47 protein-coding genes are annotated in these 52,739 nt (G+C 71.5%); 27 read left to right on the top strand and 20 right to left on the bottom strand.

Annotation, left to right across the window (positions count from 1 at the left end; translation table 11 throughout):
* Positions 1 to 92 precede the first annotated feature (92 nt).
* Complete coding sequence (locus PV682_RS39105) at positions 93 to 1,130, bottom strand: NAD(P)-dependent oxidoreductase (protein ID WP_319736982.1); 1,038 nt, start codon at positions 1,128 to 1,130, stop codon at positions 93 to 95.
* 119 nt (positions 1,131 to 1,249) lie between these two features.
* A complete protein-coding gene (locus PV682_RS39100; RefSeq protein ID WP_319736980.1) occupies positions 1,250 to 2,749 on the bottom strand; it encodes a competence protein CoiA family protein in 1,500 nt (499 codons plus the stop codon).
* Between the two features lie 107 nt (positions 2,750 to 2,856).
* Here PV682_RS39100 and PV682_RS39095 point away from each other — a divergent pair, with 107 nt between their 5' ends.
* From PV682_RS39095 to PV682_RS39065, 7 genes are all read left to right on the top strand, one after another.
* Positions 2,857 to 3,234, top strand: coding sequence for a nuclear transport factor 2 family protein (locus tag PV682_RS39095; RefSeq protein ID WP_319736977.1), 378 nt, complete (start codon positions 2,857 to 2,859; stop codon positions 3,232 to 3,234).
* A 494-nt stretch (positions 3,235 to 3,728) separates the two neighbouring features.
* A complete protein-coding gene (locus PV682_RS39090) occupies positions 3,729 to 4,226 on the top strand; it encodes a hypothetical protein (protein ID WP_319736976.1) in 498 nt (165 codons plus the stop codon).
* A 687-nt stretch (positions 4,227 to 4,913) separates the two neighbouring features.
* A complete protein-coding gene (locus tag PV682_RS39085; RefSeq protein ID WP_319736972.1) occupies positions 4,914 to 5,708 on the top strand; it encodes a hypothetical protein in 795 nt (264 codons plus the stop codon).
* A 183-nt stretch (positions 5,709 to 5,891) separates the two neighbouring features.
* Positions 5,892 to 7,598, top strand: coding sequence for a fatty acyl-AMP ligase (locus PV682_RS39080; RefSeq protein WP_319736970.1), 1,707 nt, complete (start codon positions 5,892 to 5,894; stop codon positions 7,596 to 7,598).
* A 33-nt stretch (positions 7,599 to 7,631) separates the two neighbouring features.
* On the top strand, positions 7,632 to 7,925 hold the full coding sequence (locus PV682_RS39075; protein ID WP_319736968.1) for an acyl carrier protein: 294 nt from the start codon (positions 7,632 to 7,634) through the stop codon (positions 7,923 to 7,925).
* The gene (locus PV682_RS39070; RefSeq protein ID WP_319736966.1) at positions 7,922 to 8,308 is read left to right on the top strand and encodes a hypothetical protein; all 387 of its coding nucleotides are present in this window, start codon (positions 7,922 to 7,924) and stop codon (positions 8,306 to 8,308) included. The genes PV682_RS39075 and PV682_RS39070 overlap by 4 nt, the downstream gene beginning before the upstream one ends.
* Entirely contained in the window at positions 8,305 to 8,637 is a 333-nt protein-coding gene (locus PV682_RS39065) for a hypothetical protein (protein WP_319736964.1), read from the top strand. Before PV682_RS39070 ends, PV682_RS39065 begins: the two co-directional genes overlap by 4 nt.
* 53 nt (positions 8,638 to 8,690) lie before the next feature.
* On the opposite strand, the gene PV682_RS39060 is transcribed toward PV682_RS39065, so the two are convergent.
* Both PV682_RS39060 and PV682_RS39055 read right to left on the bottom strand, forming a co-directional pair.
* The gene (locus PV682_RS39060; RefSeq protein ID WP_319736962.1) at positions 8,691 to 9,260 is read right to left on the bottom strand and encodes a TetR/AcrR family transcriptional regulator; all 570 of its coding nucleotides are present in this window, start codon (positions 9,258 to 9,260) and stop codon (positions 8,691 to 8,693) included.
* Between the two features lie 114 nt (positions 9,261 to 9,374).
* Positions 9,375 to 10,874, bottom strand: a complete 1,500-nt coding sequence (locus PV682_RS39055; protein ID WP_319736960.1) for an MFS transporter — start codon at positions 10,872 to 10,874, stop codon at positions 9,375 to 9,377.
* A 255-nt stretch (positions 10,875 to 11,129) separates the two neighbouring features.
* Between PV682_RS39055 and PV682_RS39050 the strand changes: the two genes are divergently transcribed.
* The 9 genes from PV682_RS39050 to PV682_RS39015 all read left to right on the top strand — a co-directional run bounded on the left by PV682_RS39050 (position 11,130) and on the right by PV682_RS39015 (position 19,288).
* The gene (locus tag PV682_RS39050; RefSeq protein WP_319736958.1) at positions 11,130 to 12,005 is read left to right on the top strand and encodes an alpha/beta fold hydrolase; all 876 of its coding nucleotides are present in this window, start codon (positions 11,130 to 11,132) and stop codon (positions 12,003 to 12,005) included.
* A 106-nt stretch (positions 12,006 to 12,111) separates the two neighbouring features.
* Complete coding sequence (locus tag PV682_RS39045; RefSeq protein WP_319736957.1) at positions 12,112 to 12,813, top strand: SDR family oxidoreductase; 702 nt, start codon at positions 12,112 to 12,114, stop codon at positions 12,811 to 12,813.
* Positions 12,814 to 13,250: 437 nt separating this feature from the next.
* Positions 13,251 to 14,600, top strand: a complete 1,350-nt coding sequence (locus PV682_RS39040) for an SCP2 sterol-binding domain-containing protein (protein WP_319736956.1) — start codon at positions 13,251 to 13,253, stop codon at positions 14,598 to 14,600.
* Positions 14,601 to 14,654: 54 nt separating this feature from the next.
* Positions 14,655 to 15,617: a PDR/VanB family oxidoreductase gene (locus tag PV682_RS39035; RefSeq protein ID WP_319736955.1), complete on the top strand. Its 963-nt coding sequence runs from the start codon at positions 14,655 to 14,657 to the stop codon at positions 15,615 to 15,617.
* Positions 15,618 to 15,666: 49 nt separating this feature from the next.
* The gene (locus tag PV682_RS39030) at positions 15,667 to 16,038 is read left to right on the top strand and encodes a DUF1330 domain-containing protein (RefSeq protein WP_319736954.1); all 372 of its coding nucleotides are present in this window, start codon (positions 15,667 to 15,669) and stop codon (positions 16,036 to 16,038) included.
* 418 nt (positions 16,039 to 16,456) lie between these two features.
* A complete protein-coding gene (locus tag PV682_RS39025; RefSeq protein ID WP_319736952.1) occupies positions 16,457 to 16,744 on the top strand; it encodes a hypothetical protein in 288 nt (95 codons plus the stop codon).
* Positions 16,745 to 16,877: 133 nt separating this feature from the next.
* Positions 16,878 to 17,456: a hypothetical protein gene (locus PV682_RS39020; RefSeq protein WP_319736950.1), complete on the top strand. Its 579-nt coding sequence runs from the start codon at positions 16,878 to 16,880 to the stop codon at positions 17,454 to 17,456.
* Between the two features lie 163 nt (positions 17,457 to 17,619).
* Positions 17,620 to 18,078, top strand: a complete 459-nt coding sequence (locus PV682_RS44470) for an AAA family ATPase (RefSeq protein ID WP_407705818.1) — start codon at positions 17,620 to 17,622, stop codon at positions 18,076 to 18,078.
* Positions 18,079 to 18,244: 166 nt separating this feature from the next.
* Positions 18,245 to 19,288: an SGNH/GDSL hydrolase family protein gene (locus PV682_RS39015; protein WP_319736948.1), complete on the top strand. Its 1,044-nt coding sequence runs from the start codon at positions 18,245 to 18,247 to the stop codon at positions 19,286 to 19,288.
* 65 nt (positions 19,289 to 19,353) lie between these two features.
* On the opposite strand, the gene PV682_RS39010 is transcribed toward PV682_RS39015, so the two are convergent.
* The 3 genes from PV682_RS39010 to PV682_RS39000 are packed head-to-tail and all read right to left on the bottom strand — an operon-like array spanning position 19,354 to position 22,793.
* On the bottom strand, positions 19,354 to 19,842 hold the full coding sequence (locus PV682_RS39010; RefSeq protein ID WP_055719087.1) for a glutathione peroxidase: 489 nt from the start codon (positions 19,840 to 19,842) through the stop codon (positions 19,354 to 19,356).
* 48 nt (positions 19,843 to 19,890) lie between these two features.
* Entirely contained in the window at positions 19,891 to 21,090 is a 1,200-nt protein-coding gene (locus tag PV682_RS39005; RefSeq protein WP_319736947.1) for a DegT/DnrJ/EryC1/StrS family aminotransferase, read from the bottom strand.
* Positions 21,087 to 22,793 (bottom strand): carbamoyltransferase family protein, encoded by a 1,707-nt coding sequence (locus PV682_RS39000; RefSeq protein WP_319736945.1) that lies wholly within the window; start codon positions 22,791 to 22,793, stop codon positions 21,087 to 21,089. Before PV682_RS39000 ends, PV682_RS39005 begins: the two co-directional genes overlap by 4 nt.
* Before the next feature lie 221 nt (positions 22,794 to 23,014).
* On the opposite strand from PV682_RS39000, the gene PV682_RS38995 reads away from it, so the two are divergent.
* On the top strand, positions 23,015 to 24,196 hold the full coding sequence (locus tag PV682_RS38995) for a radical SAM protein (protein WP_319736943.1): 1,182 nt from the start codon (positions 23,015 to 23,017) through the stop codon (positions 24,194 to 24,196).
* A gap of 17 nt (positions 24,197 to 24,213) precedes the next feature.
* Complete coding sequence (locus PV682_RS38990) at positions 24,214 to 25,293, top strand: methyltransferase (RefSeq protein ID WP_319736941.1); 1,080 nt, start codon at positions 24,214 to 24,216, stop codon at positions 25,291 to 25,293.
* Positions 25,294 to 25,336: 43 nt separating this feature from the next.
* Here PV682_RS38990 and PV682_RS38985 read toward each other — a convergent pair whose 3' ends face one another.
* From PV682_RS38985 to PV682_RS38975, 3 genes are read right to left on the bottom strand one after another with little or no spacing between them, the layout of a single operon-like run.
* Positions 25,337 to 25,855: a DEAD/DEAH box helicase family protein gene (locus PV682_RS38985; protein WP_319736940.1), complete on the bottom strand. Its 519-nt coding sequence runs from the start codon at positions 25,853 to 25,855 to the stop codon at positions 25,337 to 25,339.
* Complete coding sequence (locus tag PV682_RS38980; protein WP_319736939.1) at positions 25,855 to 26,487, bottom strand: hypothetical protein; 633 nt, start codon at positions 26,485 to 26,487, stop codon at positions 25,855 to 25,857. The genes PV682_RS38985 and PV682_RS38980 overlap by 1 nt, the downstream gene beginning before the upstream one ends.
* Positions 26,488 to 26,539: 52 nt before the next feature.
* A complete protein-coding gene (locus PV682_RS38975) occupies positions 26,540 to 27,538 on the bottom strand; it encodes a PIG-L deacetylase family protein (RefSeq protein ID WP_319736937.1) in 999 nt (332 codons plus the stop codon).
* Between the two features lie 528 nt (positions 27,539 to 28,066).
* Between PV682_RS38975 and PV682_RS38970 the strand changes: the two genes are divergently transcribed.
* Genes PV682_RS38970 through PV682_RS38940 form a run of 7 tightly spaced genes read left to right on the top strand, consistent with a single transcriptional unit; the run spans position 28,067 to position 37,396 of the window.
* Complete coding sequence (locus tag PV682_RS38970; protein ID WP_319736934.1) at positions 28,067 to 29,968, top strand: KedN5 family methylcobalamin-dependent radical SAM C-methyltransferase; 1,902 nt, start codon at positions 28,067 to 28,069, stop codon at positions 29,966 to 29,968.
* A 32-nt stretch (positions 29,969 to 30,000) separates the two neighbouring features.
* On the top strand, positions 30,001 to 30,276 hold the full coding sequence (locus PV682_RS38965) for an acyl carrier protein (RefSeq protein WP_055724057.1): 276 nt from the start codon (positions 30,001 to 30,003) through the stop codon (positions 30,274 to 30,276).
* Between the two features lie 47 nt (positions 30,277 to 30,323).
* Entirely contained in the window at positions 30,324 to 31,229 is a 906-nt protein-coding gene (locus tag PV682_RS38960; RefSeq protein ID WP_319736932.1) for a glycosyltransferase family 2 protein, read from the top strand.
* Complete coding sequence (locus tag PV682_RS38955) at positions 31,226 to 32,920, top strand: beta-ketoacyl synthase N-terminal-like domain-containing protein (protein ID WP_319736930.1); 1,695 nt, start codon at positions 31,226 to 31,228, stop codon at positions 32,918 to 32,920. Before PV682_RS38960 ends, PV682_RS38955 begins: the two co-directional genes overlap by 4 nt.
* Positions 32,913 to 34,640 (top strand): B12-binding domain-containing radical SAM protein, encoded by a 1,728-nt coding sequence (locus PV682_RS38950; RefSeq protein ID WP_319736928.1) that lies wholly within the window; start codon positions 32,913 to 32,915, stop codon positions 34,638 to 34,640. The genes PV682_RS38955 and PV682_RS38950 overlap by 8 nt, the downstream gene beginning before the upstream one ends.
* A 49-nt stretch (positions 34,641 to 34,689) precedes the next feature.
* Entirely contained in the window at positions 34,690 to 36,426 is a 1,737-nt protein-coding gene (locus tag PV682_RS38945) for a B12-binding domain-containing radical SAM protein (protein WP_112475826.1), read from the top strand.
* 4 nt (positions 36,427 to 36,430) lie between these two features.
* Entirely contained in the window at positions 36,431 to 37,396 is a 966-nt protein-coding gene (locus PV682_RS38940) for a Gfo/Idh/MocA family protein (RefSeq protein WP_319736926.1), read from the top strand.
* A gap of 7 nt (positions 37,397 to 37,403) precedes the next feature.
* On the opposite strand, the gene PV682_RS38935 is transcribed toward PV682_RS38940, so the two are convergent.
* The 5 genes from PV682_RS38935 to PV682_RS38915 are packed head-to-tail and all read right to left on the bottom strand — an operon-like array spanning position 37,404 to position 47,188.
* On the bottom strand, positions 37,404 to 38,135 hold the full coding sequence (locus PV682_RS38935) for an alpha/beta fold hydrolase (RefSeq protein ID WP_319736924.1): 732 nt from the start codon (positions 38,133 to 38,135) through the stop codon (positions 37,404 to 37,406).
* Positions 38,136 to 38,148: 13 nt separating this feature from the next.
* A complete protein-coding gene (locus PV682_RS38930) occupies positions 38,149 to 43,380 on the bottom strand; it encodes a type I polyketide synthase (protein ID WP_319736922.1) in 5,232 nt (1,743 codons plus the stop codon).
* Complete coding sequence (locus tag PV682_RS38925) at positions 43,377 to 44,429, bottom strand: ketoacyl-ACP synthase III family protein (protein ID WP_319736920.1); 1,053 nt, start codon at positions 44,427 to 44,429, stop codon at positions 43,377 to 43,379. Before PV682_RS38925 ends, PV682_RS38930 begins: the two co-directional genes overlap by 4 nt.
* A gap of 12 nt (positions 44,430 to 44,441) precedes the next feature.
* Positions 44,442 to 45,875: a class I adenylate-forming enzyme family protein gene (locus PV682_RS38920; protein WP_319736917.1), complete on the bottom strand. Its 1,434-nt coding sequence runs from the start codon at positions 45,873 to 45,875 to the stop codon at positions 44,442 to 44,444.
* Positions 45,872 to 47,188, bottom strand: coding sequence for an aspartate aminotransferase family protein (locus PV682_RS38915; RefSeq protein WP_319736915.1), 1,317 nt, complete (start codon positions 47,186 to 47,188; stop codon positions 45,872 to 45,874). The genes PV682_RS38920 and PV682_RS38915 overlap by 4 nt, the downstream gene beginning before the upstream one ends.
* Before the next feature lie 176 nt (positions 47,189 to 47,364).
* Here PV682_RS38915 and PV682_RS38910 point away from each other — a divergent pair, with 176 nt between their 5' ends.
* Positions 47,365 to 48,117, top strand: a complete 753-nt coding sequence (locus PV682_RS38910; RefSeq protein ID WP_319736913.1) for an SDR family NAD(P)-dependent oxidoreductase — start codon at positions 47,365 to 47,367, stop codon at positions 48,115 to 48,117.
* A gap of 33 nt (positions 48,118 to 48,150) precedes the next feature.
* Positions 48,151 to 48,804, top strand: coding sequence for a histidine phosphatase family protein (locus PV682_RS38905; protein WP_319736911.1), 654 nt, complete (start codon positions 48,151 to 48,153; stop codon positions 48,802 to 48,804).
* A 26-nt stretch (positions 48,805 to 48,830) separates the two neighbouring features.
* On the opposite strand, the gene rsgA is transcribed toward PV682_RS38905, so the two are convergent.
* From rsgA to PV682_RS38880, 5 genes are all read right to left on the bottom strand, one after another.
* The gene (gene rsgA / locus PV682_RS38900) at positions 48,831 to 49,925 is read right to left on the bottom strand and encodes a ribosome small subunit-dependent GTPase A (RefSeq protein WP_319736908.1); all 1,095 of its coding nucleotides are present in this window, start codon (positions 49,923 to 49,925) and stop codon (positions 48,831 to 48,833) included.
* Positions 49,926 to 50,056: 131 nt separating this feature from the next.
* Entirely contained in the window at positions 50,057 to 50,662 is a 606-nt protein-coding gene (locus PV682_RS38895; RefSeq protein ID WP_319736907.1) for a dihydrofolate reductase family protein, read from the bottom strand.
* Between the two features lie 97 nt (positions 50,663 to 50,759).
* Positions 50,760 to 51,413, bottom strand: a complete 654-nt coding sequence (locus tag PV682_RS38890; protein WP_319736906.1) for a response regulator transcription factor — start codon at positions 51,411 to 51,413, stop codon at positions 50,760 to 50,762.
* The gene (locus PV682_RS38885; protein WP_319736905.1) at positions 51,410 to 51,739 is read right to left on the bottom strand and encodes a sensor histidine kinase; all 330 of its coding nucleotides are present in this window, start codon (positions 51,737 to 51,739) and stop codon (positions 51,410 to 51,412) included. Before PV682_RS38885 ends, PV682_RS38890 begins: the two co-directional genes overlap by 4 nt.
* Positions 51,736 to 52,305: a histidine kinase dimerization/phosphoacceptor domain-containing protein gene (locus PV682_RS38880; protein WP_319736904.1), complete on the bottom strand. Its 570-nt coding sequence runs from the start codon at positions 52,303 to 52,305 to the stop codon at positions 51,736 to 51,738. Before PV682_RS38880 ends, PV682_RS38885 begins: the two co-directional genes overlap by 4 nt.
* Positions 52,306 to 52,739 lie beyond the last annotated feature (434 nt).

The raw sequence follows: 52,739 nt of genomic DNA, 5'->3' as shown, positions 1-52,739 counted from the left end.
GGCATCGCCCGACTGCACAACCTCACACTGGCCGGATGACGAAGAAACGAGCAGGTCACCGACCATGTCAGAGATCATTTACGGGACAAGTCTTAGCCATGCTGGTTCCCGCTTTCGAAGGTGAGACAGTTGGTGATGGAATTCGCGATCGTGTCGCTGAGCGCGTGTTCCGTGTAATAGGCGGTGTGCGGACTGATCAGCGCGTTCGGCAGCTTCAGCAGCCGCAGCAGCGTTTCGTTCTCGATGGGTTTTTCTCTGCGGTCGGCGTAGAAGACGCCTTCCTCCCCTTCGACGACATCCAGTGCCGCACCGCCCACGTGGCCGCTCTCCAGCGCCGTAACGAGCGCGTCGGTGTCGATGAGGGAACCGCGTCCGGTGTTGATGACGAACGCGCCCGCTTTCAGCTGCCCGATGCGCCGGTGATCGAGAAGGTGGTGCGTCTGTGGGGTGAGCGGCGTATGGAGCGTCACGATGTCGCTCAGCCGCAGCAGTTCGCCGAGAGGAACGTGACCGGCCGCTGTGTCGGGGTGTTTTCCGCAGGCGAGGACGCGGCAGCCGAAACCTCGTAGCCGGTCCATGACCGCCGTGCCGATACGCCCGGTCCCGACGACCCCGACCGTCAGATCGCGCAGCTCCTTTCCCCGGACGGCGTTCAGCCGGAAGTCATGGCCGGCCGCGCGGAGAACGGTGGACTTCGCGTTCCGGACCGTCATCAACATCAGCATCAGGGTGTAATCGGCAACACTGTCCGGCGAATACGTGACATTCCCGACGGAAATCCCGACGCTCGCCGCGTATTCCACGTCGATATGGTCGCGGCCGATACTCCGCGTGGAGATGTACGTCACGCCGACCTGCCTGAGCGCCAGGAGCGTGGAACGCGAGATCCGCGTCTTGTGGCCGACGCTGATGCACCGGTTTCCCGACGCCAGCTCCGCATTGCTCTCGGACACCGCCGCCGCCGTGACGACCGGCGCGACACCGAAACGCGGCGCCAACTCCCGGAACAACGCCGCTTCGTCCCGCTCGCATCCGTAGGCGGTGATTCCGGTCACCGGGGCGGGGGAGAGGGGCGGCGCCGGCGACCGATTGCGGCGGGCCGCCGTTCGTGCTGGTTCGCGGTAGGACATGCCTCCAGCTAAGGCGGCGTCAAGTTGCCGGTGCGTATGCGGTTTTGGATACGGCGACCATATGCGGCCCGCGTGAGCCCGCAGGGTGCGCCTCGGTTGCCGGGGTCCGAGCGACCTGCTCAGGGTCCTCGGCGTGCGTCGCCGCCCGAGATGGCGCCGCTGTCCAGCCGGTCGACGGGCGTGTCGCCGGTCCGGCGCCAGGGTTTCTCGTACCTGCCGCCGCACGTCCGGCACTCGGCTCGGAAGAGCGCGGCGGCGGGGCCCATCCGGGCGCTCGGCTCGGCGGGGTACTCGGCGTTCTGGATCCTCGCGACGAGCCGCGGGGTGGCGCAGGCGCACGCGGGGATGCGGGGCGCGGGCGGCCGGGAGGAGAGGACGGGTCCTGCGGGCGGGGCCTCGACGAAGGCGGTCCGGTAGCCGTCGACCGGCTGGTACCTGGTCCGCTTCATGGCCTTCTCGAAACGCTGCCGCTCCCTGCGGCCCGGGAAGATCAGGAGGAGGCCCGCCAGGAGCCGGAAGGACCGGCCGAGAACCCGCCCGGGGTCCGGGTCGAAGACCGCGGCCGTGACACCGTGCTCGTCGACGAGGGGGACACCGCCCGCGTAGCGGGGATCGCCGGTGCTGAAGCCCACGGTCGCGGTGACGCCGTGCTCGTCGGCGAGGAGCGCCAGGGCCAGGCCGATACCGGGACGCAGGCGCAGGGCGGCCTCCCGTGACTCGCCGTCCCCGGTCGCACGGGCGGCCCGTTCGGTCTCCGCCGCCGCGCGCAGGGCCTTCGCACGGGAGGCGGCGTTCTTCGCGCGTATCTCCTCCCGCCTCCTGTCGTGCGCCGCCCGCAGCGCGGCCAGCCGGGGCTCGCGCTCGCGCCGACGGCGCTCTTCCTCGGCGAGGTGGACGTCCTCGGCGGTGACGTATTGCGGCGCCGTCCACACCGTGCCGAGCGGCCGGTGCGGGTACGCCAGCGGGACGCGCGGCGTGTGCGGGACGATCCGGTGGGCGAACGCCCAGCCGAGGAACTCCGTGAGGGAGGCCGGAACGGCACTCCACCTGCGGCCGTCGAACTTCACCAGCCCCTCGACGACCGCCAACCGCGTGCCCCCCACGGCCCGTTCCACGCGCACGGACGGGACAGCGCCGAGCCAGGGCGGCCGGGGCCGGTCGCTGAACCAGATCGAGGCGACCCCGTCGGCGCGCATCCTGGCCGTGCGGGCCGCGATCCCGGTGCCGGTGATCGGGGCGAGCTGCGCTTCCAGGGCCGTTCTCCAGGTCCCGGCGGGGCCGGTGGCCAGGACGTCGGCGCGCCAGGTGCCGCCGGGGCCGGGGACTTCGAGCTCGGCGTGGGCGCCGGCCTCGCGGGCGGCGGTGGCGAGTTCGAGCTTGAGGAGGTGGTGGGCGACGGATTCCAGGCCCAGCGCGCAGGTGGGGGCACCGGGGGCGTGGGCGAAGAACCGCAGGCCGGTGCGGGAGATCTTCGCGTGCATGGGGTGGTGGCACTCGTCGCAGGTGATCGGCGCGGCCGGCCGGGCCCTCCACACGGCATCCCAATCGCGCCCGCACCCGAGATCGGGCAAGTGCGCGAAGACGGTCCCCCACTGCGCGTGCACAGCCCTGAACGCCACGCTGGCCCCCCTGTCGGTCGCTGAGGGGCCAGTATGGCTCGGGGCACTGACATCGCCCCCGGGGCCTGTGCGACGAGCGCACGTGCGACGGCTGGTATTACTGGGGCATGCAGGAAGAGACCGCACGCTCCGCGATCGACACGTTCATCTCCGCGTTCAACGCCTCGGACGACATCTATGTGACCGACCTGCTCTCCCAGGCCCTGACCTCGGACGTCGTCTTCTGGGGGCCGCTGGGCCGCAGTGAGGGAATCGTGGCGGTCGAGCGGTTCGTGCTGGACCTCCGACGCCACCCGGCGGGGGCCGGCACGATGGTGCGCTGCTCGGCGGTCGACATGCCGGGTGAATGGGCCCGGTACCAGTGGGTCTTCACCACACCGGACGGAGGCCCCCGGCTGGCGGGGACGGACGTCGTCCATCTGCGGCGCAGCCTCATCGACCAGGTCATCGTCTTCGCGGGGGAGATCGAGCCGTCCCCGTCCTAACTCGCCTGCCGCTGCCCACCCCTCCGCGCGGGCCCTCCTCGCCCGCCGCGAGGCCGGTGACATCCCGAACCCGCCGAAAGCGATCGACGCCGCCCGGCTGCGCGAGCTGTGCCTCGCGTCCGGCGCGGACGACACGGCGGTGAGCCTGGCCCCCGGACCTCAACGGCGAGCGGGAACACGTGCTCGCCGCGCCGCCCTCGCCGCAGCGCTCCGCACCAGGGGGATGCCGGCGGGCACGCCCGGCCGTATCGCCATCCCGGTCGCGGCCGACTCCGATGCTCTACCGGGCCACCGTGACCGATCTCTTCCCGCGCCGCCTGCCCGGCTGTGCGGCGAGTGCCCGCCACGGTGCCGGACTCGTCGTGGCTTCCCCCGCACATGGCCGCCACCACCGAGAACATCACCGCGAGGCAGTACGAACCGTGACGTCACGAACTGTCCCGCCCAACACCTCTGTCCCGGGGACGACACCGCCATGGCGGGAACCGCCACTCGTGGACAAGGCACGGGCCACCGCGTACGGCCCCTGCCAGACCCGGAAACCGATCCAGGCGTTCCATGGCGATCGTCCGATGATCTACCGCTTGCGCTCCCCGCAGCAAACGCCTTGCACCCTGGGGGAGAGCCATCGGGTGAACGGTGTCTGGCAGTCCGCAACGCTCATTCACGGGCCGTGGGACACGAGTCAGGAGCACGCACGCGTCACCACGTGGCGCGAGCTTCCCGGTCAGGCGTTCCACCCCGACGTCCAGCCGGACGTCCAGTCCGTTCCCTCACAGGACCTCGAAGTCCGGGTCGACGATCTGCCCGCCCTGGGCACGCTGCATCGCGGCCCGGAGACACGGCGGGTGGAGGTGGCCGTCGGGGAGCACAAGATCCTGGTGGCCGGACGCGGGGCGATCGGGAACCTGGCCCTTGAGACGGTCGACGACATCGTTCCCCTCATCGACGCGCGGCGTGCCCACGTGGAGAGCTGCCGGCGGCGGCGCTGACGTAAGCGTGTGTCCCTCGCACAGCTCGCCACCGGGACGCCCGCACCGACGCGTGGGCGACCACACAGGCGGGACGGCCTTGGAGTACGGGGTGACACCGTGTTCCGGCCACCGGGCGGGCCCCTCCGTGCCGCCGCTCGGCCGCTCTTGGCGGATTCCGTGCAGCGGCAGCCGACGCTCGCCCGGGTGGGCGGGGCGGGCGGGAGCGTTCCGCTGTCTATGCCTGGGACATATGTGGCCGGCGACAGAAGGCCGGCGCCGGTCCCCGCCGGAGGTCGGAGGGCCGGTTGCCATCCGACGCAACGGCGCAAGGGCGTCATTTCCGTCTTGGCGGCATCGTCCGGAAGAGGTGTGCAGGGCCACGGGAGTACGGCGGTTAGGCTCTCGCTTGCTCTGGGGCATCCCACCCTCATCGACGTGGGCCCCCGGCGCCCGATGTGCCGTGTCCTCGGACGGGAGACGCAGTGATGGCAGGCGTATCGAGCAACGGACCCGCGCCACTGACCTGCCTGCGCGCACCGAAGCATTCAGCTGCCAGTGCCGCGAGATGACGCGGAGAGCGGCAGTCCGCGGACGCGGTCGCAGTAACGGAAAACCCCGCCTCCGCTCCCGGAGCGGCTGAACCTCCTTCTTCGTACGTCGTCTCGTACCGCTGTGCAGCACCTCATCCGTAGACAAGGAGCCGGCATGACCGAGATCAGTCAGTCCCCGTCGATCCTGGAGGCCGCGGGAATCGCGCTGTGGGAGATGCCTCCCCCCGAGCCGGACACCGCCGCGCGGGCCGAGCTGTCGCGGCTCGCCTCCGGGAGCAACGACCAGGCGGTGGGCAACAACGCGGTCGGAGACGGCAGTTCGCTGCCCGACCTGGGGCCTCTGGCGGACTTCGGCACGTGGGAGTCCGTCGCCAGCACGATCGTGCACAAGGCGGAGACCATCAGCGGTTTCAACCCGGGGAGTGCGACCTTCGACCCGGTCGCCTGGAACAACTTCCTCGCCAAGTTCTCCACGATCCCCTTCTTCCTGCACTGGAACGTCGACTACCGCAACCCGTCGATCTCCTCGCTCTCCCTGGAGAAGGGCGTCAACGCGGTGTCGGACCTGATCGAGAGCCTCATGACGCCGCAGAACTACCAGGGCGTCCTGACGAGCATCAAGAAGATGGCCACGCTGGCGCTCGAGAACTCGGGGCAGACGGAGAAGAACAACAACCAGCAGGTCGGGGTCCTGTCGCGCAGCAACGGCAGCCTCATCGTCGGGGCCGTCCGGACCGAGGTGGCGATGCAGTACAAGAAGGGCAAGGGGTACGAGCAGTTGCAGCAGACCCTGAAGGTCTACCGCGGCTACGGCGTGCTCGACTTCGACATGTGCAAGCGCCATGCCGACAAACTGCGCGACTGGGACGGCAAGGAGGTGGACGACTGGGTGAACGACACGGCCAGCGCCTCGAAGGAACCCAACGACAGCCCCGCGTGGAACCAGTGAGACGCCGGCTCGGCCGGCGAGGGTACGGGCGACGGCGGTGAGGGCGAGGAAGTGCTCGGCCTGACGCCCGTAGCGGCGGCAGCCGGCCAGCAGCTCACGGTAGCCGTACCGGCGCCGCCCACCACCCCCGCGGACGCAGCCCACCGGACTCACACCGCAACCCCTTCGCCCCAGGCAGGTCTCATGTCCTCCGAAGAAGCGCCGCCTCCCGAACAAGCGGCGGCCTCGACCTTCACCCAGGTCCTCGCCGAGAACCTCGCCCACGCGGACAGCGGCTTCACCTTCGTCCAGGAGGATGGGCGCGAGCAGTTCGCAAGCTGGTCGGAGCTGTCGCGGGAGGCCCTGCGCCGGGGGCGCCTGCTGCTCCGGAGCGGCCTGCGCAAGGGCGAGCGTGTCGCGCTCGTCGTCCCCGACGAGCAGGAGTTCGTCCTCACCTTCCTGGGCGCGGTCTCGGTGGGCGTCGTCCCGGTCCCCATGTATCCGCCTCTGAGCTTCGGCAGGTCCGAGACGTACCGCGAGGACGCGGCCGGCATCCTCCGCGCGTCGGGAGCCCGCGTGCTCCTGACGTCCCGGAGCCTGGCGGACCTGCTGGCCCCGCTCCTCCAGGCGGTCGAGGGCGTACGGGCCGTCGTCGCGCAGGAGTTCTTCACCGAGCCGCTGGAGGGGAGCGCGCCCGAGCCCGAGGCGGTCCTCCCGGAGGACGTGATGTTCCTCCAGTTCACCTCGGGCAGCACCGCGGCCCCCAAGGGAGTGCGGGTCACGCACGCCGGCGTGCTCGCCAACTGCGCGGCCATCATCGGCGCTCTGCGCCTGGAGGGCGGGCGGGACCGGGGCGTGAGCTGGTTGCCCCTGTACCACGACATGGGGCTGGTCGGTTTCGTGCTGGCGCCGCTGATCGCGCGCTGCCCGGTGAGCTTCCTTCCGACGCTGCGCTTCGCGCTCTCGCCGAGGACCTGGCTGGAGACGGTGAGCCGCCACCGCGCGACGGTGACCTTCGCGCCCAACTTCGGCCTGGCGCTCGCCGTCAAGCACACCTCCGCGCAGGAGCTCCGGCGGCTGGACCTGTCCCGCGTGAGGGTCGTGGGCTGCGGCGCCGAGCCCAACCACCCGCAGACGCTGCGCTCGTTCGCGGCGCACTTCGCGGCGGCGGGGCTGCGGCCGGGGACCGTGGTGCCGTGTTACGGCATGGCGGAGGCGACGCTCGCGATCACGTTCGGCGAGACCGGCGCTCCGTTCGCCCCGGACGTCGTCCAGAAGGAGCCGTACCACGCGAACGGCCTCGCGCGGCCCGCGTCGCGGACGGACGCCCCCGGGGAGCGGGTGGCGTTCGTACCCTGCGGGCGTCCCGTCGCCGGTCACCGCGTCCTCGTCGTGGACGACGACGGGAATCCGCTGCCGGAGCGGCACATCGGCGAGGTGGTCTTCCAGGGGCCGAGCGTGGCCGCGGGCTACCACGGTGACGCGGAGGCGACCCGGCGCAGCTTCACGGTTCACGGCCTGCGCACGGGGGACTGCGGATACCTGGCGGACGGCGTCCTCTACGTGACGAGCCGCAAGAAGGACCTGCTGATCGTCAACGGCCGCAATCACGACCCGCAGACGGTGGAGTGGGCCGCGGCCGAGGTGCCCGGTCTGCGCAAGGGCAACGTCGTGGCCTTCACCCGGCCGGGCCGGGCCACCGAGGAGGTGGTGGTGGTCGCCGAGCTGCGCGAGGGGGAGGCCGCCACGGTGGCGCGGCAGGTCCGCGGCCACGTCCAGACGCAGCTGTCCCTGCCGGTGGCGGACGTCCTGCTGCTGGCGCCGGGGGAGCTGCCCAAGACCTCCAGCGGCAAGGTGAGGCGGAGCAGGACACGGCAGCAGTATCTCGACGGAGCTTTCCGGACGAGCTGACCACCATCCGTACGCCCTCCACGAGGAGCAGCCATGAACACCCGTCTGACCCCCCAGGAGCGGGAGCAGCTGTACTCCCTGATCCGCGCGAAGCTGGACCTCGGCAGCGCCGAGGGCATCGAGGACACCACCTTGGTGGGAGACCTGCCGGGCGTCGACTCCATGAAGCTCCTGCGGCTGCTGGGCGCTGTCGAGCTGGGCTTCCGGGTCAACCTGGGTTTCGAGGCCATCCGCCTGGTGCGGACGGTGCGGGACATCGAGCGGTTGATCTGCGCGTCGCGCGAACGGTACGCCGGCCGCGTCCTGAGTACCGGAGGGCAGCCATGAGCGCTCTGGGCCCGGAGGAGTTACGGCGGGAGGCCGCGGCGATCGCCACCTGGGCGGAGACCAGGCAGGCACCCGGGCTGCCGGGCCCCGACGGCCGCGAGCCCGACCACGGCAGCCAGGAGACCGGGGTCGGCAACACCTACGGCGGGGACGGCAGGGAGCTGCCCGGACTGGGGCCCCTGTCGGATTTCGGCTCGTGGCAGTCCGTGGCCGCCACCATCCTGCGCAGGACCGAGGAGTCCGCCGGCTTCGACCCGTCGTCCACGGTCTTCGACCCCTTCGCGTGGGCCCAGTTCGTGTCCCGGTTCCAGGAGATGCCGTTCCTCACCGACGTCATCGGACCCGACAGCAAGAGTGCGTCCATCTCGTCCCTCTCTCCGTGAAGAAGATCGGCCAGCTGGCGGTCGAGAACGAGGGGCGGTGGGAGAAGGGCAGCAATGTGCAGCAGGGGGTCCTGACCGTGGTGAACGGGGATCTGCGCCTCGGGCTGCTGCGGACCACGGTGCGGATGGAGTACGAGGCGGGCAAGGGATACCGGCATCTGAATCAGCAGATCACCGTCACCAGGCTTTTCGGGAGCCTCGACTACGGCATGCGCGTCCGGCAGGCCGAGACGCTGCTGGAATGGGACGGGCAGGAGGTGGACGACTGGGTGAACAGCGCCTCCAGCTCTGGCTACCCGCCCAACACCAGCCCTGCATGGGAGAACTGAGCCGCCCTGGAGGCGGCAGCCGGGAAACCCGCTCGACCGTGCGCCTGCTCGCGTCAGTGGATGTCCGCCGCGTCGAGGAGCGTGACGACGGTGGGGGTGACGAGTCCGGTGAGGCTGTCGGCGCCGATGCCCGCGCGGGCGCTGGCGCCGTCGAAGACGAGGATGAGCTGCCGGGCCAGGAGACCGGGATCGGCGGCGTCGCCCCGTTCGGCCTCGGAGCGGAAGAACGCCGTGAGGTTCCCCTTGATGCGGTGGGCGACCTTGCTGGCGGGGTGGTCCTTGTCCTTGAGCTCGATCTGTACGGCGAGATACCGGCAGCCGCGGAACTCGGGGGCGTCCGCCTGGAGTTCGGCCTGTTCGAAGACGTGGAGGATCCGCTCGCGGGGGGAGCGGCCGTCGTCCGCCGGGGGCAGGAGGGTCGCGACGAAGGCGGTGGCGCGTTCCTCCAGGCTCGCCGCGAGGAGTTCGTCCTTGGTGTCGAACAGCTGGTACAGGGAGCGCTTGGACACCCCCGCCGCCTTGCAGAGCGCGTCGACGCCGATGCCGACGCCGTCCCGGTAGGTCAGGGTGGCAACCGCCTCCAGCAGCCGCTCCCGGGGGCTTGGTTTCACTTCGGTGGTCATACTGCGAGGTTAACGCGATTCCACCCAGAAGGAAACCGATCGGTTTATGAGCTTCGTCGCAGGCGCCGCGCGGCGCCGCCCGCACGCGGGCGCGCGCCACCCGGGGACCCGTACTCAGTGGGCGATGATCGGCTCGCCCTCCGACGGCACCAGAGCCCGGTTCGGAATCAGGAAGGCCGAGAGCACGGCGCCGATCACGAAGATCCCGGCGCCCCACGCGAGGGTGGCCGTGTAGCCCTCGACCCCGGCCTGCGCCATGGTCAGCGCGCCGGGCTTGTGCGAGGTCAGGTAGTCGGTCGTGGCCGACGAGGCGACGGTGGTCAGCAGCGCCGTGCTGATCGAGCCGCCCACCTGCTGGCTGGTGTTGATCAGCGCGGAGGCGACGCCAGTGTCCTCGTGGTGCACGCCCGAGGTCGCCCCCTGGAACGCGGTGGTCATCACGGCGCCGATGCCCAGACCCAGCAGGATCATCCCGGGCATGATGTGGGCCACGTACGTGCTGTCCAGGCCGAGCCGGGTCAGCAGGGCCATGCCGGAGGCGGAGACCAGGAACCCGGCGGTGATCACGACCTTCGGTCCGACTCTGGGCAGCACCAGCGACGGCGTCGTGGTCGACGAGGCGACGATGCCCGCGACCATCGGCAGGAACGCCAGACCGGCCTCGATCGGCGAGTAGCCGATGCTGGCCTCCAGGTAGTAGGTCAGGAACAGGAAGATCGAGAACATCCCCATGCCCAGGACGAACACCGCCATGAACGCGCCGCCGCGGGTCCGGTCCAGCACGAGTCGCAGCGGCAGCAGCGGGTGCGCGACCTTGGACTCCAGCCAGACGAACACCGCGAGCAGCACGACACCGGCCACCAGGGACCCGAGGCTGACCGGGTCGGTCCAACTGGTGGACTCGACGTGCGCGAAGCCGTAGACGATCGCGAACAGCGCGGCGCTGACCGTGAGGGTGCCCGGGATGTCGATGCGGGGCCGTTCGGTGACCGCGGGCTTGGCCAGCAGCAACAGCGCTCCGACGAGCGCGACGCCCGCGAAGACGACGTTCACGTACATCACCCAGCGCCACGACGTCCATTCGGTGAGCATGCCGCCGAGCAGCAGCCCGACCGCGGCCCCCGCACCGGACAGTGCGCTGAAGATGCCGAACGCCTTCGGCCGCTCGGACGGCTCGGTGAAGGTCACGCTGAGCAGCGAGAGGGCCGCGGGTGCCAGCAGGGCGGCGAAGAGCCCCTGGGCCACCCGCGCCCCGACCAGGACGTCGAAGCTGCCGGCCGCGCCGCCGATGACGGACGCGCCCGCGAAACCGATCAGGCCGGTCACGAAGGTGGTGCGACGGCCGAAGAGGTCACCGAGCCGGCCGCCGAGCAGCAGCAGGCTGCCGAACGCCAGGGCGTATCCCGTGATGACCCACTGCCGGCTGCCGTCGCTGAAGCCGAGGTCGTGCTGGGCCGCGGGCAGCGCGATGTTCACGACGGTCGCGTCGAGCGTGACCATGAGCTGCGCCGTGCCCAGCACGACGAGCACCCACCAGCGCATGGCGTGGGAGCCGCGGCGGCCCGGGTCTGTTTTTCGCGAGGCGGGTGCCTCGCGGTCGAAGGTGGTACTCACGTTTCCCCTTGGTCGCTGGTCACAGGCCCACGAGTGGCCGGAAACCGATCTGTTTCCATCTAGGTAAACAGATCGGTTTCCATGATGCAACCGGGGTGGCTGCCTGGGATTGCGTGTGGAAACCGGTCGGTTTACCATTGGCGAGAACCGATCGGTTTCGCCTCGTGCGGGCATGACCGTCCCCGGCTGGCCGTCCGCTCCGCCGGACCGCACCCGAGTCACCCGTCCGCAGCACATGCGCAAGGAGTCGGCGAGATGCCCCACCACGAGACCCGTCCCACGATCCACATCCTCGGAACCACCAGCCACACGCTCGCCCCGCGCGCGGGGTACGGCCGTGAGGGAGCGCTGCGCTACCTCAAGGCAGGCAGCGGCGCGCCCCTGGTCCTGCTGCACACCGTGCGCACGCAGGCCGAGCACTTCCGCCACCTCATCCCGCTGGTCTCGGACCGCTACACCGTCTACGCCCTCGACCTGCCGGGGATGGGCTACTCCGAGATCGTGCCCGGCGCCTCGTACGAGGAGCCGGCCATGCGTGCGGGCGTCAAGCGGCTCCTGACCGAACTCGACCTCCACGACGTCACGCTGGTCGGGGAGTCCATGGGGGCTGTGCTCTCCCTCACCACCGCGGCCGATCTCCCGGAGCGGGTGCGGCGCGTCGTCGCGGTGAACGCCTACGACTTCCGCGGCGGGGTCGCCCGCTCCAGCCTGCTCGCCCGATTCGTCGTCAGCGGCGCCCTCGCCCCCGGGGTGGGCACGATGATCGCGGGGCTCCAGCCCAAGCCCGCCCTCCGCGCGATCATGCAGGGCGGCCTCGGCGACAAGAGCGCGCTGCGGGAGGACTACCTGGACGAACTCCTCCAGGTGGGCCGCGGTCCCGGCTACCCGGTCGTCGCCCGGGGTGTGTTCCAGGCCATGCCCAGCCTCATCGCCGCCCGCTCGCGCTACACCGAGGTCAAGGCCCCGATCCACCTCGTCTACGGGGAGAAGGACTGGTCCCGGCCCTCGGACCGCGAGGCCAACAGGCGGTTGCTGCCCGCCGCCGACTTCACGCAGGTGCCGAAGGCCGGCCACTTCATCGCCCTGGAGAGGCCCGACGTACTGGCCGGCCTGCTCAACGAGGCGGCGTGACCGCCCGTCCGGCGGTACGGGGCTGGTGACGCACTGACTTGCCACCGGAAACCGATCGGTTTACAGTCGATGAAACCGATCGGTTTCCCATTCTCTGGAGGCAGTTGTGACAACACTCAAGGGCGCCACCGTCCTCGTCACCGGAGGCGGCCGGGGCATCGGCAGGGCGCTGGTCGAGGAACTCTTCGACCGCGGCGCAGCCAAGGTCTACGCGACGGCCCGCGACCCGCGCACCGTGACCCACTCCCGCGCCGTCGCGCTCCCCCTGGAGGTGACCGACCCGGCGTCCGTGACGGCCGCCGCCGAACGCGCCCAGGACGTCACCGTCCTGATCAACAACGCCGGCGCCTCGGTCCGCGCCTCCTACCTCGACTCCCCGATGCAGGACGTACGCCAGGACCTGGAGACCAACTTCTACGGCCCGCTGCTGCTCACCCGCGCCTTCGCGCCGATCATCGAGCGCAACGGCGGCGGACACATCCTCAACGTCCACTCCGCCCTGTCGTGGCTGGCCGACGGCACGCCCTACAGCGCCTCGAAGGCCGCCCTGTGGTCGCAGACCAACTCCCTGCGCCTGGAACTGAAGCCGCGCGGCATCGCGGTGACCGGCCTCCACGTCGCCTACGTGGACACCGACCTGACGTCGGGGCTCGACGCGCCCAAGGCCGACCCCCGCGACGTCGCGCGGGCGGCGCTCGACGGCATCGAGGCGGGAGCCCACGAGGTCCTCGCCGACGACACCACCCGCTGGGTCAAGTCCCAGCTGTCCGCGGATCTGGAAGCGCTGTACGCCCAACTGAACCAGTAGCACGCCGAGACCGGGCCCTGCCGATCCGGCGAAGGCCCCCCTGATGTCAAAGACCCGACCCGTCCGCGGTACGACGTGGCGGAGGGCTGCGCGAAGATCCTCGCCGATTCGGCACCGCACACCGCGCTGACCGGTGGCGGCGGAAACCGTGGCGCCGCCGACCGGTCGGAGACCCTGCTCGTACGCCCGCCGAAGACCGTGCGACGAGTGCTGGAGAGCCGCCCCCGCATCCGGTACGCGGGGCGGCGGCGAGGAGACGGGCCCCGTGCGCCTCCGCTCTCACCACCGGCCCTCACCCCGCGCGTCCGCCGTGCGCCCTGCCCGGCGTCCGGCCGAACTCGCCGCCGAACACGGCCTGCCGGCCCCACCCCCCACCGAAGTGCGTGACGCGGTCACGCGTACCTCACCCCACGTCAGACAACAGGAAAGGAAGCCCGATGGCCGGTAAGAACAGGCTCGGCGACCATCCCACCGTCGTGAAGGTCCGCCAGCGGGACGATCGCGGCGTCACCCGGCCCACCGGGCCGCTGGACGCCGACCGGCTGCGGCAGTTGTGCCTCGACGCGGGTGCGGACGACGTCGGGTTCGTCGAGATCGGCCGGGCGGACATCGCCGACCAGCGGGCGGACCTGGAAGCCGCGCTGCCGGGTGTCCGTACGCTGATCAGCTTCGTGACCCGGATGAACCGGGAGAACATCCGCACCCCGGCGCGCTCGGTGGCCAACCTGGAGTTCCACCACACAGGCGACCACACCAACGAGATCGGGCGGCACGTGGTGGGGGAACTGGAGGCGATGGGCGTACGCGCCATCAACCCCGCGATGGGCTTTCCGATGGAGATGGACAAATTCCCCAGGAAGGCGTGGGTCGTCTCCCACAAGCCGGTCGCCGTGGCGGCCGGACTCGGCCGGATGGGAATCCACCGCAACGTCATCCACCCCCAGTTCGGCAATTTCATCCTCCTGGGCACCATCCTCGTCGACGCCGAGGTCAGCGAATACACCCGGCCCATCGACTACAACCCCTGCCTGGAATGCAAACTGTGTGTGACGGCCTGCCCGACCGGGGCGATCGCGTCCGACGGGCATTTCAACTTCTCCGCCTGCTACACGCACAACTACCGCGAATTCATGGGGGGATTCGGCGACTGGGCGGAACAGGTCGCCGAGAGCCGCACCGCCGACGACTACCGCTCGCGCGTGAGCGACGCCGAGAGCGCGTCCATGTGGCAGAGCCTGTCCTTCGGCGCCAACTACAAAGCGGCCTACTGCATGTCGGTGTGCCCGGCCGGCGAGGACGTCATCGGGCCCTGGCTGGAGAACCGCAAGTCCCACCTGACCCAGGTCGTACGCCCCCTGATGGACAAGGAAGAGACCGTCTACGTCGTCTCCGGCTCCGACGCCGAGCAGCACGTGGCCAAACAGTTCCCCAACAAGCGGACGAAACACGTCGCGATGAGCCTGCGCGCGCACAGCATCGACGGCCTCGTGGAAGGCATGCCGCTGATCTTCCAGCGCGAACAGGCCAAGGACATGTCCGCCACCTACCACTTCACCTTCACCGGCGACGAGTCCCGGCAGATCACCGTGACCATCCGCGACCGCGAACTCGGCATCACCGACGGACACCACGGCGACGCGGACCTCAAGGTCACCGCCGACACGGCCACCTGGCTGCGGTTCCTCACCAAACCGACCGTGCTGGCCTGGGCCCTCGTCCGCCGGCAGATCAAACTCCAGGGCTCTCCCCGGCTGTTGCGCGAATTCGGCCGCTGCTTCCCGTCCTGACCGGCCACGGAATCGCGTACCACCGAATCACCCCCACGAGAAGAAAGTCAGGCCATGAGCAATCCCGGCACCGAGGTCGAACTCGACCTCGTACTCGACCGCAAAGAAGCGATAGCCGACGGCGTCGTCCTGCTGACACTGCGCGCCCCGGCAGGCCGGCCCCTCCCGGAATGGGAACCGGGAGCACACATCGACCTGGTCCTGCGAGCCGGCCTCGTCCGGCAGTACTCGCTGTGCGGCGACCCGGCGGACCGGTCCCGCCTCCAGGTCGCGGTGCTGCGCGAACCGGAGAGCCGGGGCGGGTCGAGCCACGTGCACGACGCGCTCACCGCGGGCGAACCCGTGCGCATCCGCGGCCCGCGCAACCACTTCCCCCTCGTGAAGGCCAAGAACTACCTGTTCATCGCCGGCGGCATCGGCGTCACCCCGATCCTCCCCATGATCGCGGCCGTCGACGCGACCCGCGCCGACTGGCGCCTCGTCTACGGCGGCCGTACCCGAGCGTCCATGGCCTTCGCCGAGACCCTGCGACAGACGTACGGAGACCGGGTGACCCTGCACCCCCAGGACGAGTACGGCCTCCTGGACCTGCCCTCCCTGCTCGGCAAGCCGCAACGGAAGACGGCCGTCTACACCTGCGGTCCCGAACCCCTCCTCGCGGCCGTCGAGACCGGCTGCGAGAAGTGGCCCGCCGGCTCCCTCCACCTGGAGCGCTTCGCCCCGAAACAGGACGCCGACACCGGCCCGCGCACCACCTTCGAGGTCGAACTCGCCCAGAGCGGCCGGACGCTGAAGGTCTCCCAGGACATGACCATCCTGGAAGCCGTCGCGGACGCCGGCGTCTCCGTGATGACCTCCTGCGAGGAAGGCATCTGCGGCACCTGCGAGACGACCGTCCTCTCCGGCGAGATCGACCACCGCGACTCCGTCCTGGACGACGAGGAACGCGCCGCCGGCGACACCATGATGATCTGCGTCTCCCGCGCCAAGGGCGACCGCCTGGTCCTCGACCTCTGATCTCCGTCCGACCAATGAAAACGCGATTGCCCGGAGAGGAATACCAGAAATGACCGAGGACTCACGGCAGAAGAAGTTCTACGCCCTCAACCTGTTCGATGTGGTCGACCTGGAGAAATACCTCACGTATTTCAGCCGGCTGCCCGAAGTCGCTCCGCGATACGGCGGGCGCATGGTGGCATTCGGCCGCTTCCAGGACAACGTGGCCGGTGACCTCACGCCACGGCAGGTCCTGTTCCTCGTCGAATGGGAGTCGGAAGAGGCGTTCAACAGCTTCCGGGACGATCCCGAGCTGGCCGACCTGCATCCCCTGCGGGAGAACGGGACCGCCTCCTACGTCTGGCAGACGTTCGGCGGCCTCGACATGAGCGACCCCACCGCCGTCTCCCTCGACGATGTACTGGCCGTGCTCAAGCCCTGACACCCGCGGCCCAGGGCCGCCGCTCGCGTTCGCGCGGGCTGAGGCCGCGCGGCGGTTCGAGCCCGGTGCCGGGCGGTGAGCGTGGCGGCCCAGCCGGGCACGGCCTCCACGGTGAAGTCGCCGCCCAGCGGCGCCGGACGCTCGCGCATCCGGTACTCGCCCTGATGCCGGGGGAACGAGGCGCAGCCGCCGCCGTCCCGGACCTCCACCACCAACTGCCCGTCGGTCACCTTCCAAGCCACGCGGATCGGGCGGGGGAGGGTGTGCTCCAGCATGCCGAGCACGCGGCCACGGGCCACGGCGGACGCGGCTACGACGCCTCCATACGCTGGGAGAGAGCCGTGCCGTGCCGATGCCGTCGGGGCCGCGGGGGAATGCCGGGGGAGTGTGCCCGTGCGGTCCGGAGTGTGCGGATTCCATGGTGCGGCAGGGCGGCGTATTCAAGACAGGGCAGGCAGGAAAGAAGCATCGGGCGGAACAGGAAAAGGGTGATCACGTGAAAGAGATCAAAGTCAGCCGGGTTCTCTCTTTCCGTACGCGCGGCCCCGAGGAAAAGACCTGGCCGGAGCGTGAGGAAACCGTCCGGGACGGTATCGAGGGCGACGAGGGCGGAGGGGAGAGCGGGATACGTGAACCGCGTACCGACCCGCCGGTGAATCCCGGACACGGCCAGGAACGCGCCACCCCCGAGAGCGACGGGCAATGAAAGGTTCGTGAAGGGAGCGCCGGCCGATCGTTTCCGCGCCTAGTGTTGCCGCTGACAGCGATCCCCGAAAAGGGAAAGATCACTTGCTCAGGGGGAACATGTGAAACGACGCGTCATTTTCATGCTGGCCGCATTGGCCGGAATATTCACGCTGCTGACGGCCGGCCCGGCGCAGGCCCAGCCCCGGACGGCGGACGCCGGTTCCGGCACCCGCTCGCTCCCTGCCAAGGTGGAGCAGCGTATCGCCGCGCTGGAGGCGTCCGGCGCGAAGATCCTGGACGTCGCCTCCGCACCGTACGTGAAAGCGGACGCGAAGACCGACGCGAAGAAACTCGCCTACGGCACCGGGGAGAGCGGAAAAGCGGAGGCCACTCCGGCCGCCTATCCCACCGGCTGCGGTCTCTGGGTCCTGGTGTACCGCCAGGGAAACCTGATCTACAACGACTCCCTCACCTCCTGCCTCTACCAGGTGCTCGACATCCAGATGCACAGCGGACTCGCCTGGTCACGCTGGTTCGGCTGGGAGGAGCTCTACTCCCAGACCTTCGACACCGACGACAGTTCCTCCCTGGACACCTATATCTGGGTGGACTGCACCGGCAGTGGAACCCATGACTATCAGGGTGTCACCAATGGATTCATCGAGACGTACAGCGGCGACGAATATTCCGCCGCCGCGTACGACCAGATCGACCGCATCGAATGCGGCTGACCACCCTCGGTGAATAAACCCGGAGGGGCCCGCGCTTTTCGCGGCGCAGGCCGTTCCGGCCGGGAGAGAGAGCCTGCTCGCCCGGACGCGCGCCGGGGAAGGCCACCGTCGATCCGCCCGGGGCGAGCCGTACGCTCGGACCGACCGGTCGCCCCACCGGAGGATGGCTCACGACGTCGTCCAGGAGCGGCTGGTGTCGATGATCCTGTGTGGCCCGCCCGGCTGTGGCAAGACCTCCCTCGCCCGCCTCCTGGCCGAGCGGACGCGACTCGCCTTCGAACCGCTGTCGGCGACCTCCGGAAGGTCTTCCAGACCGCCACCCGGCGCCGTCAACTCGGCCGGGGCACCCTCCTGTTCGTCGACGAGATCCACCGCTTCAACCGCCCCCAGCAGAACAGCTTCCTGCCGTACGCCGAGGACGGCACCGTCGTCCTGGTCGGCGCGACGACCGAGGACCCGAGTTTCGAACCTCGGCTACGGCGAGGACCGACCAGTCCGCCCCCGACACCGCCGACGGCTGGAGCGGTGGTCGCACCTGCGTGCCCGCCGGTGGGAATCACGGGACGTGAACCGCGCCGACGCGGCGGACGAGCCCATCGCGCGCGGGATCTTAGCAAGATGATCGCAAGCAGATGCTAAAGATTCGATCAAATAGGTCGATCGGATGAGGACGGGCCGTTTCGCCGGACAGGGCGGGGCGGTGGCCCGGACAATCTTGATCGAGGTGCGTTCCGCCCCGGGCGCCGTGTTCCGTCGCCCGGACGTCTTCCACTAATCCTGGAGTATCCATGCGACACGCTGTCTCCCGCCCCCGCACACGAGCCCTGGCCGTAGGGCTCACGCTCGCCGCGGCCAGCCTCTTACCTCTCGGCTCCGCCGGCGCGGCCGACGAGTACGAGTGGGCCGCGCTCGGCGACTCCTTCACCGCCGGCGTCTTCGTCGGCGACCCGCAGCCCCCGCTGGGCGATCCGTCGCAGGACGGCTGCGCCCGGACCAGCGGCTCCTACCCCAGCCTGGTCGCACGGGAACTCGCCGCCTCCCCGCCGGGCAAGCACGTCCGCCTGACCAACGTCGCGTGCAGCAGCGCCGTCATCGCGAACGTCGCGAAGGTCAAGCAGACGCCGATCAGCCCGGTCGAGATCCCGCCCGGCGGCTGGCCCGCGGTGGACACGCAGATCAAGCGGGCCGGGCTCGACGCCGGGACCGACGTCGTCACCATCGCGATCGGCGGCAACAGCCTGCCCTTCGGCGACATCTTCCCCAAGTGCCTCGAACTGGGCGCGACCGACAAGTCCTGCCGCGAGTACTTCACCAACCCGCCCGCCGGGGTGGAGAGCGTCCGCGAGCGGCTCACCCGGGTCCAGAACGAGTACACCGAGATGCTGGCCGAGGTGCACCGGGCCGCCCCCAACGCCAAGGTGATCAACATCGGGTACCCGACCATCATGCCGACCCGGGGCAGCGCCTGTGACCGAGGCTCCCTCACCGAACTCGACACGACCACCCACGCCGACGTCGACTGGCTCCGCGACGACGTCCTCAAGCCGCTGAACAAGGCGCTCCAGCGGGCCTCGACGTCCTTCGGGGACCGCTACCTCAACGTCTTCTCGTCCAGCGAGGGCCACGATGTCTGTCAGCCCGAGGGCACCAAGTGGATGGAGGGGATCTGCGGCGACGCCGCGGACTACTGGCCCACCACGTTCCCCGGCACGGGCGTGGACTGCGCCCCCATCGGCAAGCACGCCACGATGATCCACCCCAATGCCGCGGGACACGCTAACACCGCGGTCCACGTGGAGAAGGCGATCCGCCTGGCCCTGCGCCAGCACTGACCCAGCACCGCGAACCCCGACGCCGGAGCCCGACCGACGGCTCCGGCGTCAGGGGCGTACGGGGGTCAGGCCGGCAGCAGCGCCTCGATCCGGGCGACGACCTCGGGATCGTCCGGCTTCACGCGCGACCCGATGCGGTGCGCCACCGCGCCGTCGGGCGAGACGAGGAACTTCTCGAAGTTCCACTCGATGTCCCCGGCCACCCCCTGGTCGTCGGGGGCTGCGGTGAGGATCTCGTACACCGGATGCCGTCGCGCCCCGTTCACCTCCACCTTCTCGAAGAGGGGGAAGGTGACGCCGTACATGGTCGAGCAGAACTCCTGGATCTCCTCGGACGTGCCCGGCTCCTGCTGCCCGAACTGGTTGCAGGGGAAGCCCAGGACGGCGAACCCGCGGGGTCCGTAGCGCCGGTGCAGTTCTTCGAGCGCCGCGTACTGCGGTGTACGCCCGCACTGCGAGGCCACGTTGACCACGAGAAGGGCCTTGCCCCGGTAGGGGCTCAGATCACCGGGCTTCCCGGCGAGTGTGCGGACGGGGATGTCGTACAGGGACATGTCGGTGCGTCGCTCCCCTTGTGTCGGTGACGGGCGGGCCGGGATCGTTCAGCCGGCCGCGGTGACGTCCTGGTAGCTCTTGCGGAAGGCGGTGACGACGGCGTCGACGTCCGCGTCGGTCATGGCGGCGCCCAGGCCGACCGTGACGGAGCGGCCGAGGAGCCCTTCGCTGATCCGGTAGCGCGGGGGACGCTCCCACTCCACGCCCCAGGGTGTGCGCCCCTCCCGTACGGCGCGGTTGGCCGTGACCGGCTGACCCTGGTACATGGTGTGCGCCGGGATGCCGGCGGCGTTCAGGTCGGCGACGAAGGCGCGCGCCTGGAGGCGGGAGTCGAGGAACAGCGTGAGGTCGCCGCCCGAGCCCTCCTCGTCCGGCAGCCTCCGCCAGCGGACCGCCAGGTCGGCGGTCTCGCCGCGCACATGGCGTGCCACGTCCCGCAGTCGCCGGCACATCGGGGCCAGCCGGGGAAGCTGCGCGGACAGGACGGCCGCCGTCAGCTCGGTCATGCGCTGGTTGACGCCGACGAACGGCGGGCTGTCGCCGCTCCCGCGCGTCGCGCCCTTGGAGGTGGTGAACTGGCCGCCCTGGTCCTGGTACCGGGCCACCCGGTCGTACACGTCGGCGTCGGCCGTGGTGACCGCGCCGCCCTCGCCGGCGGTGATGTTCTTGTCGAGCTGGAAGCTGAACGCGCCCGCGTCGCCGAGACCGCCGACGGGCCGCCCCCGGTACCGGACGCCGGCGGCCTGCGCCGCGTCCTCGACCACCCGCAGTCCGTGCCGCCGCGCGACCTCCAGGAGCGGGTCCATGTCGGCGGCGGCGTTGCCCAGGTGCACCGGCATGACACCCCAGGTCCGCTCGGTGATGCGCTCCTGAAGCAGCGCGGGGTCCAGGGTCAGCGTGTCGTCGACCTCGGCGAAGACGGGGACGGCGCGGGCGGCGACGACGGCGCCGACGCTGCCGACGAAGGTCACCGCGGGCACGATCACCTCGGCGCCGGCCGGTATCCCGAGGCCGATCAGCGCGGCGGTGAGCGCGGCGGTGCCCGAGGACACGGCGACGGTGTGCGCGACCCCGGCGGCCTCGGCGAACGCCGCCTCGAACAGGTCGGTCCGGTGGCCCAGGTCCGGCCCGTAGTAACGGAACAGCGACCGGGACCGGATCACCTCCAGGGCGGCGGCCTCCTCTTCCTCGCCCCACAGCGCGAGGGCCCGCCAGGTCTCGTACCGCATCGCCGGGCCGTCCGTCACGCGTCCGCCTCCGTCACCGTGTCGAGGTCCGTCGCGCTGTGCGCCACCACGAAGTCCTCCAGGAAGAGGTAGTCGAGCTGGCTCGGTCCGAAGAAGGCCAGCGCCTGCTCGGGGGTCTCCACGATCGGCTCGCCGCGGTCGTTGAAGGAGGTGTTGAGCACCACGGGTACGGAGGTGAGCTCGCCGAACCGTTCCACCAGGTCGTAGAAGGCGCCGTTCGCCTCCGGCGTCAGCGTCTGGACCCGCGCCGTCCCGTCCACGTGGGTGATGGCCGGCACCTCCTGGCGCTTGTCCTCCCGCACCGGCGCGACGAGCAGCATGTACGGCGACTCGATGTCGAGCTCGAAGTACTCGGCGGCCCGGTGGGCCAGGACGGCGGGGGCGAAGGGACGGAACGCCTCGCGGTGCTTGACCTTGCTGTTGAGGATGTCCTTCATCTCCGCGCGGCGCGGGTCGGCGAGGATGCTGCGGTGGCCGAGGGCGCGCGGCCCGAACTCCGAGCCTCCGGTGAACCAGCCGATGAGCGCGCCCTGCGGCAGCAGTCCTGCGGCCAGCCGGGCCGGCTGCCGCACCCGCCGGTGGGGCAGGCCCGAGGCGTCGAGCGCGCGCTGGATCTCCTCGGTGGTGTAGCGGCGGCCGAGGTAGGTGTGGCGCTGCGGCCGGGGGGCGGTGCGCGGGGCCTTCGGGCCCCGTGGCCGGGGCTGTCCGCCGAGGACGTGGTAGCCGTAGTAGGCGCAGCCGACCGCGCAGCCGTTGTCGCCGGCGGCGGGCTGGGCGAAGACGTCGGTGAACGGGGTGTCGCGCAGGATCTTGCCGTTGGCGACCGAGTTGAGGACGACACCGCCGGCCAGGCACAGGCGGGTGAGGCCGGTCTCCCGGTGCAGCCAGCCCGCAGCATGCAGGACGGCGGTTTCCAGCAGGTCCTGAGCGGCCCAGGCGAGGTCGGCGCCGCGCGCGAACCGCTCGTCGCCCTCGAAGCCGTCCAGGGCGTGCTCGACGAAGTCCAGCAGCCCGCCGTCCTTCAGGTGCAGTTCGAACCGGCCTTCCGGCAGCAGGCCGAGGTGGCGCCGGAACTCCGCCCGGTAGCGGTCGGTGCCGTAGGGCGCCAGACCCATCGTCTTGCCGTCCTCGGTCAGGTACCAGGGGCCCTCCTCGTAGAGGGTGAAGCCGATGGCCCTGCTGACCGCCTTGTACATGAAGCCCAGCGAGTGGTCGCTGTCGCCGGCCTGGTAGACCCGGGCCTCGCGCAGGCCGTCGGTGCTCCAGTTGGTCCCGAACACCTTGGACAGCTCGGTGAGCTCCGTGCCGTTGCCGACCGACATGGTCAGGGTCTCGACGCCCTGGCGCTCGAACAGGCTGCCCGCCCCGTCGACCACGAGGACCGCGGCCTCCTCGAAGGGCGAGGGCAGGAAGGCGCTGGCGGCGTGCGCCAGGTGATGCCGGATGAGGGTGGTCCGGCTGCGGAACGGGAAATAACAGCTGGGCAGCAGGGTGTCGTCCGCGACGATCGTGTCCACATCGGCGAGACGGGCCCCGTGGGTCGAGAGGCAGTACCGCCAGCACTGGTTCACCAGAGAATTCACATTGACGGCGTATTTGCGGCGCCTCAGCCGCTCCTCTTCAATACCGACGGCGATCTCGCCGTTCTCGACGAGACAGGCAGAGAAGTCGTGGTTGGAACCGCCGAGCCCCAGAGCTAGCATACTGCCGTCCTTACTCCCGTTGCAGGTCTGCGGATTTGGCGAGTACTTGGCGCATACGTGGTGCGTAACGGTACCCGGTCGCAACGAGTCAGTCAGCAGGCACATATGAGCCATCCTGAGGCCGGATCAAGTCGAGTTCCGGCCGAACGACAACGCCCCCAGCAGCCTTCATTGCCCCTGTCTTGAAGGTGAAGTTAGGATCGTCGCTCAACGGAAGAGTCGTGCGCGAATACGACCTGGGTGCGGTGATAGGCATGGCCCTGAAGAGTCATTACCGTGATGCGATGTTCGCGAATCGCGATGGGCAGGACCGGCTCAAACTCCTGATGAACGACATGGTCATCGAGGAGCAGCTGTGCCAGATGCGGTGCTCCTACTGCCTCACCGAGGACTTCAACCTCCTCATGGCGGTCCCGGACGCCCGGCTGCGCCTGACCACCGACCGGCGCGCCGACTGGCACGAGATCCTCGACGCCTACCACCGCCAGGTGGACAGCCCCATCATGCGCCTGAGCGGCGGCGAGTTCTTCTGGCTGAAAGGCTCCACCGAGTTCGTCGCGGAGTGCAGCGAGAAGTACGAGGTCGTCCAGGTCATCACCAACGGCGCCTTCCTGACGCCGCACCGCCTTGAGGCCCTCGCCGAGCTGGGCAACGTCCAGTTGTGCCTCTCCCTCGACGGCCACACGCTGGAGATGAACGGCCACCGGCTGCCGCCGAAGCAGCACAAGCTCTTCGACGTCATCATGCGCCACCTGGACCACGCGGTGGAGCTGGGCATCCCCATCGAGATCCAGTCGGTGATCAGCGACCTCAACGCCACCGGCCAGGCGGACTTCGCCGAGTTCCTGCTCGAACGGTACGGGCGCGGCGTGATGCTCTACTTCTTCCCGGTGCGCGGCGAGACCAGGACCACCCACGCACCGCCCCTCGGCGACCATTTCGCGCCACTTCTCGAACGGTACGACGAACTGTCCGCCGTCCTTCCCCCGCGGGCCTTCGTGGAACATATCGGGAATCAGCTGAGCACCGGCGTCCGCACCCTGCGCTGTTATGCGACGGCTACCATGGTGCAACTCTTCGGACAGGGAGACGTCTCCTGCTGCCCGTACGCCTGGCTCAAACCCATGGGCAACATCAAGGAGAATCCCCAACTCATCCACGAACAGTTCGGAAAACATCAGCACTACGATATGTTCATGCAGCCCAGGCCGCGCTTCCCGTATTGCAAGAGCTGCACCGGACCGATCGACGTGGTCAATCTCTATCTGTTCGGCAACATCACCGAGCAGGAAATCGCGCGCTGCGCCCCGTACGCCGGACCCCGCGCCCTGGAACGGCTACGAGAATTGAAATCGGCGTTCACGCCGGTCTTCGAGCCGGCCGAGGAGCCGTCACCCCGCTGAGGTCACGAGGAGACGTAATGATTTCCGTGGATGGGATTTCCGACGACGATTTCGCCGGAGCCGGGCTCGAGCGGCTTCTCGCGCTCCCGCAGCACGATCTGCTCACGCTCGCCGGCGACTGGCTCGGTGAGCTGGCGCCGTGGCGGAATCCCGAGACCCTGGCGGCGATCTCCACCACCCTGGCCGCCGAGTCCGTCCTGTCCTCGCTGTTCGTCTTCGGGGAGCAGGTGGCGGAGTCCGACGTCCGCTCGGAGGTCCCCGGACCCCTCCTCGACCTGCTGCTGCGCGCCCGGGTCCTGTCCGAGGAGTCCGGGAAGATATCGGCCGACTACTGCCTGGTCCGCGGCGAGGGCATGGCGCTGCTCGCGGCCTGGCGGGCGGCGGGACGGGACACGGGCTCGTACGCGCCCTGGGTCGGCACCGACTCGATGACGCTCTCCCGGCTGGTGGCGGCGCGCCGGGGCGCCCGGTCGGCCCTGGACCTGGGCTGCGGCACCGGCATCCTCGGACTGTCGGCGGCCCGCAACGGCGCCGAGGTGGTCTCGGTCGACGTCAACCCGGAGTGCACCGCCGCCGTGACGGTCAACGCCCGCATCAACGGGCTGGGGGAGAGGCTGACCGCCGTCGAGGGGGACATCATGTCCCTGTCCCTGGACTCCCGGTTCGACCTGGTCGTCTCCAACCCGCCCTGTCTCCCGCTGCGCCGCGGCTCGCTCGGCTGGCTGGCCGGCGAGGCGGGTCTTGACGGCCTGGAGTTCTTCTGGGAACTCCTGCGCCAGGTCCCCGGGCTGATCACCCGGGACGGCGAGGCGCTGCTCCAGGCCGCGGCCTACGGGGACGAGCGCGGGCCGTTCTTCGTCCAGGAACTGGAGGCCGAACTGCGCCGCCTGGGCGTCGTCGGGCGCCTGCTGCTGCGGCCCTCCACCCCCCCGCGCTGGCCGGCCTTCGCGCCCCGCGACGAGGAACAGCAGCTCACCGGCCCGCTCGGCGACGAGGTCCGGGAGTACGTCACGGGGATCGGCGCCACCCACTACTACGGATTCGTCCTCTCGGTGCGCCAGGGCGGCGAGGGCCTGGCGGTGGGCCGCTTCCGGTGACCCGCCACCCGGGGGCGGCGCCGGCCCACGGCCGCGCCCCGGGTCATCCGGTGACCGTCGGCCCGAGGTCGGCGCGCTCCCGGGCCGCGACCGCGTCGGCGACCTCCATCAGCGTCAGGTGCGTGGTGTCGACCAGCCGGACGCCGGGCACGTCGGGCACCTCCGCGTCGAGGTGACGCTCCGCCAGCCGGCCCTCCACGAACAGCCGGCCGCCCGCGTCGTTCTCGATCCGGGCGGCCAGCGCCTCCGCGTCCGCCCGCAGGCCGTAGTAGACCGCGTCCACGCCGAGCTCCTCGAACACCTTCTGGAACCGCTCGTAGGCGCGGCCCGCGAGGACCACCCCGGTGACGATCACGACGCGGGCACCCCACTCCCGGTAGACGGGCAGGGCCGCGCGCACGGTCGAGGCCATCAGGTCGTACACCTCCTCGCCGCCGTTCCACGGGTGGACGATGGGGTCGCAGTCCATCGCGGCGGCCGGGACGCCGTACCGCGTCACCAGCTGGTGCCCCAGCCGGGTCTTGCCGACGCCCGGGGCCCCGGTGATCACCACGGCGCGCATCAGCTGGCCCCCTCGCGGACCGTGCCGACCAGGCGGAAGCCCAGGTGGGGGATCTTCAGGAGCTTCGCGCCGGAGTCGATGTCCAGGAACTTCTGCTTGAGGACCGAGGTCACCTTGTTCACGTCCTCCCCGCCCGTGGCCCGGGTGAGTTCCTCGCGGGAGACGATCTGGCCGGGCCGGTCGGACAGCAGGCGCAGCAGCCCCGCCTCGGCGTCGGTCACGGGCAGCGACTTCGCGGCGGAGTTCAGCGAGCCGTTCGCGAGTGTGAGCACCTGGGTGTTCTCGGACGGTGTGACCGTCTTGAGGTAGCTGAGGGTCTCCACGAGTCGGGACCGGCGCAGGGGGCTGGCCAGCGTGAAGCCGTAGCCGGCGGTGACCGCCGCGAGGACCTCGGTGGCGGAGACGCCGTCCAGCACGGCGACGGCGTAACCGCCCCGGCTTTTGAGGTCCGTCACGGACAGGTCGTCGGGGCGGGCGGCGGCGACCCGGGTGAAGGAGACCAACTGCGCGCCGGGCGGCGGGGCGTGACCTGTCGCGGGGTCGGTGACATGCAGGGCGAGGCCCACCTCGGCGCACGCCTCCGCGAGCACCTCCAGGTCCGCCGGTGTCAGGGACTGAGCCAGTGCGTACATGGGAAACCCTTCACAGAGCGGCGGGGCCGCGGTCGCTTGTCGGGGGAGGGGGTCAGGGGCGCATCAGCCAGATCCGCTCGGCGGCGGGGAACCCGGAGCCCTCCGCCAGGCGCACACCGTGCCGGCGGACGCGCTGGATGATGCCCTTGCGTACCTGGATACGGTAGGCGCCCAGCGCCTCGCACTTGGTGAGCAACGCTTCGCCGTCCACGGGCAACAGCTCGGGGCGCAGTCCGCCGAGTCCCTGCCCGGCCAGGCGTTCGCCGAGGTGCTTCGCGGTCTCCTCCGCGCTGGAGAACAGGGAGTAGGGCTGGTCCTCGTAGAAGGCGAGCCGCGCCGCGGCGAGCCGGCCGGTGCGGGCCAGTTCGAGGACCGCCTCCCGGCAGGCGACGTGGTCGACGTGACCGCCGACGGCCAGGGGCGCGTAGACCGGGCCGGTGCCCTCCAGCAGGGGGGCGAGCCGCTCGGTGAGGGCGTCGAAGAGCCGCGGTTCCTCCCGGGCGGACGCGCCGGACCAGGCCGGGTCGGTGAAGAACCCCTCCCGCCTCAGGTCGCGGTCGGCGGCGTCGACGAAGCCCAGCAGCTCCACCCGGGCGCCCAGCACCCGCGCGGCGACGTCCTCCTCGGCCAGCAGCAGACGCCGGGTCAGCTCCGGGCGCTCGCCGTAGTACGGGTCCTTGGTCCAGGTCTCGACGCTGAAGACGTCGAGGAACCGGGCGCCGTGCCGGGCCACCGTGCCGCCGAGGGCCAGCGCGGCGTCGTCCGGATGCGGGGACACGACCAGCGCGGGTCCGGCGGGCGGGGGGCCGGGCGGGAGCGGGGGTGCCATGAGCAGCAGTCCCTGCCGGCGCCACCCGGCGATGGTCTCGCGGTCGGCCGCAGGGAACCCGCCGAGGGGGCGGCTGCCGTCGCAGCGCGCCAGCAGGGCGGTGTCCCGGTCCGACAGAGGACCGTGTCCGTCGACCTGACGTCCCAGGAAACGGAGCATCCCGCCTGCTGTCTCCACGTGCGGCAGGGCCGCCGGGGACCACGTGTCAGGAATCTCCGTCATGTAACTCCGATAACGCCGACGACTCTGACGACTCTGATGACTCCGAGCCCGCGGTGACGAATGACAGACGCCATATGGCCGGAGCATACAGATCGCCTCCACAGGCGCCCAGAGCCCGATCCGAAGCGGCAGAAAATGAGGGGACGGGTGGCCGAAAATACCGTGCCCGGATGATCATTGTCCGCGCCGGGAACCATCGGGACGATAGCTTTCCGGTCATTCATCTCGGCTCACGCACCCCCTTCCGAAGCCCCTCTCCCGACCCCGGCTGCGGCCGGTCCCGCACCGGCTCGGACACGATGGAATACCCATGTCAGCGCCCCTTTATCCGGAGCGCCCACGAGCGGCCGTCCCGGGCTCGCCCCGTGAACGTGATCAAGCCGTCGGCATGGCCGAACACAGGTAAAACGCAGGGAATAGGCCACGGCAGCGGCCCGTTTCCGGACGCGCCATTGCGCCGGAGATCTTCTGCTGTAGCCTCAAAGTGCGATTTGACCTGTCGGGCGACTCAGAGGACGAGGCAGGGGAATGGAGACTCGCGTACTGCTTGTTCAACAAGGAGTCTGGGGAAATTCCGCGGCCTCCATGCCCCTGGCGATCGGCTACCTCAAGGCCTACGCCGAAGCGGACGACCGCATTCGACGCCGTATGGACATCTCCATCAGGAACTACCCGGGCGACGCCGGCCTCAACGCCATGGCCCGGGACCTGATCCGGGACGGCTGTCCCGACATCCTCTGCTTCTCCGTCCTCGGCTGGAACTTCCGCGCCTTCGGCACGCTCGCCGAGACGTTCAAACAGATGAACCCGCAGGGCTGGGTCGTCTTCGGCGGCAACCACGTCGCCTACCAGGCCGAGCGGGTCCTGCGCATGTACCCCCAGGTCGACGTGGTGGTGAACGGCGAGGGAGAGCTGATCTTCCGGGACCTGCTGAACGGCTACCTCGACGGCGCCGAGCGCGGCGGACTCCACGAGATCGGCGGCATCTCCTTCCGCGAGGCCGACGGGAACCTGGTCACCACCCCCGAACGCGAACGCATCCAGGACCTGGAGATCCTGCCGTCCCCCATTCTCACCGGAGCGATTCCGCTGGCCGGCGACAAGGGCGGTTTCCGCTACGACTACGCGCTGATGGAAACGAACCGCGGCTGCCCGTACAAGTGTTCCTTCTGTTATTGGGGCGGCGCCACCGGGCAGAAGATCCGGGCGTTCTCCCGGGAGCGGCTGCGCGAGGAACTCGAACTTCTGGGGCGGCATGGCGCTGAAATCCTGATGCTCGCCGACTCCAATTTCGGGCTCCTGCGCCAGGACGAAGAATTCCTGGACGACATGCTCCGGGTGCGCCGAAAGTACGGGTTCCCGAAGCGGCTGGAAACCTCCTGGGCGAAGAACAAGTCTCCCGGCTTCTACCGCATCATGGAGAAGATGAAAGAGTCAGGGATGCACAGCGCGTTCATCCTCGCCCTCCAGACGATGGACGATTCCGTACTGGATCTCATGCGCCGGCGGAACATGAAGCTGAACGACTGGGAAAGTCTCGTCGCCTGGCTCACCGACCACGGCATCACCCCCTATCTGGAGTTGATCTGGGGGGCGCCGGGCGAGACGGTCGACTCGTTCCTGGACGGTTACGACCGGGCGGCACAGCACACGCCGTTCATCGCGGTCCACCCGCTGATGCTGCTGCCGAACACCGAATACCACGACAAGCGCGAAGTCCACGGACTCGTGACCGTGCGCGGTGAGCAGGACGACTTCGACTACGTCCTCGCCCACCGGACGATGACGCTCGCGGACAACGAGCGCATGCTCCGCTTCATCTGCTGGAACCGCGTCCTGGCCCGCAGCCTGTTCCTGCACAACATCTGGGTCGCCCTGCGCTCCCTCGCCGGCATCCCCCAGTCACAGGTGCTCCTCAGCTTCTCCGACTGGATCGAGAAGAGCGAGGACCACGAGGCCAGGGAACTGCACGCGGTGGCCAGGCCGGCGAGCTCCGCCAGCGAACTCGTCGACCCCAACGTCTGGCGGCTGCTCACCAAGCGGCTGCTGCGGCAGTGGTGGGAGGAGGCCATGCGCCCCGCGCTGCCCGAGCACCTGCTGCCGGTCCTCGACGAGGTGTTCCGCTACGACCTGCTGTGCCAGCCGGTCCGCATGCTGCCCGACGGGTCGGGGCCCGAGGAGGACCTCTCGGTCGTCACCCGGCACGGCGAGAACTGGTACCTGCGCAGCGACACGGAGTTCACCCACCCAGTGCCCCGGCTGATCGCCGCCCTGCGGCGCGGCGAGACGGTGAGCACGGAACCCGAACGCCACACCGAGGACTTCTACTACCGGACCGAATTCGGCGGTGACCTCCAGCACTACTTCCGCATGGACCGCTTCCGCGCGCTGACCGAGCAGCAGCTCGACCAGCAGTTCACCAAGGTTTGACCGAGATCCTTCATCACGGGAGACGAGAGACGATGGACCGCGCCGGGCTGATACGGGACCTCCACGAGATAGCGGCGGGCATGACCAAGGGCGAGCACCGGCCGGCACCCCAGGAGGGCGACGCCAGTCTCGTGGACCAGTACGGGTTCAGCTCCCTCGACGCCCTGGAGTACCTGCTGATCCTCGAAGAGAAGTTCGACGTCGTCTTCGAGGACGAGGACCTGACGGAGGAGACCCTCTTCTCCATCGAGGGCCTCGCCACCTACATCCTCCAGCAGAAGGTCGGCGAGAGCCGCACCCTGACGTGACAGCCATGACACCGGCAGCCGCGCGACCGGGGGGAGCGCCCGGCGAGGTGGCGGTCAGCGTGGTCGTACCGACCCGCGACCGGACCACCCGGCTCCTGCTCGCCCTCACGGCCCTGGGACACCAGACCCTGGACCGTGAGCGGTTCGAGGTCGTCCTCGTCGACGACGCACCGGAGCGCGGCGCGGTGCGGGAGGTACTGGCCGCCCTGCCCGCGGGCCTGCCGGTGAGGGAGGCCGCCACGGGCGGGCGCGGGGTGGCCCGCGCCCGCAACACCGGGGCCCGGCTGGCACGCGGGGACCTCCTGCTCTTCCTCGACGACGACACCCTGGCCACGCCCGGGCTCCTGGAGGCGCACCTCGCCGCCCACCGGGGGGCCGCCGCCACCGTGGTGCACGGCGCCGTCACCGACCTGTCCGCGTTCACGCTGACACCCGACCCCCGGCCCCTGCGCACCGCCCTGACCGGCGCCCGCAACCGCACGATCGAGCCCGCCACCCTCACCGATCTCGCCACCGCCGTCCCCCTGCTCGGGCCGCGCCGCTCGTTCATCGAGCGCACCGCCCGCCAGGTGACCCGGTCGCCCGCGTACGCCCCCCTGCGCTGGCTGAGCTGCATCGGCACCAGCACCAGCGTCCGGCGCACGGTGTTCGAAGAGGCCGGCGGCTTCGACGAGCACTACGGGCAGCTGTGGGGCGGCGAAGACCTCGAACTGGGACTGCGGCTCGCCGCAGCGGGCACCGCCTTCGCCCTCCTCGACGCGCCCGCCTACCACCTCCCGACGGCCCGCCGGGACACCGGCGACCTCCTGCCGAGGTTCTGGCGGGAAGTCGCGGACCGGCACCGGGACCCGCGCCTCGCGGACGTCGGCCCCTTCCTCGCCGGCCGGCTCACCCTCGACGAACTCGCCGCGCGGCTCGGCCCCGCCCTGACCCCCAAAACGGCGGTGTCATGACGCATCCGACGGCAGGCGCGGTGATCGTGGGCGGTACGGCGCCCCGGTCGCTGGAGGACCTGCGCTCCCGGCGGGACCTGTCCGTCCGCACCGCCGGCGAGCTGCTGCCCGCCGCCTTCGTCGACGTGCTGTCCGCAGCGCTGGAGCGCCTGCCCGCCGCCCTGCGCGCCGCCGTCCCCGTGATCATGGCGGCCACGGACTACTGCGTGGCGGCCACCTCCCAGTACGTCGGCCGGTGCGTGGAGGCGCAGGCGGGGGGCCGCAGGCTGCGGCCGTCCGAGGCCATGACCCCGGAGCCGGCCCAGCTGCTCCAGGAGCTGGCGCAGGCCCGCGGCTGGAACGGGACGGGCCATGTCCTGATCAGCCCGCGCGCGGCCACCCAGCAGGCGGTGCGCTGGGCGTGGGGCGCCGTCGCCGCCGGGCTGCACGAGGCGATGATCGTGTGCGAGGTCGTCCGGGCCGCGGACGAGGACGGCTACCGGGTCGCCGCCGCCGCGGTGACCGCCGCCGGCACCCCCCGCACCGGCGGACCCGGCCGGCCGTCCGTCGTCGTCTCCGGCACCGGCCTCGTCACCGCCTTCGGCGACGGAGGAACCGCGTTCTGGCAGGGCCTGCTGGACGGCCGCCGGGAACTGTCCGGGCTGACCCGCTTCGACGCGTCCCGCTTCCGCAGCCGGACCGTGTGCCAGACGGACGTCCAGGCACCGCCCGGCCGCCCGACCCGCCGCGCGCTGCTGGAGCGGGCCCGCGCGGAGGCGCTGCGGGAGGCCGGGCTCGACGAACTGCCCGGCCGCACCCTGCTGGTGTCGGCCGGAGTGGTCCCGCACCTCCCCAAGGTCGCCGACGCCCCCCGGATCGACGAGATCGCGGTGGAACCCGACTGGGACGCGGACGGATCGGGCGTCGCCCCGCAGAACGCGGTGCTGCTGGCCCACGCCTGCGCGTCGGGCGCCTTCGGGCTCGCCATGGCACGCGAATGGCTGCTGTGCGGCCTCGCGGACACAGCCGTCGTCACCGGCGTGTCGTCCCTCAACACCTACGACTACGCCTGCCTCGACGTGCTGCGCGCGACGAGTACGACCGCCGCCCGCCCCTTCGACGAGGACCGCTCCGGCGTCACCGTCGGGGAGGGCGCCGGGGTGATCGTCCTGGAGACCGCCGAGCGCGCCGCCGCCCGCGGGCAGGCGCCCCTGGCGACGCTCAGCGGGATCTCCTGCCGGGTCGCCGGCCAGGGCCTCAGCCGGCTCAACGCGCACATCGGCGCCGCCTGCATGCGCGACGCGCTGGCCATGGCCGGCCTCACCACCGTCGACTACGTCCACGGCCACGCCCCCGGCACCCGGCAGGGCGACGAGGCCGAACTGCTGGCCCTGGACCAGATCGGCGCCGAGCACGACTGGCGGGGTGTCCCCGTCAGCTCGTACAAGGGGGCGGCCGGCCATCTGCTGCACGCCTCGGTGTTCCCCGGCGTCGTGGCGGCGGTCCGGGCCCTGCGTCACCAGGTGCTTCCGGGAACCCCCGGGCTGCGCAAGCCCCTCGACGCGCGGCACGTGCGGGTGCTGCGCGATCCGGAGCCCTGTGACGGGATGCGTTCCGTACTGGTGAACAACTTCGGGTTCGGCGGCAACAACGCCGCGTTCCTCCTGACGGGAGGCGCGGCCGGGCGCAGGGAGTGGGGTACGGATGGCTGACGCGGTGCTGATGACACCCCGGGAGATCCTCACCGGGTTCTCCAGTGTCAACAACCAGAACGTCCTGATCAACGACGAGGAGTACCTCCGCCTGGACCCGGCGATGCGCCTCTTCTACGAGAAGGTCCGGGAGAACCTGGGGGTGGCCTGTATCGCGGGTCACTTGCGGGGGTGCGGGTATTCGGTGCGGGCGTTGAACCTGCACGGGCGTAATCCGAGCGATGAGGTGATCACGGATCTGATCCGGCGGGAGCGGCCGAAGTTCGTCGGGATCAGCATCATGTACGACCTGCACATCGTGGACGCTGTGCGGCTGTTGCGGTGTGTGCGGGAGGCCGATCCGTCGGTGTTCGTGGCGATCGGCGGGGCGTTCTGCACGTACAACGCCAAACTCATCGCCGAGCGCATCCCGGAGGCGGACTGTGTGGCCTTCGGTGAGGGTGAGTTGACGGTGCAGGGGCTGATGGAGTGCCTGGCGGCGGGGCGGGACTGGCACGGTGTGCCCGGGCTGTGGTTCTGGCAGGAAGGCCGGGTCCGCAGCAGCGGCCCGCCCAAACTCCCCGACCTCACGCAGGAACCGTGGCCGGCCCGGGACCTGCTGGTGCACCACCGCAAGAACGGCATCCCCACACCGGTGGCGTCGACCTACACCAGCCGGGGCTGCCACGCCAAGTGCACCTTCTGCTACGTGCCCCGGGCGCCCGGCGTCACGGCGGGCAACGCCTGGCGGGTCCGCTCGCCCGTCGACGTCGTGGACGAGATCGAGTACCTGCAACGGGAGTTCGGCACCCGCTTCCTGTGGTTCAACGACGACAACTTCGGCGGCGCCTTCCAGGACGGCTACCACCACGCCGTCGGCTTCGCCGAGGAGATCCTCCGCCGGGGCCTGGACATCTCCTTCCACTCCGAGTTCCGCGTCGACACCGGCCTCATCGACCGGGAGGCCCTGAACACCCTGCGCCGGGCCGGCATGGCCTCCGCGCTGCTCGGCATGGAGACCGGGGCCCCGACCATGGCAAAACGGTTCCGCAAGGGAACCATGGTGGAGTACAACTTCGACGCGGCCCGCCTGTTCAAGAAGGAGGGCATCGAACTCGAACCCGGCTGGATCATGGTCGAGCCGGGCACGACCCTCGACGAGCTCTGGGAGAACCTGAAGTTCATCGTGGCCGCCGACATCGCCGTGAGCGAGAACCCGTTCTCCTTCATCAGCCGCGCCATCGCGCTGCGCGGCACGGAGATGTACGACAAGATCGCCGACCCGACTCCTCCGGACCTCCCGGGCGTCGAGGGGCCGGCCAGGGACGTCCTGCTGGAGGCCCGCCGGGAGTACCGCATCCCGGACCCGCGCGTCGAGGACGTGTGGGCGGCCTGGAGCAAGGTGAGCGCGGAGGTCGCCGACCGCAAGGAGGAGCTGCCCTTCGTCGCCCAGCTCATCGTCGACGCCACCAGGGCGCGCAGGTCACGGGGGGAGCAGGGGCTGCGCCCCCTGCTGAGCCGGCTGCGCGGATGGGCCGACGGACTGCCGGACCTGCTGGTGGCCTTCCTCAACGTCGGGCTGCTCCTCGCGGACGAGAACCCGCCGCGGCTCGCCGAGCGGCTGGAGACCGAACTGCGCACGCTGGTCGACGCCTACGACCGCAGGGTCCTGGGCGAGACCTACCAGGTGTTCGTCGAAGAGACCAAGAGGCTGTGCGGCGAGCAGGCCATGGCCGGCTGACCCGGCCGGTGCCGGAACGCGCACGTGAAGACGAGAGAGGAGACCGGTCATGGCGGATGTGGTCCTGCTGACCCCCCGGGAGATCCCCACCGGCGCCGCGAGCCTGAACAACCAGAACGTCCTGATCAACGACGAGGAGTACCTGTCCCTCGACCCCGCGATGCGCCTGTTCTACAAGCGCGTCCGGGAGAACCTGGGAGTGGCCTGCATCGCGGGTCACTTGCGGGGGTGCGGGTATTCGGTGCGGGCGTTGAACCTGCACGGGCGCAACCCCAGCGATGAGGTGATCACGGACCTGATCCGGCGGGAGCGGCCGAAGTTCGTCGGGATCAGCATCATGTACGACCTGCACATCGTCGACGCCGTACGTCTGCTGCGGTGTGTGCGCGAAGCCGATCCGTCGGTGTTCGTCGCGATCGGCGGGGCGTTCTGCACGTACAACGCGAAGCTGATCGCCGAGCGCATCCCCGAGGCGGACTGTGTGGCCTTCGGTGAGGGCGAGTTGACGGTGCAGGGGCTGATGGAGTGCCTGGCGGCGGGGCGGGACTGGCACGGTGTGCCGGGGCTGTGGTTCTGGCAGGAAGGCCGGGTCCGCAGCAGCGGCCCGCCCAAACTCCCCGACCTCGCCGACGAGCCCTGGCCGGCCCGGGACCTGCTGGTCCACCACCGCAAGAACGGCATCCCCACACCGCGCGCCTCCACGTACACCAGCCGCGGCTGCCACGCCAAGTGCACCTTCTGCTACGCACCCCGGCAGCCCGGAGTCGTGGACGGGCCCTGGCGGGTACGGCCCGTGGGGGACGCGGTCGACGAGATCGAGTACCTGCAACGGGAGTTCGGCACCCGGTTCCTGTGGTTCAACGACGACAACTTCGGCGGCGCCTTCCAGGACGGCTACCACCACGCCGTCGGCTTCGCCGAGGAGATCCTGCGCCGCGGCCTCAAGCTCACCTTCCACTGCGAGTTCCGCGTCGACACCGGCCTCATCGACCGGGAAGCCCTGCGCACCCTGCGCCGGGCCGGCATGGACCTGGCGCTCCTCGGCATGGAGACCGGCTCGCCCGGCATGATGAAGCGGTTCCGCAAGGGGACCACCGTCGAGTACAACTTCGACGCCGCCCGCCTGTTCAAACAGGAGAACATCGAACTCGAACCCGGCTGGATCATGATCGAACCGGGCACCACCCTCGACGAGCTCTGGGAGAACCTGAAGTTCATCGTGGCCGCCCGGGTGCACGAGAGCGAGAACCCGTTCTTCCTCATCAACCGGGCCATCGCCCTGCGCGGCACCGAGATCTACGACAAGGCCACGCGGTACGAGGAACCCGACATCCCCGGCGTCGAAGGCGTCGCCCTGGAGGTGCTGCGGCACGCCCGCCGCGACTACCGCGTCGAGGACGAGCGGGTGGAACACCTCTGGACGGCCTGGAGCCGGGTCTCCTCGGAGATCAACGACCGCAAGGAGAACGAGGTCCCCTTCCTCGCCCAGAGCATCGCGGACGCCGTCCGGGCCCGGCGCGGCACCGGCGCCGCCTCCCTGCGCCCCCTGCTGGGCCGGCTGCGCAGCTGGGACCAGGGGCTCGCCGGACTGCTCATCGCCTTCCTCAACGCGGGGCTGCTCCTCGCGGACGAGAACCCGCCCGGGCTCGCCGACCGGCTGGAGACCGAACTGCGCGCCATGATCACCGCGTACGACCGGGAGCACCTCGGCCACACCTTCCCGGACTTCGTCGCCGAGACCGCGAAGGCGTGCGGCGAGCACGCCCTCGCCCAGGTGAGGGGCTGAGGCGTTGACCCGCGAGCGCATCCGGTACGCGGCCGTGGGCTGCGGCAGGGTCTTCCAGCGCTACCACCTGCCCTGCGCCGACGAGCGGGACGCCATGGAACTGGTGGGCCTGGCCGACGCCGACGCCGAACGGGCCCGGTCGCTGACGGCGGACCGCCCCCAGGTGTGGACCGGCACCTCCGTCGAGCGCCTCATCGACGAGACGCGGCCGGACCTGATCAGCGTCTGCACCCCCAACGACGCCCACGCCGAGCCGGTGCTCGCGGCGCTGGACGCCGGTATCGCGGTGCTGTGCGAGAAGCCCCTCGCCGCCACGGTGGAGGAGGCGCGCCGGATGGCGGCCCATCCGGCGGCCGAGAAGCTGCTCGGGGTGAACATGCCCTTCCGCTTCCATCCGCTGCTGGAGGCGTTCGCCGACGCGGTCCGGCCCGGCGCCCAGCGCGTCGACGTCTCCTTCGCCACCCCCGGCAACCGGGTGTGGCGGGCCTTCACCCCCTGGTACGGCGACGCGGCACGGGCCGGCGGCGGCGCGCTCCTGGACCTCGGGCCGCACGCCCTCGACCTGCTCATGACGCTCTTCGGACCGCCGGAGGTCCAGCGTTGCGAGGTGGACGCGCCGGGCGTCGAGGAGCGGGTCCGGCTGGACCTGTCGTTCCAGGGCCTGCCGGCGACCCTGCGCATCGACCGGGCCGCCCGCAGACTGGAGACCTCGGTCACCGTCACCACCGCGGACGGCGACCACGTCCTGGACCTGCGCCGGGGCGAACTGCGCCGGGCGGACGGCACGGTCGAGACGACCGCGCAGCGCCCCGAACTCGCCGCGATCTCCGCCCACTTCGACCTCGTGACGGGCGCCCCCGCCGCGCATCCGAAGGTGAGCGCCCAGGACGCCCTGGAGGTCCAGCTCGTCGTGGACTCGGCCTACCGGCGCGCCACGACTACGACGGCGCCCCGGCCGCAGGGCGGGTGACGGACGGTCAGCGCAGGAAACGGGCCACTTCGGCGCAGAAGCACTCCGGTTCGGTGCGATGCACGTAGTGGCCCGCGTCGATGGCCAGCAGCCGTCCCCGGGGCACCGCCCGGGCGACCTCGGCCAGCAGAGGGCGGGGGACCGGGCTGGACAGCCCGCCGCTGATCACCAGCGTCTCGGCGGTGACATCGGCGAGCCGCCGCCACCACCCGGGGTCCGCCCTGCGCAGACCGTCGATGACGGGGCGTACCGCCGCACTGTCCAGCTCCCCGGCCCGGCGCAGCTCACGGAACTCCTGGTACAGCGACAGGACGTGCGCCTGCCCGCCGGCCAGCCCGGACCGCGCCCGCAGCTCCGCCTCCGCCGCCGCGTCCCGGGGCGGCGGAGGCGTGTCCTCGATGACCAGCCTGCGCACCCGTGACGGATGGCGCTGCGCGATCAGCCAGGCCACATGACCCCCCATGGAGTGGCCCACCAGGTCCACCTCCGCCAGGCGGTGCCGGTCCAGCAGGCACAGCACGTCCCGGTACATCAGCTCGAAGGTGTACGCCGCCGCCCGGGGACTGCCCCCGTGCCCGCGCAGATCCGGCACGAACAACCGGCGCCCCTGGGGCAGCAGCGCGGACACGAGCCGGTCCCAGCTCCGCCCGGTGTTCCCGAGCGCGTGGAGCAGGACGGCCGGCCTGCCCGCCGGGTCACCGCTGACCCGGCAGTTCAGCGTCAGCGGCGCCTCACCCACGTCGACAGACCCCTCAGGAGCGCGCACTGGCCACGAGATAGTCCACGATGGCCGTGACCGTCTGCTGGTGCCAGACCAGGTTGGCCGGCAGCTTGCGCTCCAGCAGCCGTTCCAGGCGGCGCCGGATGACGATCGCCATCACGGAGTCCAGGCCCGACTTCAGCAGCGACCGGTCCGGGTCGAGGTCGGCCGGGTCCAGCTTCATCTCGCTGACGACGACGGACACCGTCTGCTCGTGCAGCAGAGCCCGCAACTCCTCCTCAGACAACTCCCCGGACGGCTGGATCCCGTCCACCGCCTGCTCCCGGGCCGCCGGGGCGTCGTCGGCGAGGTCGCGCAGCAGCCCCGTACGGCGGCCCCCGTCCGGCAGCGGCATGGTGCGCAGCACCGCGAGGGACGCGGCGCCGGTCCGCCCGGCGAGGTCCCAGGCGGCGAACGCCTCGGATGCCGTGATGTCGCCGACACCGTGCGCCTGGAGCTCGGCGTCCACCGCCGCGTTGGCGGCCATGCCCATGCCCCGCCAGGACGTCCACGCCAGGCTCATGGTGCCGTCGGCGCCGAGGGTGTGTTCGTACCCGGCCATGGCGTCGAGGAAGGCGTTGGCCGACGCGTAGGCGGCCTGGCCGGTGAGGCCCAGGTACTGCCCGCACGACGAGAAGTGGACGAGGAAGTCCAGGCTCCCCGGCGGGAACAGCCGGTGCAGGGTCAGGGCGCCGCCCGCCTTCGGCCGCAGCACCGCCGCCAGCGCGTCGGCGTCGAGCCGGTCGACCAGCTGGTCGTGGAGCACGCCGGCCGCGTGCACCACCCCGCGGATCGGCGGCATGCCCAGCGCGTCCGGGGTCAGGGCGGCTGCCGCCGCCTCGGCGTCGGACAGGTCCAGGGACACCACTCGGACGCTCGCCCCGAGGGCTTCGAGCCCGCGGACGGTCGCGACGCGGCGCGCCTGGACCCCGTCGGTGACGGTGTCCCACTGGGACCGGGGCGGCAGACCGCCGCGCCCGGCGAGCACGAGGCGGCGCGCCCCCCGCTCCACCAGCCACCGGGCGATCTCCCGGCCCAGGCTGCCCAGCCCGCCCGTGATGAGATACGTGCCGTCCGGCCGGCACCGCAACGGCGCACGCCCTGGATCCGCGTCCACGGACCGGACCAGCCGGTTCGCCCAGGCCCCGCCCGCACGGACGGCGACGACGTCCTCGCCCGGGTTCGCCGCGACCACGCGCAGCGCGGCGGCCAGGTCGTCCCGGGTGGGCTGCGCGCCGAGGTCGAGCGTGCCGCCCCACAGTTCGGGGTGCTCGCCGCCGACGACCCGGCCGAGACCCCACCGGGCCGCCTGCGCCACCGACTCCAGCCGGTCCGCCTCGCGGACACCGCAGGTCAGCGACCACAGCCGCGCCGTACCGGGCGGCCACGTGCCCAGCCGCCGCGCCGCCGACGCGAGCCGCCACGCCTCGCGCACGGCACGGTCCGCGGCCTCGCCCTCCCCGGCCGGGTCCGCGAGGGGCAGCAGGAGCACGTCCACCAGGCCGGCGACCTGCCCGCGCAGGCCGTCGAGAGCGTCCGGGGACTCCGCCGTCCGGCACGGGACACCGTGCTCGGCGGCCGTGGCCCGCAGCGCCGCCGTCAGCTCCCCGTCCGCGCCGACCAGCACCAGGGACCGGTCCGGGCGGAGGGCGGCGGAGCCGTCGAGGGGGAGGGGCCGCCAGTCCGTCCGGAACAGCAGCTCCCCGGGCTGGGCGGGCTGTGCTTCGGTCTCGCCGCCCGCGTACCGGACCCCGGCCAGCACGGCCACGGTCCGCCCGCCGGCCGCCGTGATCCGTACGTCCACCGAGCCCGCGCCGTCGACGTACGCATCGAGGCGGGCGCGGGGCGGGGGCTCGCCCGTGGTCCACACGCGGCCGACGCCGGCCACCACCCGCAGCACGGCGGGGCCGGGGAAGGCGACGGCCGCCATGGACAGCGCGGCGTCGAACAGCGGGGCCCAGGACGCCGGTTCACCGGCCACGGCGATGTCCGCGCGCAGCCCTTCGGGGAGCTGCTCCAGACGCTCCACGCGCCAGGGGAAGGCCATGCTGGGCACGCCGACCGAGGCGAGGGCGGTGGTGATCCGGTCGGTGGGGAGCGCTGTCCCCGGGGCGGTCGCGGCAGGCCGCAGGGGTGGCGGCGCGGCGTCGCCGGAGACGGACGCCACCGCGTGGGTCAGCGCCGGCCCCTCGTCCGGTTCGCCGGGACCGGGCTCCTGCGGGTCGGCGGGCCGCGACAGCAGGCGGATCACGCCGTCCTGCGCGATCACGTCGACGTCCTGGGCCGTGGACAGGGCCAGCGGCACATCGAACGACACACCGGAGAGCCCGCCCGTTCCCCCGCTCTCCCCGGTCGCGGCCAGGAAGGTCTGGAGGACGACGGCCGCCGGGACGATCTCCGCGCCGTGGATGGTGTGGCTGCCCGGATACGGCCGGGACTCCAGGTCGACGCGGGTCCGCCAGAGGTCCAGCGGCGTCGTCCCGGCCAGCGTGGCACGCGGCCCCAGCAGGGTACGGCTCGCCGGATCGTGCCGGCCCCGGTCGGCCCGGTGGACCGGCAGGTCGCGCCAGAACCGCTGGCGCCGCCAACTGCGCACCGGCAGCGACAGGGGCCGGGCACCCGGCGCGGCGGGCCACTCGAGCGGGACGCCGTGGCAGTACAGCAGCCCCGCGTTCAGCAGCAGGTGCTCCCGCTCCCCGGCGTCGCGGCGCAGGGACGCGGCGAGACAGTGCCGGTCGGCCCCGACCGTGTCCAGCGTCTCCTGCACGGAATGCCGGACTACCGGATGGGCCGACACCTCCAGGAACGTACGGAACCCGTCCTCGGCCGCCGCCGCCACGGCACCCGACAGCCGTACCGGGCTGCGCAGGTTGGCCGCCCAGTAGGCGCCGTCCCGGACGGCCGGGTCGCGCGGGTCGTCCAGCGCGGTGCTGTAGACGGGGATACGGGGGGCGTGCACGGCGAGGTCGGCCGCGGCCTCGGCGAGCTCCTTCATCAGGGGCTCCATCTGCGGGCTGTGGAAGGCCACGTCACTGTCGACGCGGCGCACCAGCAGCGACGGGTCCGCGGTCAGCGACCGGGCGAGGGCCTCGATCTCCGCCACCGCGCCGGCCACCACGGTCGTGCCGGGCGAGGCGAGGACCGCGGGCACCACGCCGTCGGTGCCGGCGAGCCGCGCCTCGGCCTCGTCGGCGGGCAGGCCGATCATCAGCATGCCGCCCGCGCCGGCCACCCGCCGCAGCAGCACACTGCGCCGGCACACCAGACGGGCGCCGTCCTCCAGCGACAGGACGCCCGCCGTCGCGGCGGCGGCGATCTCCCCCATGGAGTGGCCGACGACGGCCGCGGGCCGGACCCCGAGCGAGCGCCAGACGGCGACCAGGCCCATCTGCACCGCGTAGATCATCGTCTGGGCCACGTCCACGCGGGTGACGTCGCCGACCTCGATCAGCTCCCGGGCCGTCGTGCCGAACTCCTCGGCGAAGACCGGCCCGATCCGGTCGATCACCTCGGCGAACACGGCGTCCGTGGCCAGCAGTTCACGGCCCATGCCCGGCCACTGGGCGCCGGTCCCGGAGAAGACCCACACCACGTTCTCCAGGCCCTCGTCCGTCACCGTCGTCTCGGCGAGGCCGGGCGCCGGGTCACCGGCGGCGAAGCGGCGCAGCCCGCCCGTCAGCTCCGCGCGGCCGGCGGCGACGACGGCGACCCGGCGCTCCAGGTGACTGCGCCGGGTTCCCAGGTGCCGCGCGACAGAGGCGAGCGCGACGCCCGCGCCCGGCCCGTCCAGCCAGTCGGCGAGCCGGGCGGCGTCCTCCCGGAGAGCCGCTTCGGACCGGCCGGAGAGCGGGAACAGGAGGGGCGACGCCGGGACGGTCGACGGCTCCTGCGAGGCCGCCGACGCACTCTCCAGCACCGCCGAGGGTGCCTCCTCCAGGACGACGTGGGCGATCGTGCCGCCGTAGCCGAAGCTGGAGACACCCGCCCGGCGGGGCCGCTCCCCGCGGCGCCACGGGATGCGCTCCCGCGCCACCCGCAGCCGTGCCCGCTCCCAGGGAATGCGCGGGTTGGGGCTGGAGAAGTGCACGCTGGGCGGGATCTCCTCATGGACGAGCGCGAGGATCGTCTTGATCATCCCGGCGATCCCCGAACCGGCCTCCAGATGCCCGATGTTGCCCTTCACCGAGCCGATGAGGCACGGGCTGTCCGCCGGCCGGTCCGCGCCGAAGACCGCGGCGAGCGCGCCGGCCTCCAGCGGGTCGCCCGCGACGGTTCCGGTGCCGTGGGCCTCGACGTAGTCGACGCTCCGCGGGGCGATGCCGCACTGCGCGTACGTCCTGCGCAGCAGGTCGGCCTGCGCCTCGCCGTTGGGCGCCATGATGCCGGCGGTCCGGCCGTCCTGGCTCACCCCGCTGCCCCGGATCACCGCCAGGACCCGGTCGCCCGCCCGCTCGGCGTCCGCGAGGCGCTTCAGGACGAGGACGCCCGCCCCCTCGCCCCGGCCGTAGCCGTCCGCCGAGGCGTCGAACGGTTTGCTGTGGCCGTCCGGCGAGGTCGCGCCCGCACGGGCCAAGGTGACCGAGAGGCCGGGCGCCACCATGAGGTTCACGCCCGCGGCCAGCGCCACGTCGGACTCCCCGGCGAGCAGGCTCCGGCACGCCAGGTGGACCCCGACCAGCGACGCGGAGCACGCGGTGTCCACGGCGAGGCTGGGCCCACGCAGGTCGAGGCTGTGGGAGATCCGGTTGGCCGTCGCGCACAGGGCCGCGCCGATACCGGTCCAGGGCTCGATCCGGGCGAGGTCCTCAAGCAGCCGGCGCCCGTAGTCGTCCGAACCGACGCCCACGAAGACCCCGCAGTCCGTGCCGCCCAGGCCCAGAGGCGGGATCCCCGCGTGCTCCAGCGCCTCCCACGCCAGCTCCAGCAGCAGCCGCTGCTGAGGGTCCATCAGCTCGGCCTCGCGCGGCGCGATCCCGAAGAACTCCGCGTCGAAACCGGCGATGTCGGCGAGGAAGCCGCCCCGGGTCGGGGTCTCCCGCACGACCGCCGCGTGCCCGGGCCCGGTGTCCGCGTACGGGGCCCAGCGCTCCGCCCCGTCACCGATGCCGTCCCGGCCCTGGACCAGGAGGTCCCAGAACGCGTCGGGGGAGTCGGCGTCACCGGGGAACCGGCAGCTCAGCCCGACGACCGCGACGGTCTCCCCGTCACCTCGCCCCCGCGTCACACGAGGCTCCCCTCGGCGCGCCAGGCGGGAGGTTCCAGGACCGTGACCACGGCCGCGGTGATCATGAGTCCGGGTCCGGCGCTCAGCAGCAGGAGGTGGTCACCGGCGTTCAGCTGTCCGTCCTCGACGAGGTGGTTGAGCTGGAGTCCGACGTCGGCGGCGCCCGCGTGGCCGAGGTCGCGGAAGAAGTCGACCGCGCCCAGCGACGCGTCCAGACCCATCGGCCGCAGGTGGCTGTCGAGGAAGTCCGTGGTGCCCGCCCCGAGATGGAGCACCTTCGACAGGTCCGCGACGGTGATCCCCGCCTCGCCCGTCACCTGCTCGACCAGCTTGGCGCCGCTCGCGCCGTACTCCTGGCCGATCTCGGACGCCTTCGGGCCCAGTTCCTCGACCATCGCCTCCAGGTGCTCGTTCATGTCGAGCGCCCGGCCGGCGGTGACCGCCGGAGGGAAGATAGGCTCGTGCCCGCGGTTGAGGATCTCGTACTGCGGCAGCGACACCGACTCGACGGAGCGCAGCGCCGCCCACCCGGACTGCTTCGACAGGACGACCGCCGTGGCCGCGTCGGCGAGCACCGCGTCACGGTGGGCGTACCACCGGTCCACCGACGGGGCGCCGAAGTTGTCCGCGCTGCTCACCACGGCGCCGGAGCGGGACGGCGAGCACAGCAGGTACTGGGTGGCCATCTCCACGGCGGCGAGGAACGCGTTGCACCCCTGCTCCACCGTCAGCGCCGGGACGGGCGAGCCGAGGGTGGAGCGCAGGATGTAGTGCGGCGCCGACCAGCCGTCGGGGCCCTGGTGGTAGGCACAGGAGTGGACGAGCAGGTCGATGTCCTCAGGGCCGAGGCCCGAGCGGTCCACCGCCTGCCGGACGGCCGCCACCGCCATGTCCGGCGCGGAGACGCCGTCGGCCACGGCGATGTTGCGCCACCCGCAGGACTCCATCCGCTCCCGGTCGTACGCCCCGCGCCGCACCGCTTCCGCCACGCTCACCCTGGGCGGCACGAACGCCCCGGTCCCTGCCAGGAAGATGTTCTCTGTTCTCACTCTCACATGTCCTCACTGACCGGTCCGGGGCCTGATGACCTTCCCGGTCTCGGTGGTCGGCAGTTCCGCCCTGGAGGCGAAGGCGTGGGGGACCCAGGAGGGCGACAGCCGCTCCCGGCAGAAGCGCTCCAGCTTGTCCAGGTCGACCGTGTCCGGCGTCACCGTCGCGCTGATGCGCTGCCCGAGGACAGGATCGTCCACCCCGGCCACCAGGCAGGTGGCGACATCCGGGAACGCGAGCAGGACGGCTTCGATCTCCTCGGGGCTGACCTTGGCGCCCGCGACGTTGATGCTGGTGGACAGGCGCCCGGCCAGCACGAGGTCCGGTCCCTCCCAGCGGGCCAGGTCGCCGGTGGTGAACCCGTCCCGCAGCACGGCCGCGTCGACGGCATCCCCCTCGGCGTACCCGAGCATCATCGACGGCGACCTGACGGTCACCAGCCCCGTCACCGGGTCGCCCGCGCCGTCCCCCGGGACCGGGGACAGTTCGACGCGCACACCGGGCAGGACAGGGCCGGGCCCGCGGACGCCGGGCTGCCACCGGGCCGGGCGGCTCACACAGATCGGGCCGGTCTCCGTGGTGCCGTAGACCTGGCCGACATGCCCGCCGAGCCGGGTCGCGACCAGGTCGGCGGTGTGCGCGTCCAGCGCCATGCCCGCGGAGAGGAACCCGATCGCCGGCCCGTCGTACGGGCGGGTGCGGGCCGCCTTCGCGAGCAGCCGCAGCATCGGGGGCACCCCGACGAACAACGTCACGTCCCCGGCGGCGAGTTCACGCAGCAGCAGGCGCGGCTTGTCCGGCACCGTACAGCGGACGGGTGCGCCCGCCAGGGGAGCCGCGACGGCGCACAGGCCGAAGCCGTACGCGTGCTGGAGGGGCACCGGGCACAGCAGCCGGCTGCCGGGCCCAAGACCCAGCGCCGTACGGTAGTGCTCGGCCTCGGCCAGCAGGGCGGCGGCCGAGCGCAGCGCGACCCGGGGGTAGCCGGTGGTGCCCGACGTGATCTGGGCGGTGGCCGCGTCCGCGAAGGCGGGCCGGGGGGCACCCTCCCGGCCGACGCTCAAGGTCCGCTCCCCCCAGTGCGCGGCCGTGACCGGGAAGGCCGGCGAGGCGGGCGGGGCGATGAGGAAGTCGAGCGGACAGCGTTCCTGGATCCGCTCGAGCTCCCACGGCGTCAGCCGACGCGAGAGCGGCACCACGACCGCGCCGGTGGAGATGACCGCGAACACGTCGGCGGTGAACTCGGCCGCGGGCCAGGCGACGGTTCCCACCAGCGTGCCCGGCCCGACACCGGCCCCGCGCAGCGCACGGGCCCGGGCGTCGACGAGTTCGGCCAGCCGCGCCGCACCGATGCTCCCGGAGTCGTCGCCGATCAGCGGCGCGTCCCCGGCACGGGCGGCCCGGGCGTGCAGCAGGGAGAGGAGCTTTGCCCGCGCGCCGGTCATCCGAGATCGGTGAGCGCGAGCCGCAGCGCCCCCACCGCCTTGTCGATGACGTCCCCGGTGTGCGCGGTGCTCAGGAACCACGGCTCCAGCGCGTTCGGGTGGAAGTAGACGCCCTCCCGCTGGGCGAGGGCCTGGAAGCGGCGGTGCCGGGAGAAGTCGACGGCCTCGGCGAGATCACGCAGGTTGTCGCCCCTCTCCAGCGGCTTCCTGAGCAGGGCCACCGACATCAGGGAGCCGACCCGGCTGATGTGCACGGGCCGCTTCTCCACCGCGAACACCTCGCGCAGAGCCTCCTCCGCACCGGCGCCGATGGCCTCCAGCTCCTCGTACAGGCCGGGCAGCGCACGGATCTTGGCCAGTACGGTGACGACCGCGCGCAGCGCCGCGTGGTTCCCGGCGTAGACGCCCGCGTGGTGCGCCTCGTTCGTGGCGAGCATCCGCATCGCGGACCTCCGCCCGCCGAAGGCCGCGACCGGGAACCCCCCGCCCATCACCTTGGACAGGACCGTGAGGTCGGGCTCGACGCCGTACAGCTCCTGCGCCCCGCCCCGGGCGACCCGGAAACCGGTGATCACCTCGTCGAAGACGAGCATCGCCCCGCTGCGCGCGGTCAGGTCGCGCAGCAGCTGGAGGAAACCGGGTAACGGGGGGATCACCCCGGCGTTGACCAGGACCGGCTCCAGGACGACGGCCGCGATCCGGTCGCCGTCGCGCGCGAAGAGCTCCTCGACGGCCTCGGCGTCGTTCCACGGCAGCTGCGCGGTGTGCGCGAGGGCCTCCGGGATCATGCCGGGCGCGCCGGGCACGACGTCCGTCGGCCGGGTCCCCTGGATCTGGAGCGTGGTCTTGCCCGCGCGCAGGACGGTCTCGCTCCAGCCGTGGTAGTGGCCCTCGAAGGTGACCACCAGGGAGCGGCCCGTCGTGGCGCGCGCCAGCCGCAGCGCGGACGTGACCGCCTCGGTGCCCGAGTTGGCGAACCTGACCTGCTCCACGCCCGGCACCAGCTCCGCCACCAGGGCGCCGGCCTCGGCGTCCAGGGCGTGCGGCAGGCCGGTCATATGGCCCTGGGTGAACTGGTCGGCCAGGGCCTCGGCCACGTCGCGGTCGGCGTACCCGAAGAGATTCGGGCCGTAGCCCATGTTGAAGTCGACGATCTCGCCGTCCTCGACATCGCGGATCAGACAGCCTTCGGCACGCCGCACGACCAGGGGCACGGGGACGGCCGCCGCACGCATGCTGCTGCTGACACCGCCGGCGATGACCTCTTTGATGTCCTCCAGACAATCAGCGTTCGTCCGACGTTTGGCGTCCATGGCACCCACTGAAATCCTCCAGCTTCGTCGGCCTGATCCAGCATCACAGAATGCCGCAGGGATTTCGGGGCCGATAGCGGTCGTTCCCTAAATGGCCGGATCGCGGGGGTGATCGGCCTGTCTTGGGTGGCACTATCGGACAAGCTGATCAACGGGCGTCGCGGAAGGGGAATGTGATGTCGTCTCGGGACGTCGCCGTGGTCACGGGGGCGGGTTCGGGCCTCGGAGCCGCCATCGCCCTACGGCTGGCCGCCACCCACGACCTGGTGCTCACCCACCTGACCCGGGACCCCGGGCTCGCCGACACCGCAGGCCAGGCGGCGGCGGCCGGCGCTGACGTCGTCGCCACCGTGGCCGGGGACCTCACGCGCGAAGAGACCGTGGACCGCCTCCGACAGGCCATGGACGCCTGCGGGCCACGGCTCGACGTCCTCGTCTGCAACGCCGGCGCGTACACGTACACCCCCTGGCAGGACACCACATGGGACGCCGTGCGCTCGGCCGTCGACGTCAATCTCCTGGCGCACATCGCCTGCGTCCGCGCCGCCACACCCCATCTGGTGGCGCGCGGATCCGGCCGGATCGTGGCCGTCTCCACGGTCCTCACCCGGATCGGACGCGTGGAACTCGCCCCGTACATCGCGGCGAAAGGAGGCCTGGAGGCATTCGTGCGCGCCGTAGCCCGCGAACTCGGCCCGCACGGTATTACCGTGAATTCCGTCAGACCGGGGCCGATCGAACTGAGTACCGAACAACGGTCCCACCCGGATTACCCCTCATGGAGGCAACGGGAATTCGACCGGCAATGCATCAAACGGCACGGACACCCTGACGACGTGGCCGAGGCCGTAGCATTTCTCACTTCTCCCGGAGCCGGTTTCATCACGGGCCAGAGTCTGACCGTCGACGGCGGCTGGGATCTCCACTGACCTGCCCGCGCAGACCGATCCGAGGAACCAGGCATGACGCGCACAGCGCACGAACACCCCTCCACCACCCGCGTACTGCTGGTGCGGCACGCCCAGTCGCACGCCAGCGTGAAGAAGCTGATCGCCGGGGCCCGCAGCTGCGCAGGTCTCACCGAGCGCGGCCGGGAACAGGCCGCCCGGCTCTCGGCACGGCTGGCGGCCGAACCGGCGCGCCCGCACGCGCTGCTGACCAGCCCGGTGAGCAGAGCCCGCGAGACCGCCGAGATCCTGGCGGGCGGCCTGGAGTTCGCGGAACCGGTCGTCGAGACGCAGGCCAGGGAACTCGACTTCGGGGTGGCCGACGGTCTCTCCATCGACGAATACCAGCGCGTGCACGGGGCGTTCGACATGACCGCCCACCCCGACCGGCCCTTCGCCCCCGGCGGCGAGACCTGGAACCGGTTCCGCGGCAGAGCCGGCCGGGTCGTCGAGGGCCTGGTCTCCCGCCACCGGGGCACAACCGTCCTCGTGGTGTGCCACGCCGGGTTCATCGTCGCGGTCATGTCCGCGCTGCTCGACGTCGTCCCGCCCGTGCTGTTCACCGACGCGACCCCCGCCGCGACCTCCATCAACGAATTCGTCCACGACGGCTCGGGGTGGCGCCTGCTCCGGTTCGACGACGCGCGCCACCTCGACACGGCCGCCTGACGCCGGCCGGTCCGCCCGGGCCGGACTCACCCCTGCGGGCCGCGCTTGCGCTCCATCATGTGGCGGCCCAGGGCCTTCTTCCGCTTCCAGCTGCGCAGGAGCTCCGCGTTCAGCCGCGCGTCGCTCCGGGCGGCGATCCGCTCGTTCTCGCGCAGCAGCTTGTAGTAGTTCTCCAGCCGCCGCACCGACAACTCGCCCTCCTCGACCGCCGCGAGCACCGCGCACCCCGGCTCCTCACCGTGCGAGCAGTCCGGGAAACGGCAGCCCCGGGCGAGGGACTCCACGTCGGTGAAGGCCTGGGCGACACCGTGGTCGGCCTCCCACAGCCCCACCCCGCGCAGCCCCGGCGTGTCGATCAGGACACCGCCGCCCGGCAACGGCAGCAGATCGCGGGTCGTCGTCGTGTGCCGCCCCTTGCCGTCGCTGTCACGCGTGGCGTCGACCCGCTGCGCACCGGTTCCCGTGAGCGCGTTGGCGAGAGTGGACTTGCCGGCACCGGACCGGCCGAGGAGCACCGCGGTGCCGTCGACGAGGGCCGCGAGGGCGTCCATGCCCTGCCCCGTGTCCGCGCTGACGGACAGCACGCGCGCCCCCGGTGCCGCCCGCTCCGTGTCCTCGACGAGATACGACAGCGTCACCGGGTCGGGAACCAGATCGGCCTTCGTGAGGACGACCACCGGCTGCCCGCCGCTCTCCCACGCCAGGGCGAGGAAACGCTCGACCCGCCCGAGGTCCAGCTCCTCGGCGAGCGAGACGGCGATGAGCACCTGATCGACGTTGGCGGCCAGGACCTGACCGTCGGACCGCTGCGAGGACACGGCACGGACGAACGCCGTACGCCGCGGCAGCAGCACCCGCACGACCCCCTGGTCCGCGTCGAGCGCCACCCAGTCCCCGGTACAGGGGGCGAGCAGGGGATCGGCCGAGGCCACGGGCCCCACGCCCGCCCGGACCGTCGACACCCGCCCGTCCTCGGCGGCGGTGACGGTCTCGCAGCTCCCGCGGTCGACCCGCACCACACGGGCGGGCCGAAGCCCGTCGGCCTCGTACGGCGCGAACTCGGCGGCCCACGCGTCGTCCCAGCCGTACCGGCGGAGCGGGTGGGAGGTGGATGCGGTCAAGCCGGCCCCTCCAGAGGGGTGTGAGGCGGTGGAACCGGCGCAGGACGCCCACGCCGGCAGCTCGGACCCGCAAGTCTACGGCCCGCACGCCGGGCACCCGGAGGGCTGCCGCACGGCTTGCCGCGGTGGTGTCACGCGGGGGTGCCGAGCGGGGGGTGGCCGAGGACGCGGGGCTTGTACTCGACCAGCTGGATGCGGCCGTCGAAGGTGCGGTGATCGGTCATGTCCAGGGCGACGTCCGGATAGCCGTCGTAGATGCGTTCCTCGCCCGTGGCCCCGGTGATCACCGGGAACATCACGACCCGGAAGCGGTCGACGAGTCCGGCGCGCAGCAGGGACCGGCACAGGCTGAGGCTGCCGATCGTGCTGAGGAGCCCGGGGCCGTCCGCCTTCAGGGCGCGGACCGCCTCGACGGCGTTGTCGCGGACGAGCGTGCAGTTGGGCCACGTGAGGGGTTCTTCGAGCGAGGAGGAGAACACCACCTTGGACGCCTGCGTGAGCTCGTCCACGGACGCCTCTTCCTCGGGCCTGAACTCGTCCAGGCCACTGGGGAGTTCGCCGGCGGCGAAGCCCGACATCAGGCGGTAGGTGTTCGCGCCCATCAGATAGGTGGCCTCCGGCTGCTCCCCGAGCCACGCGAGGTACTCCGGGCCCTCCAGGCCCCAGAACCCGGGCCAGCCCTCTCCCGACGCGTAGCCGTCGAGGGAGGTGATGAAGTCGACGAGAAGCTCCGACATGGCGGTGTCCTTTCCTGGCGGTGTCACGAGCTTGGACCGCCCGGGAGCCGCAAACTCATCGGCCACGCCGAAGAGGTCACCGGTCACCGGTCACCGGTCACCGGGAAGGGTCGGCGACCAGCCCGGCCCGGCTGGCGACCAGCGCGGCCTGGACACGGGTACGGACCTTGAGCTTGGTCAGCACGCTCTGGACGTGCGTCTTGACCGTGCTCTCCTCGATGTGCAGCTTCCGGGCGATCTCCGTGTTGCTCATGGCCTGCCCCAGGAGCGTGAGCACATCCCGCTCCCGGGGAGTGAGGCCGTCGGGCAGCCGTACCGAACCGGAGTCGTCGCCCGCGACCCGGGTGATCAGCCTGCGGGTGGGACCCGGCGAGACGAAACCCTCGCCCCGGGCGACCGCGCGGATGCCCTCCAGGAGCGTGGCAGCCGGATCGTGCTTGAGGACGAAACCGGCGGCACCCGCGCGCAGGACGCCGAAGAGGTAGTCGTCGAGGTCGAACGTCGTCAGCGCGAGGACCGTCGGAGGCGAAGGGCGGTCCATGATCCGGCGGGTCGCCTCCACACCGTTCATGTGCGGCATCTGGATGTCCATGACGACGACGTCCGGGCGCAGCCGCTCGGCCAGCTCGACGGCGAGATGTCCGTCGGAGGCCTCGCCGATCACCTCCAGATCGGGTTCGACGTCGATCATGATGCGCATGCTGGTGCGGACCATGTCCTGGTCGTCGGCGAGGAGTATGGAGACGGTCATGTCGTCCTCTCTGGCAGGGGCAGTGTCGCCTCGACGGTCCAGCCGCCCTCCGGACGGGCACCCGCGGTGGCCCGCCCGCCGCGCAGCGCCGCCCGTTCGCGCATCCCGATGATTCCATGGCCCGGCGAAGCCCCCGGCGCAGCCCGCGTGCCCCGGTCGTCGACAGGCAGGTACACGCCGTCCGGCCGGGAGCCGACCGTGACGGTCGCGCGCGGCGGACGGGCATGACGGCTCACGTTCGCGAGGGCCTCCTGGACGATGCGGTACGCCGTGAGGTCCAGCGAGCCGGGCAGTGGCGCCGGGGTCCCCTCGACGACGACCGTCACCTCGGCACCCGCCGGACGCGCGAAGCCGGCGAGGGTGGCGCCGAAGGGTCCCCGGGACCTCCCTCACCACGCAAGGTCCCCAGCATGCCGCGCAGCTCGCCGAGCGCGCTGTCGATCTCGTCCAGGACCCTGCCCTCGGGTGTCGCGGGGGGCCTGCGGACATGGCCGGCCGCGGTGATCCGCATCGCCACCGCGCTCAGCCGGTTCGTGACGACGTCGTGCAACTCCCGCGCGAGGCTCAGCCGTTCGTCGTGCGCCGCGGACCGCGCGTGCAGTTCACGCAGCCGCTCGGCCTGCTCGGCCTGTGCCACGGCCAGCCGGATCCGGCCGCGTACGGCGTCGGCGCACAGGACGAGCGGGACGAACGTCGAGGTCACCGTGTTGTACGGGAGCATCGCCGTCGGCACGTTGCTCCTGCCGATCATCTGGAGGTTCCGCAACCCCTCCAGAGCGATACAGCCACCGAGTACAGAGATGCCGGCGAGCCGTATCCGACGGGTGCCCTCCGCGACCTGCCCGAACACCACCACCCACAGCGCGGCCTGCGCCATGGCCGGCAGCAGCACCGTACCGGGGAAGGGGACGACGGCCGCCCACGAGACCAGGTACCCCAGTCACCGGGCGGTGCCACGCGAGGGACATCCCCAGCGTGACTCCGGCGACGACGATGACGCTCAGCCAGCGCGTCGTGAACCCGAACCGGTGGAGGTCACCGAGGTCGAGTCCCGCCGCCACGGTGATCAGCGTGGCGACCGTCGCACGGTGAGGACGGGGAGCGTCCGACGGGCCGGGGAGGGCCTCGGCGGGCGGGTCGGTCGGTGTGCTGGTCATCGGGACTCCGGCCCTTTCTCCGCTTCCCCGTAAAAGGGAGAGGGAATTCCCGGCGGGCAGCATTCCCGTCAGGCTAAGGCTTGTCCCGTAACTGCTGGTCACGGGTGGGATGATCTTGGTGTGGCTGGTGTGATCACGGCGTCGGAGCCGTCCTGGATAGCCCCGTTCA

The sequence above is a fragment of the Streptomyces niveiscabiei genome, from assembly GCF_033794345.1.
Lineage (GTDB): Bacteria > Actinomycetota > Actinomycetes > Streptomycetales > Streptomycetaceae > Streptomyces > Streptomyces niveiscabiei.
The sequence above is the reverse complement of the archived record's forward strand: the minus strand, read 5'-3'. Positions and strand labels throughout refer to the sequence as shown.

Bases quoted from the DNA above. Each gene is read 5' to 3' on its own strand.
- PV682_RS38910 (WP_319736913.1), top strand. From the start codon at position 47,365: ATGTCGTCTCGGGACGTCGCCGTGGTCACGGGGGCGGGTTCGGGCCTC.
- PV682_RS39070 (WP_319736966.1), top strand. From the start codon at position 7,922: ATGAGCGCTCTGGGCCCGGAGGAGTTACGGCGGGAGGCCGCGGCGATC.
- PV682_RS38905 (WP_319736911.1), top strand. From the start codon at position 48,151: ATGACGCGCACAGCGCACGAACACCCCTCCACCACCCGCGTACTGCTG.
- PV682_RS39105 (WP_319736982.1), bottom strand. From the start codon at position 1,130: ATGTCCTACCGCGAACCAGCACGAACGGCGGCCCGCCGCAATCGGTCG.
- PV682_RS39025 (WP_319736952.1), top strand. From the start codon at position 16,457: ATGGTGCGGCAGGGCGGCGTATTCAAGACAGGGCAGGCAGGAAAGAAG.
- PV682_RS38945 (WP_112475826.1), top strand. From the start codon at position 34,690: ATGGCGGATGTGGTCCTGCTGACCCCCCGGGAGATCCCCACCGGCGCC.
- PV682_RS39015 (WP_319736948.1), top strand. From the start codon at position 18,245: ATGCGACACGCTGTCTCCCGCCCCCGCACACGAGCCCTGGCCGTAGGG.
- PV682_RS39075 (WP_319736968.1), top strand. From the start codon at position 7,632: ATGAACACCCGTCTGACCCCCCAGGAGCGGGAGCAGCTGTACTCCCTG.
- PV682_RS38955 (WP_319736930.1), top strand. From the start codon at position 31,226: ATGACGCATCCGACGGCAGGCGCGGTGATCGTGGGCGGTACGGCGCCC.
- PV682_RS44470 (WP_407705818.1), top strand. From the start codon at position 17,620: ATGGCTCACGACGTCGTCCAGGAGCGGCTGGTGTCGATGATCCTGTGT.
- PV682_RS38895 (WP_319736907.1), bottom strand. From the start codon at position 50,662: ATGTCGGAGCTTCTCGTCGACTTCATCACCTCCCTCGACGGCTACGCG.
- PV682_RS38920 (WP_319736917.1), bottom strand. From the start codon at position 45,875: ATGACCGGCGCGCGGGCAAAGCTCCTCTCCCTGCTGCACGCCCGGGCC.
- PV682_RS39010 (WP_055719087.1), bottom strand. From the start codon at position 19,842: ATGTCCCTGTACGACATCCCCGTCCGCACACTCGCCGGGAAGCCCGGT.
- PV682_RS38990 (WP_319736941.1), top strand. From the start codon at position 24,214: ATGATTTCCGTGGATGGGATTTCCGACGACGATTTCGCCGGAGCCGGG.
- PV682_RS39095 (WP_319736977.1), top strand. From the start codon at position 2,857: ATGCAGGAAGAGACCGCACGCTCCGCGATCGACACGTTCATCTCCGCG.
- PV682_RS38975 (WP_319736937.1), bottom strand. From the start codon at position 27,538: ATGACGGAGATTCCTGACACGTGGTCCCCGGCGGCCCTGCCGCACGTG.
- PV682_RS38950 (WP_319736928.1), top strand. From the start codon at position 32,913: ATGGCTGACGCGGTGCTGATGACACCCCGGGAGATCCTCACCGGGTTC.
- PV682_RS38980 (WP_319736939.1), bottom strand. From the start codon at position 26,487: ATGTACGCACTGGCTCAGTCCCTGACACCGGCGGACCTGGAGGTGCTC.
- PV682_RS39085 (WP_319736972.1), top strand. From the start codon at position 4,914: ATGACCGAGATCAGTCAGTCCCCGTCGATCCTGGAGGCCGCGGGAATC.
- PV682_RS38890 (WP_319736906.1), bottom strand. From the start codon at position 51,413: ATGACCGTCTCCATACTCCTCGCCGACGACCAGGACATGGTCCGCACC.
- PV682_RS39060 (WP_319736962.1), bottom strand. From the start codon at position 9,260: ATGACCACCGAAGTGAAACCAAGCCCCCGGGAGCGGCTGCTGGAGGCG.
- PV682_RS38915 (WP_319736915.1), bottom strand. From the start codon at position 47,188: ATGGACGCCAAACGTCGGACGAACGCTGATTGTCTGGAGGACATCAAA.
- PV682_RS38970 (WP_319736934.1), top strand. From the start codon at position 28,067: ATGGAGACTCGCGTACTGCTTGTTCAACAAGGAGTCTGGGGAAATTCC.
- PV682_RS39040 (WP_319736956.1), top strand. From the start codon at position 13,251: ATGGCCGGTAAGAACAGGCTCGGCGACCATCCCACCGTCGTGAAGGTC.
- PV682_RS39030 (WP_319736954.1), top strand. From the start codon at position 15,667: ATGACCGAGGACTCACGGCAGAAGAAGTTCTACGCCCTCAACCTGTTC.
- PV682_RS38965 (WP_055724057.1), top strand. From the start codon at position 30,001: ATGGACCGCGCCGGGCTGATACGGGACCTCCACGAGATAGCGGCGGGC.
- PV682_RS38985 (WP_319736940.1), bottom strand. From the start codon at position 25,855: ATGCGCGCCGTGGTGATCACCGGGGCCCCGGGCGTCGGCAAGACCCGG.
- PV682_RS39035 (WP_319736955.1), top strand. From the start codon at position 14,655: ATGAGCAATCCCGGCACCGAGGTCGAACTCGACCTCGTACTCGACCGC.
- PV682_RS39050 (WP_319736958.1), top strand. From the start codon at position 11,130: ATGCCCCACCACGAGACCCGTCCCACGATCCACATCCTCGGAACCACC.
- PV682_RS39000 (WP_319736945.1), bottom strand. From the start codon at position 22,793: ATGCTAGCTCTGGGGCTCGGCGGTTCCAACCACGACTTCTCTGCCTGT.
- PV682_RS39080 (WP_319736970.1), top strand. From the start codon at position 5,892: ATGTCCTCCGAAGAAGCGCCGCCTCCCGAACAAGCGGCGGCCTCGACC.